The 56,607-nt window shown below is 32.9% G+C and carries 72 protein-coding genes; 31 read left to right on the top strand and 41 right to left on the bottom strand.

Translation table 11 applies throughout. The annotated features are described in order from the left end of the window. Positions 1–683 precede the first annotated feature (683 nt). The 5 genes from OEM44_00720 (at position 684) to OEM44_00740 (ending at position 3,098) form a co-directional block, all read left to right on the top strand. The gene (locus tag OEM44_00720) at positions 684–1,118 is read left to right on the top strand and encodes a hypothetical protein (protein MDH3515321.1); all 435 of its coding nucleotides are present in this window, start codon (positions 684–686) and stop codon (positions 1,116–1,118) included. A 4-nt stretch (positions 1,119–1,122) separates the two neighbouring features. Continuing rightward, a complete protein-coding gene (locus OEM44_00725; GenBank protein MDH3515322.1) occupies positions 1,123–1,260 on the top strand; it encodes a hypothetical protein in 138 nt (45 codons plus the stop codon). A gap of 443 nt (positions 1,261–1,703) precedes the next feature. Next, positions 1,704–2,195: an Hsp20/alpha crystallin family protein gene (locus OEM44_00730; GenBank protein MDH3515323.1), complete on the top strand. Its 492-nt coding sequence runs from the start codon at positions 1,704–1,706 to the stop codon at positions 2,193–2,195. Between the two features lie 21 nt (positions 2,196–2,216). Then, positions 2,217–2,420: a hypothetical protein gene (locus OEM44_00735; GenBank protein MDH3515324.1), complete on the top strand. Its 204-nt coding sequence runs from the start codon at positions 2,217–2,219 to the stop codon at positions 2,418–2,420. Between the two features lie 330 nt (positions 2,421–2,750). Next, a complete protein-coding gene (locus tag OEM44_00740; protein MDH3515325.1) occupies positions 2,751–3,098 on the top strand; it encodes a VOC family protein in 348 nt (115 codons plus the stop codon). 164 nt (positions 3,099–3,262) lie between these two features. Here the strand turns inward: OEM44_00740 and OEM44_00745 are convergent, their stop codons facing one another. The 5 genes from OEM44_00745 to OEM44_00765 all read right to left on the bottom strand — a co-directional run bounded on the left by OEM44_00745 (position 3,263) and on the right by OEM44_00765 (position 6,297). Beyond that, positions 3,263–3,892, bottom strand: coding sequence for an HAD-IA family hydrolase (locus tag OEM44_00745; GenBank protein MDH3515326.1), 630 nt, complete (start codon positions 3,890–3,892; stop codon positions 3,263–3,265). After that, complete coding sequence (locus OEM44_00750) at positions 3,885–5,198, bottom strand: hypothetical protein (protein ID MDH3515327.1); 1,314 nt, start codon at positions 5,196–5,198, stop codon at positions 3,885–3,887. The genes OEM44_00745 and OEM44_00750 overlap by 8 nt, the downstream gene beginning before the upstream one ends. Before the next feature lie 430 nt (positions 5,199–5,628). Beyond that, a complete protein-coding gene (locus OEM44_00755; protein ID MDH3515328.1) occupies positions 5,629–5,757 on the bottom strand; it encodes a hypothetical protein in 129 nt (42 codons plus the stop codon). Positions 5,758–5,811: 54 nt separating this feature from the next. Next, positions 5,812–6,162, bottom strand: coding sequence for a hypothetical protein (locus tag OEM44_00760; protein ID MDH3515329.1), 351 nt, complete (start codon positions 6,160–6,162; stop codon positions 5,812–5,814). Further along, complete coding sequence (locus OEM44_00765) at positions 6,163–6,297, bottom strand: hypothetical protein (GenBank protein ID MDH3515330.1); 135 nt, start codon at positions 6,295–6,297, stop codon at positions 6,163–6,165. Positions 6,298–6,440: 143 nt separating this feature from the next. Between OEM44_00765 and OEM44_00770 the strand changes: the two genes are divergently transcribed. From OEM44_00770 to OEM44_00790, 5 genes are all read left to right on the top strand, one after another. After that, the gene (locus tag OEM44_00770; GenBank protein MDH3515331.1) at positions 6,441–8,144 is read left to right on the top strand and encodes a fused MFS/spermidine synthase; all 1,704 of its coding nucleotides are present in this window, start codon (positions 6,441–6,443) and stop codon (positions 8,142–8,144) included. A 98-nt stretch (positions 8,145–8,242) separates the two neighbouring features. Next, a complete protein-coding gene (locus tag OEM44_00775) occupies positions 8,243–9,349 on the top strand; it encodes a hypothetical protein (GenBank protein MDH3515332.1) in 1,107 nt (368 codons plus the stop codon). Positions 9,350–9,413: 64 nt separating this feature from the next. Next, the gene (locus OEM44_00780) at positions 9,414–9,920 is read left to right on the top strand and encodes a dihydrofolate reductase family protein (GenBank protein MDH3515333.1); all 507 of its coding nucleotides are present in this window, start codon (positions 9,414–9,416) and stop codon (positions 9,918–9,920) included. 441 nt (positions 9,921–10,361) lie between these two features. Continuing rightward, a complete protein-coding gene (locus tag OEM44_00785) occupies positions 10,362–10,775 on the top strand; it encodes a hypothetical protein (protein ID MDH3515334.1) in 414 nt (137 codons plus the stop codon). A gap of 33 nt (positions 10,776–10,808) precedes the next feature. Continuing rightward, on the top strand, positions 10,809–11,474 hold the full coding sequence (locus tag OEM44_00790) for a PD-(D/E)XK nuclease family protein (GenBank protein MDH3515335.1): 666 nt from the start codon (positions 10,809–10,811) through the stop codon (positions 11,472–11,474). A 335-nt stretch (positions 11,475–11,809) separates the two neighbouring features. On the opposite strand, the gene OEM44_00795 is transcribed toward OEM44_00790, so the two are convergent. Further along, on the bottom strand, positions 11,810–12,160 hold the full coding sequence (locus tag OEM44_00795) for a hypothetical protein (GenBank protein MDH3515336.1): 351 nt from the start codon (positions 12,158–12,160) through the stop codon (positions 11,810–11,812). 69 nt (positions 12,161–12,229) lie between these two features. Between OEM44_00795 and OEM44_00800 the strand changes: the two genes are divergently transcribed. Next, the gene (locus tag OEM44_00800) at positions 12,230–12,457 is read left to right on the top strand and encodes a hypothetical protein (GenBank protein ID MDH3515337.1); all 228 of its coding nucleotides are present in this window, start codon (positions 12,230–12,232) and stop codon (positions 12,455–12,457) included. 132 nt (positions 12,458–12,589) lie between these two features. Here OEM44_00800 and OEM44_00805 read toward each other — a convergent pair whose 3' ends face one another. The 6 genes from OEM44_00805 to OEM44_00830 form a co-directional block, all read right to left on the bottom strand. Then, positions 12,590–12,745: a hypothetical protein gene (locus tag OEM44_00805; GenBank protein ID MDH3515338.1), complete on the bottom strand. Its 156-nt coding sequence runs from the start codon at positions 12,743–12,745 to the stop codon at positions 12,590–12,592. Positions 12,746–13,106: 361 nt separating this feature from the next. Next, positions 13,107–13,574 (bottom strand): hypothetical protein, encoded by a 468-nt coding sequence (locus OEM44_00810; protein ID MDH3515339.1) that lies wholly within the window; start codon positions 13,572–13,574, stop codon positions 13,107–13,109. Between the two features lie 588 nt (positions 13,575–14,162). Continuing rightward, positions 14,163–14,387 carry a hypothetical protein gene (locus OEM44_00815; protein ID MDH3515340.1) on the bottom strand — a complete coding sequence of 75 codons (225 nt, stop codon included), beginning with the start codon at positions 14,385–14,387 and terminating at the stop codon, positions 14,163–14,165. 23 nt (positions 14,388–14,410) lie between these two features. Continuing rightward, entirely contained in the window at positions 14,411–14,812 is a 402-nt protein-coding gene (locus OEM44_00820; GenBank protein MDH3515341.1) for a hypothetical protein, read from the bottom strand. A gap of 34 nt (positions 14,813–14,846) precedes the next feature. Continuing rightward, the gene (locus tag OEM44_00825) at positions 14,847–15,437 is read right to left on the bottom strand and encodes a hypothetical protein (GenBank protein ID MDH3515342.1); all 591 of its coding nucleotides are present in this window, start codon (positions 15,435–15,437) and stop codon (positions 14,847–14,849) included. Between the two features lie 40 nt (positions 15,438–15,477). After that, entirely contained in the window at positions 15,478–15,684 is a 207-nt protein-coding gene (locus OEM44_00830; protein MDH3515343.1) for a hypothetical protein, read from the bottom strand. A 65-nt stretch (positions 15,685–15,749) separates the two neighbouring features. On the opposite strand from OEM44_00830, the gene OEM44_00835 reads away from it, so the two are divergent. Both OEM44_00835 and OEM44_00840 read left to right on the top strand, forming a co-directional pair. Continuing rightward, entirely contained in the window at positions 15,750–16,001 is a 252-nt protein-coding gene (locus OEM44_00835; GenBank protein MDH3515344.1) for a hypothetical protein, read from the top strand. A 1,004-nt stretch (positions 16,002–17,005) separates the two neighbouring features. Next, complete coding sequence (locus tag OEM44_00840) at positions 17,006–17,542, top strand: hypothetical protein (GenBank protein ID MDH3515345.1); 537 nt, start codon at positions 17,006–17,008, stop codon at positions 17,540–17,542. 186 nt (positions 17,543–17,728) lie between these two features. Here OEM44_00840 and OEM44_00845 read toward each other — a convergent pair whose 3' ends face one another. The 3 genes from OEM44_00845 to OEM44_00855 all read right to left on the bottom strand — a co-directional run bounded on the left by OEM44_00845 (position 17,729) and on the right by OEM44_00855 (position 18,924). Next, positions 17,729–17,998, bottom strand: coding sequence for a hypothetical protein (locus OEM44_00845; protein MDH3515346.1), 270 nt, complete (start codon positions 17,996–17,998; stop codon positions 17,729–17,731). A gap of 89 nt (positions 17,999–18,087) precedes the next feature. Continuing rightward, a complete protein-coding gene (locus OEM44_00850; GenBank protein ID MDH3515347.1) occupies positions 18,088–18,219 on the bottom strand; it encodes a hypothetical protein in 132 nt (43 codons plus the stop codon). A gap of 387 nt (positions 18,220–18,606) precedes the next feature. Beyond that, complete coding sequence (locus tag OEM44_00855) at positions 18,607–18,924, bottom strand: hypothetical protein (GenBank protein ID MDH3515348.1); 318 nt, start codon at positions 18,922–18,924, stop codon at positions 18,607–18,609. A gap of 781 nt (positions 18,925–19,705) precedes the next feature. Between OEM44_00855 and OEM44_00860 the strand changes: the two genes are divergently transcribed. Further along, a complete protein-coding gene (locus tag OEM44_00860) occupies positions 19,706–21,388 on the top strand; it encodes a DEAD/DEAH box helicase family protein (protein ID MDH3515349.1) in 1,683 nt (560 codons plus the stop codon). A 255-nt stretch (positions 21,389–21,643) separates the two neighbouring features. On the opposite strand, the gene ilvD is transcribed toward OEM44_00860, so the two are convergent. Beyond that, positions 21,644–23,317, bottom strand: a complete 1,674-nt coding sequence (gene ilvD / locus OEM44_00865) for a dihydroxy-acid dehydratase (GenBank protein MDH3515350.1) — start codon at positions 23,315–23,317, stop codon at positions 21,644–21,646. A gap of 297 nt (positions 23,318–23,614) precedes the next feature. On the opposite strand from ilvD, the gene OEM44_00870 reads away from it, so the two are divergent. Together OEM44_00870 and OEM44_00875 are read left to right on the top strand one after the other, a co-directional pair. Continuing rightward, entirely contained in the window at positions 23,615–24,436 is an 822-nt protein-coding gene (locus OEM44_00870) for an adenylate/guanylate cyclase domain-containing protein (protein ID MDH3515351.1), read from the top strand. A 13-nt stretch (positions 24,437–24,449) separates the two neighbouring features. Continuing rightward, complete coding sequence (locus tag OEM44_00875; GenBank protein MDH3515352.1) at positions 24,450–25,769, top strand: hypothetical protein; 1,320 nt, start codon at positions 24,450–24,452, stop codon at positions 25,767–25,769. 704 nt (positions 25,770–26,473) lie between these two features. On the opposite strand, the gene OEM44_00880 is transcribed toward OEM44_00875, so the two are convergent. Then, positions 26,474–28,093: a hypothetical protein gene (locus OEM44_00880; GenBank protein ID MDH3515353.1), complete on the bottom strand. Its 1,620-nt coding sequence runs from the start codon at positions 28,091–28,093 to the stop codon at positions 26,474–26,476. 286 nt (positions 28,094–28,379) lie between these two features. Continuing rightward, on the bottom strand, positions 28,380–28,715 hold the full coding sequence (locus tag OEM44_00885; GenBank protein MDH3515354.1) for a hypothetical protein: 336 nt from the start codon (positions 28,713–28,715) through the stop codon (positions 28,380–28,382). A 120-nt stretch (positions 28,716–28,835) separates the two neighbouring features. Between OEM44_00885 and speY the strand changes: the two genes are divergently transcribed. After that, positions 28,836–29,930 (top strand): deoxyhypusine synthase, encoded by a 1,095-nt coding sequence (gene speY, locus OEM44_00890; protein ID MDH3515355.1) that lies wholly within the window; start codon positions 28,836–28,838, stop codon positions 29,928–29,930. Here speY and OEM44_00895 read toward each other — a convergent pair. Continuing rightward, a complete protein-coding gene (locus OEM44_00895) occupies positions 29,927–30,139 on the bottom strand; it encodes a hypothetical protein (GenBank protein MDH3515356.1) in 213 nt (70 codons plus the stop codon). The genes speY and OEM44_00895 overlap by 4 nt on opposite strands. A gap of 120 nt (positions 30,140–30,259) precedes the next feature. Here OEM44_00895 and OEM44_00900 point away from each other — a divergent pair, with 120 nt between their 5' ends. Beyond that, on the top strand, positions 30,260–30,574 hold the full coding sequence (locus OEM44_00900; GenBank protein ID MDH3515357.1) for a MarR family transcriptional regulator: 315 nt from the start codon (positions 30,260–30,262) through the stop codon (positions 30,572–30,574). Here the strand turns inward: OEM44_00900 and OEM44_00905 are convergent. Next, positions 30,556–30,906, bottom strand: coding sequence for a cyclophilin-like fold protein (locus OEM44_00905; protein MDH3515358.1), 351 nt, complete (start codon positions 30,904–30,906; stop codon positions 30,556–30,558). The two genes, OEM44_00900 and OEM44_00905, sit on opposite strands and share 19 nt — an antisense overlap. An 88-nt stretch (positions 30,907–30,994) precedes the next feature. Between OEM44_00905 and OEM44_00910 the strand changes: the two genes are divergently transcribed. Together OEM44_00910 and OEM44_00915 are read left to right on the top strand one after the other, a co-directional pair. Next, entirely contained in the window at positions 30,995–31,489 is a 495-nt protein-coding gene (locus tag OEM44_00910; GenBank protein ID MDH3515359.1) for a DNA-directed RNA polymerase subunit K, read from the top strand. Between the two features lie 51 nt (positions 31,490–31,540). After that, complete coding sequence (locus OEM44_00915) at positions 31,541–31,855, top strand: ribonuclease P subunit p25 family protein (GenBank protein MDH3515360.1); 315 nt, start codon at positions 31,541–31,543, stop codon at positions 31,853–31,855. Here OEM44_00915 and OEM44_00920 read toward each other — a convergent pair. Beyond that, the gene (locus tag OEM44_00920; protein MDH3515361.1) at positions 31,852–32,268 is read right to left on the bottom strand and encodes a helix-turn-helix domain-containing protein; all 417 of its coding nucleotides are present in this window, start codon (positions 32,266–32,268) and stop codon (positions 31,852–31,854) included. The two genes, OEM44_00915 and OEM44_00920, sit on opposite strands and share 4 nt — an antisense overlap. 108 nt (positions 32,269–32,376) lie before the next feature. Between OEM44_00920 and OEM44_00925 the strand changes: the two genes are divergently transcribed. After that, entirely contained in the window at positions 32,377–33,321 is a 945-nt protein-coding gene (locus tag OEM44_00925) for an asparagine synthase-related protein (protein ID MDH3515362.1), read from the top strand. On the opposite strand, the gene OEM44_00930 is transcribed toward OEM44_00925, so the two are convergent. The 4 genes from OEM44_00930 to OEM44_00945 all read right to left on the bottom strand — a co-directional run bounded on the left by OEM44_00930 (position 33,318) and on the right by OEM44_00945 (position 36,085). Beyond that, a complete protein-coding gene (locus OEM44_00930) occupies positions 33,318–33,464 on the bottom strand; it encodes a YHS domain-containing protein (GenBank protein MDH3515363.1) in 147 nt (48 codons plus the stop codon). The genes OEM44_00925 and OEM44_00930 overlap by 4 nt on opposite strands. 167 nt (positions 33,465–33,631) lie before the next feature. Continuing rightward, entirely contained in the window at positions 33,632–33,997 is a 366-nt protein-coding gene (locus OEM44_00935) for a hypothetical protein (GenBank protein MDH3515364.1), read from the bottom strand. A gap of 66 nt (positions 33,998–34,063) precedes the next feature. Continuing rightward, positions 34,064–35,164 carry an aldo/keto reductase gene (locus OEM44_00940; protein ID MDH3515365.1) on the bottom strand — a complete coding sequence of 367 codons (1,101 nt, stop codon included), beginning with the start codon at positions 35,162–35,164 and terminating at the stop codon, positions 34,064–34,066. Between the two features lie 36 nt (positions 35,165–35,200). Further along, entirely contained in the window at positions 35,201–36,085 is an 885-nt protein-coding gene (locus OEM44_00945) for a prenyltransferase (GenBank protein ID MDH3515366.1), read from the bottom strand. A gap of 86 nt (positions 36,086–36,171) precedes the next feature. On the opposite strand from OEM44_00945, the gene OEM44_00950 reads away from it, so the two are divergent. Further along, on the top strand, positions 36,172–36,375 hold the full coding sequence (locus OEM44_00950) for a hypothetical protein (GenBank protein MDH3515367.1): 204 nt from the start codon (positions 36,172–36,174) through the stop codon (positions 36,373–36,375). A gap of 202 nt (positions 36,376–36,577) precedes the next feature. On the opposite strand, the gene OEM44_00955 is transcribed toward OEM44_00950, so the two are convergent. Then, positions 36,578–36,979 (bottom strand): DUF2203 domain-containing protein, encoded by a 402-nt coding sequence (locus tag OEM44_00955; protein ID MDH3515368.1) that lies wholly within the window; start codon positions 36,977–36,979, stop codon positions 36,578–36,580. Between the two features lie 217 nt (positions 36,980–37,196). Between OEM44_00955 and OEM44_00960 the strand changes: the two genes are divergently transcribed. From OEM44_00960 to OEM44_00970, 3 genes are all read left to right on the top strand, one after another. Beyond that, a complete protein-coding gene (locus OEM44_00960) occupies positions 37,197–37,511 on the top strand; it encodes a hypothetical protein (GenBank protein MDH3515369.1) in 315 nt (104 codons plus the stop codon). A 352-nt stretch (positions 37,512–37,863) separates the two neighbouring features. After that, positions 37,864–38,142, top strand: coding sequence for a hypothetical protein (locus OEM44_00965; protein ID MDH3515370.1), 279 nt, complete (start codon positions 37,864–37,866; stop codon positions 38,140–38,142). Next, positions 38,139–38,537 carry a pyridoxamine 5'-phosphate oxidase family protein gene (locus OEM44_00970; protein MDH3515371.1) on the top strand — a complete coding sequence of 133 codons (399 nt, stop codon included), beginning with the start codon at positions 38,139–38,141 and terminating at the stop codon, positions 38,535–38,537. Before OEM44_00965 ends, OEM44_00970 begins: the two co-directional genes overlap by 4 nt. 421 nt (positions 38,538–38,958) lie before the next feature. Here OEM44_00970 and OEM44_00975 read toward each other — a convergent pair whose 3' ends face one another. From OEM44_00975 to OEM44_00990, 4 genes are all read right to left on the bottom strand, one after another. After that, entirely contained in the window at positions 38,959–40,740 is a 1,782-nt protein-coding gene (locus OEM44_00975) for a cation:proton antiporter (GenBank protein MDH3515372.1), read from the bottom strand. A 100-nt stretch (positions 40,741–40,840) separates the two neighbouring features. Continuing rightward, positions 40,841–42,100, bottom strand: coding sequence for a hemolysin family protein (locus OEM44_00980; protein MDH3515373.1), 1,260 nt, complete (start codon positions 42,098–42,100; stop codon positions 40,841–40,843). A 117-nt stretch (positions 42,101–42,217) separates the two neighbouring features. Further along, entirely contained in the window at positions 42,218–42,664 is a 447-nt protein-coding gene (locus tag OEM44_00985; protein ID MDH3515374.1) for a universal stress protein, read from the bottom strand. Next, entirely contained in the window at positions 42,657–43,628 is a 972-nt protein-coding gene (locus OEM44_00990) for a mechanosensitive ion channel (protein MDH3515375.1), read from the bottom strand. Before OEM44_00990 ends, OEM44_00985 begins: the two co-directional genes overlap by 8 nt. 176 nt (positions 43,629–43,804) lie before the next feature. Between OEM44_00990 and OEM44_00995 the strand changes: the two genes are divergently transcribed. Then, positions 43,805–44,449 (top strand): Snf7 family protein, encoded by a 645-nt coding sequence (locus OEM44_00995; GenBank protein ID MDH3515376.1) that lies wholly within the window; start codon positions 43,805–43,807, stop codon positions 44,447–44,449. Between the two features lie 9 nt (positions 44,450–44,458). Here OEM44_00995 and OEM44_01000 read toward each other — a convergent pair whose 3' ends face one another. The 4 genes from OEM44_01000 to OEM44_01015 all read right to left on the bottom strand — a co-directional run bounded on the left by OEM44_01000 (position 44,459) and on the right by OEM44_01015 (position 47,306). Further along, positions 44,459–45,013, bottom strand: a complete 555-nt coding sequence (locus OEM44_01000) for a hypothetical protein (GenBank protein MDH3515377.1) — start codon at positions 45,011–45,013, stop codon at positions 44,459–44,461. 187 nt (positions 45,014–45,200) lie between these two features. Continuing rightward, complete coding sequence (locus tag OEM44_01005) at positions 45,201–45,419, bottom strand: hypothetical protein (GenBank protein ID MDH3515378.1); 219 nt, start codon at positions 45,417–45,419, stop codon at positions 45,201–45,203. A gap of 101 nt (positions 45,420–45,520) precedes the next feature. Next, the gene (locus OEM44_01010) at positions 45,521–45,808 is read right to left on the bottom strand and encodes a hypothetical protein (protein ID MDH3515379.1); all 288 of its coding nucleotides are present in this window, start codon (positions 45,806–45,808) and stop codon (positions 45,521–45,523) included. A gap of 103 nt (positions 45,809–45,911) precedes the next feature. Continuing rightward, entirely contained in the window at positions 45,912–47,306 is a 1,395-nt protein-coding gene (locus OEM44_01015) for a cation:proton antiporter (protein ID MDH3515380.1), read from the bottom strand. Positions 47,307–47,683: 377 nt separating this feature from the next. Between OEM44_01015 and OEM44_01020 the strand changes: the two genes are divergently transcribed. After that, positions 47,684–48,262 (top strand): PEFG-CTERM sorting domain-containing protein, encoded by a 579-nt coding sequence (locus tag OEM44_01020; protein MDH3515381.1) that lies wholly within the window; start codon positions 47,684–47,686, stop codon positions 48,260–48,262. 245 nt (positions 48,263–48,507) lie between these two features. On the opposite strand, the gene OEM44_01025 is transcribed toward OEM44_01020, so the two are convergent. Together OEM44_01025 and OEM44_01030 are read right to left on the bottom strand one after the other, a co-directional pair. Then, positions 48,508–48,864 (bottom strand): hypothetical protein, encoded by a 357-nt coding sequence (locus OEM44_01025; GenBank protein ID MDH3515382.1) that lies wholly within the window; start codon positions 48,862–48,864, stop codon positions 48,508–48,510. A gap of 113 nt (positions 48,865–48,977) precedes the next feature. Beyond that, on the bottom strand, positions 48,978–49,127 hold the full coding sequence (locus OEM44_01030; protein MDH3515383.1) for a hypothetical protein: 150 nt from the start codon (positions 49,125–49,127) through the stop codon (positions 48,978–48,980). A gap of 162 nt (positions 49,128–49,289) precedes the next feature. Here OEM44_01030 and msrA point away from each other — a divergent pair, with 162 nt between their 5' ends. Both msrA and OEM44_01040 read left to right on the top strand, forming a co-directional pair. Further along, entirely contained in the window at positions 49,290–49,829 is a 540-nt protein-coding gene (msrA, locus tag OEM44_01035) for a peptide-methionine (S)-S-oxide reductase MsrA (GenBank protein MDH3515384.1), read from the top strand. Between the two features lie 179 nt (positions 49,830–50,008). Then, positions 50,009–50,554 carry a hypothetical protein gene (locus OEM44_01040; GenBank protein MDH3515385.1) on the top strand — a complete coding sequence of 182 codons (546 nt, stop codon included), beginning with the start codon at positions 50,009–50,011 and terminating at the stop codon, positions 50,552–50,554. Between the two features lie 32 nt (positions 50,555–50,586). Here OEM44_01040 and OEM44_01045 read toward each other — a convergent pair whose 3' ends face one another. The 4 genes from OEM44_01045 to OEM44_01060 all read right to left on the bottom strand — a co-directional run bounded on the left by OEM44_01045 (position 50,587) and on the right by OEM44_01060 (position 53,932). After that, on the bottom strand, positions 50,587–50,874 hold the full coding sequence (locus OEM44_01045; protein ID MDH3515386.1) for a hypothetical protein: 288 nt from the start codon (positions 50,872–50,874) through the stop codon (positions 50,587–50,589). 1,007 nt (positions 50,875–51,881) lie between these two features. Next, entirely contained in the window at positions 51,882–52,406 is a 525-nt protein-coding gene (locus OEM44_01050; GenBank protein MDH3515387.1) for an SLC13 family permease, read from the bottom strand. A gap of 260 nt (positions 52,407–52,666) precedes the next feature. Continuing rightward, positions 52,667–53,167, bottom strand: coding sequence for a hypothetical protein (locus tag OEM44_01055; GenBank protein MDH3515388.1), 501 nt, complete (start codon positions 53,165–53,167; stop codon positions 52,667–52,669). A 12-nt stretch (positions 53,168–53,179) separates the two neighbouring features. Next, positions 53,180–53,932 (bottom strand): class I SAM-dependent methyltransferase, encoded by a 753-nt coding sequence (locus tag OEM44_01060; GenBank protein ID MDH3515389.1) that lies wholly within the window; start codon positions 53,930–53,932, stop codon positions 53,180–53,182. A gap of 270 nt (positions 53,933–54,202) precedes the next feature. On the opposite strand from OEM44_01060, the gene OEM44_01065 reads away from it, so the two are divergent. Together OEM44_01065 and OEM44_01070 are read left to right on the top strand one after the other, a co-directional pair. Then, the gene (locus tag OEM44_01065; GenBank protein MDH3515390.1) at positions 54,203–54,481 is read left to right on the top strand and encodes a peptidyl-prolyl cis-trans isomerase; all 279 of its coding nucleotides are present in this window, start codon (positions 54,203–54,205) and stop codon (positions 54,479–54,481) included. 242 nt (positions 54,482–54,723) lie between these two features. Further along, positions 54,724–54,996 carry a hypothetical protein gene (locus OEM44_01070; GenBank protein MDH3515391.1) on the top strand — a complete coding sequence of 91 codons (273 nt, stop codon included), beginning with the start codon at positions 54,724–54,726 and terminating at the stop codon, positions 54,994–54,996. Here the strand turns inward: OEM44_01070 and OEM44_01075 are convergent. Further along, positions 54,993–56,498 carry a helicase-related protein gene (locus OEM44_01075; protein MDH3515392.1) on the bottom strand — a complete coding sequence of 502 codons (1,506 nt, stop codon included), beginning with the start codon at positions 56,496–56,498 and terminating at the stop codon, positions 54,993–54,995. The genes OEM44_01070 and OEM44_01075 overlap by 4 nt on opposite strands. Positions 56,499–56,607: the final 109 nt, after the last annotated feature.

The following is a 56,607-nucleotide window of genomic DNA, read 5'->3' on the forward strand; positions in this document are numbered from 1 at the left end:
GTGACTTTTCGGTAAATAGTATATTATCCAATCAATTTTTGGTAGATGGCTTTATACAATGTCCAATAAAGTCCAAATTTGTCCACTAATACCAAATACTATCCAACTGGTTTGTCTAAAAATATTATAAAATGTCCAGTTTAGTCCACAAACATCAAAGAAAGTACAAAACACAGGTCACTGAGTAAAACATTAGAAGAACTTGTGAGTTTTAAATTGAGTATGCAGCAACATGCAAGATAGATAAACAACATCTGAAGAAAACAAAACTGGAAAAAAGGAATAGATTTTTTGGTTAATTTTCCATTGGATCATCCCACTGTCGAATCTGAAGCATTTCGCCCAAGAGCATAATTGTTTGAATTGATTACAATAGTCAAACTAGTGATAAAACTAGTCCTAGTGCCAATAAATGAGATATTGAGAATATTTAGACATTTAGAATAATGTTAATTTTGTTTAAATCATTTTGAATTAAAATTAGTATTTTAACTGCGATAGAACTCACTCAAATTAGCACTAGTTTTAATTTTAAACACTACTCATATATCAAAAAGTTACAAACAATATATGAGAATGATTTTAACTCAACAATGTAATAAAGGTGGAAAAGAATTCCAAGAAGGGTGTCTTGTGATTACTTATGTATAGTACAGGATTATTAAAAGAATGGAGGGATAAACATGCAGAAATTAGATAGTAAAGAAATAGACAAATTCATCCCAGATCCAAAAATTCCAATTAGAATTGCCTTTATGAAATCTACTCATTTGCCCGCTGTTATTTCCCTTTGGTATGTTTGTAAGGATGGCAAAATTTACTGTGCCACACAAAAAACGGCAAAGATTGTTTTGTATCTTCAAAAAAATCCTGTATGTGGATTTGAGATAGCAGCAGACAAACCACCATACAAAGGAATACGTGGCGAGGGAACTGTCCAAATTTTAAATGAAAAAGGGGCTCAGATATTAGATCTTTTGATAGGCAAGTATTTGGGAGAGAAAGAGTCAACACTGTCTAAATTTTTGAAAAGTAATTCCAAGGATGAAGTTGCAATTGAGATCACTCCACAGAAAATACTTCATTATGACTATTCTAAAAGAATGAAGGATGCATGATAACATGATAAAAGATCAAGGCTGCCCTACATGTGGTTCCAAAAACTTTGGAAATTTGGAGATGAAAAAAAATAATGACGGTGCTGCAACATGGAAAAAGCAATGCTACAACTGCAAAAAATTCTGGTACTCAGAATATTAAAATAAATTATTACAGATTTTATTTGACACTAAAAATGCGCTACTAGTTAAAATGTAGTAAACGTAAATAACATCATAGGGTTGTAAGTAGTTCTAAGAAAAAATGCATGTGTGTCTTCAATGTTACAGATGTAATGATTGAGGAGATAACCATATAGTAATTACGTAATCGTATTACTTGAAAAAGCAGTTTGAACTTGGACGTTAAAATATAGGCCAGATCTTAATAATGATACTAAGCTTTCGGAGATTTTTTACAGTGATGATATCCAGATTTTCATAAATCATGTGTTGAGTATTTTAGATATTTCTAGAAATCAAGTTTCAGACTCTAATGAATCAATATTAATAAAAATTGAAAAGTAACCAGTCATCATGACTAGTGTAGTTAATCTTACAAAAAACTTATTAAATGTAATATACATTACATTATAGTGATCAAATATGTGGTTTGATACCGAATTTGACAAAATGTTTCAAAGACTGTCGAACCGCTTTTTTACTCCGGACGACGTCATTGAAACCCCAAGTAATGGCCAAGTCCAGACTTTTGGACCATATTACTATGGCTATCAGATGACCGTAGGCCCTGATGGAAAAGCCCATGTAAAAGAATGGGGAAATGTTAGACCAAATACACCAGTAGCTATTGGTGAATCAGGTACTAGACAGCCTGCAGTTGATGAGATATTTGATGAAAAGGCAAGGATTCTCAAGTTGGTAGCTGAGATGCCAGGAATTGAAAAATCGGACATCAAAGTAAATATTGCAAAAGGGGTAATTGACCTAACTGCAGAACATGGTGAACGAAAATATCATTGCAGTGTACCTCTAAAGTACAAAGTAGATGAAAACTCTGCTAAGGCAAACTATGCAAATGGTATTCTTGAGGTCCAGATTAAAGTACCTGAGGAGAAAACAATCCCTGTGATTTAGAAGAAAGGAGGTGAAAACTCAATGTCAAGCACTGAACTCAAAAACAAAACACAAAGCATCTGGAACAAGATGGTACATGCACCTTTTAAGAAGGTAGTTGCATTTGATCTTCTATGCATGGCAATGGGAATGCCAATAGGTGCAGGGATTCTAGCAGCACTACTTTATGGTGCAAAACCTCTTGAAGAGCCAATACAAATGGCAATGAAAGTACTAGTTGGATAGAAATTCCAGATAAGTCTTGCAGAAAATGTTTGACTAGTTGGGAAGTAAGGAGAAACCAGTTATCGCAGTTTCTCCTGAATTATTTTTTTGTCCCAAGTACATACATATACTTCAATTCGTTTATCAGGTAGATTGCATCTGGGAGCAGGATAAACCTTTCAATTTTATTAATTGATGAAAAATCAGGCAAAACACTACTGATAGATAAATTTTGTATGATTATTCCTTAAAACATGATCTTATGAATCATGTTAGAACCCAGTCTAATGAAATTTAGAAACCATGTCAAAGTATTTACTAAAATACATGAAATTTATTTGTATAAATAAATTGAAAATATCTGCAGTAACTTTTTTTGTAAAGAATATGGATTTAGCAGTAAAATTTTATTCAAATATTCCGGGATTTGAGATTGTATATAGCAGTCCAGAAACAAAATTTGTTACTTTCAAGATAGAAAACCAGTTTCTCAACTTGGAGCACAATCAAAATGAAGCATGTGATTTTGGAAGGATTATTTTACATGTTAAAGATGTTGACAAGACATATCATCATTTAAAACAATCTGCATTTTCGGGTAGAATTGAGACAGTACCAACTGACGCAAGATGGGGTGAGAGATTTTTCTATATACGAGATCCAGACAATCATCAAATTGCAATTGCAACACCTCTCTGATTCTAAAAATAATCAAGTTGATACTCCAGACTAAATATGCTGTTTCCACGTAGGATACGTTTTATTTTACCTTCTATAACTCCGTGTACGTTGTGCTGGAGAGAGATATTTAGTGAGTTGGATTTAGCAACATCGTGGAAACATGAATTTTAAAAATATACGTTTTATGAGATAATTACATTTCTTAATTCATCTAGCGAGTTAACCAAAAAATCAGGATTTTCTTTTATTAGTGCATCCTTTGTGTTATACCCCCATGTAACTGCAATTGACTTAATTCCAGATTTTCTGGCAGCCTCTATATCTCTCACTTCATCACACACATAAAATACTTCATTTTTGTCTACATGTCTTTGTTTTATGATCTTGTTGATAATGTGACTCTTTCCAAATACACTTTTTCCAGTACGGATAAAATCAAAAAAATCCAATTCATTCTTATCAAGAAACTGCTTCACATTTTCCTGTGTGTTTGATGTTAAAATTCCTATTTGGAAATGCTCGTCATGATATAGTTCAGACAATAGTGGGGAAATATTTACTGTTGGTGTCATGTTGGTTATCTCCTTGTTTATTTCTGAATGTATTTTCTTTATCCATGATGGAAGTTTGAAGATGGAAATTCCAAGATATGAAAGAATTTCTCTTGGCTTCTTTCCTTGCAGATATGGGATGTCTTCCTTTGTGACTTTTTTGTAGCCAAAATGTTCCGCATGATCGTTGACTATCTTAACAACAGAATTCAAGGTATCTGCAATAGTTCCATCAAAATCAAAAATGATAGTATTACTCATCTTTTTTCCAAATATAGTTTACAATTAACTGCAACAGTATCACAGGATGAAATATTATTGCAGGGGATTTTATCATGTGCATCATCTGCTGAAATGATTTGGCTGCAAGTGTGCTTTTAGGTGAAAGCAGCAGTACTTTTTGAGCATGATTTTGCACCATTCTTGTAATTATATTGGGTTTTTTTCCCACAGTAGTTGGCCACCGCAAATCCTCACTTGTTCCAAGAATCCAGGGTAAAGATACACTTGTTGCAAGTCTTTTTTGAAATTTTCTTGTAAAATCATTTTTCATCTTATGATTTTTTAGCATGTCATCAAGTACCTTGGCACCAAGTGCAGCTGAAGTTATACCTTGACCATAATAGGGATTAAAGATAGACACTGCATCCCCTAACACAATAAAATTCTCAGGCCATTGTGACATTTCTTCATAATGATATTTTCTGCTACCTTGCACTTGATATCCATATATCTCAGAATCAGGTACTGCATCTTTTAGAGCATCATAAAGTTCTCTGTTTTCAAGATGTTTTGCAAACTCCAAAAATCCTTTCTCGTCTGTAGGAGGATAGTTCTTTCCAATTGAGTACAATCCAACAAGCCATTTACCGTCTTCTATGGGATAAATTCCCCCTAACCTAGGATTTGTAATTGGTTTGTTCAGTATTACCAACATCTTCCATTCCCTGTCTTTCTTTGAAGGAATGTATCTTCTTGTAGAATATCTCACAAAAGAATCTATTTTAGTTTCCCTGATTTTTGAAAATCCTATATCTTCAAGCCAAGAGGGTGTCTTTGTGTTTCTCCCAGTACAATCAACTATCAGGTCTCCGTGAATCACTTTACCATCTTTTGTCTTTAGGCTTATCCTGTTTGATTTTTCCAAAACAAATGATATGATTTGTTTTCCTTGCTCTATCTTAATTTTTGAAATTTTTTTGATTTGATGTCTTATTGTATTTTCTAAGAGTGTTCTTGTACAGGCAAATGTAATTATCCCTGAATTAAATTTTGGGGCCCATCCACTTGGTAGATGATATCTACTGTTATTTAGAAAATCAATCTTGTTTGCGCCCTTTTTTAGAAGATCCCCTTCTAGTTCTGGAAAAAAATCTTGAAGTATCTCTCTTCCTTTGACAAGTAAAATATGAATATGGTTTGCCTGAGGAGTTCCAATTCTCACTTTACCATTATCTATACAATTATCTTTTTCAATCAAGATGACCTCTTTGAAATAATCTGATAGAACACGCGCTGCTAAAAGGCCTGAAATACTACCTCCAATTACTATTGCTTTTTCTTGCATCGTATATGATCATTGGCAAGTGTATTTTTGGATTTGGATATCTACTACATCGTATCCATGTGAAATCCAAAAAAATATTAAAAAATAACAAACTAGAAGAATTTTTAGTACTAGTCTTAAATGCTTGAAACATATTATTTCATCAGGGTTTTCCCACCCATAGTTTCAAGTGAAAAATGGGACCTTAAGATCAACTACGATTAGTTGTTTGATGACAGTCCCAATTGTATGGGATTAATCAGAAATAATATTTAGATCATACTGAGAAATCAGATATTTTACTTTTATGTAAATTTTACAAATACAATACAACATCTAATCAAGGTAATCAAAACAAATCAAGATGGAAAGAAGTACAAGGACTATCCTAGATTTTTTATAACGATAGACTCTTTTCAGATACTTTGGAAGAAAATTAAAAAATAGCATTTTATGGATTAGTTTGAGCACTGATTTGCTTCATCAGCTCATCCATGAACTTTTGATGTTCTTCTACTTGGTCTTTGATCTTTTGTTGTACTGCGGGATCACTCATGTCTGCAGACATTAACTCGTTCATGATTCTCTGATGCTCAAGTTTTTGCTGGTTGAACTGCTCTCGTAATTCTGGATCCTATATTATCATTTGACCCATATCGGAGCCTGACATCATTCCTTTGCCTTGCCCCATCATGCCAGAGCCAGTCATGTTGTGATTCATCATCATGTTCATCATTTCTGGATGCTGCATCATTGACTGCATCATTGACTGATGCTGAGACATTATACTCACCATTTGCTCTCGTAGTTCTGGATCATCCATCATAGAATTCATCATGTTTTGCATCATCATTCCAGTATTGCCTTGTCTCATGGGACCTGCCATATTCTGACCAAACTTAGGATCTTGCATCATGTTTTGCATGAATTGCGGATCTTGCATCATGTTTTGTCTAAATTCAGGATCCTGCATGGCCTGCTGCATCTACTGCGGAGACATGTTCCCAAAGTTCATCGGACCAGGCCCTGGAGCCATTCCTTGTAAAGCTGCAAACCCTATGCCAATTCCTGCAACAAAAACACCTACTGCAATACCTACCCATATATATCGACTTACCATTATTTTGAGGTAAAATTTTTTACTTTAATATCCAATACATATTTTTCATATTTGATTATCATATATTATTCTCTGATGTTAGAACTATGATGTAATGTTGATATCATCATCTTGATATTGTGTTTTATGTACAAGAAAATACAATGACAAGAGTTCGGTCTATTTCGAGATTTAGTCAGGATGGATTATGGAATCTTAGAATTCTAACATTTACTTCTGGAGCAATTGTCATGGCATTAGAGATTGTAACAAGCAGAATTCTTACCCCTGTATTTGGCAGTACCATATACACATGGGGTAGCTTAATTGGAGTAATACTTAGCGGTCTTAGCTTAGGTTATTTTCTAGGAGGCAAGTTTGCTGACTGTCATCCAAGCTTTGAGAAGATTTGTGCAATCGTTTTCTCTGTAGGAATATTCATTGTGGGAATACCGTTTTTTGCTACATCTGTTGTAGATTTTTCTACTTTTGTATTGCCTGTTACTCAATACACTCCGCTGTTGGCAACATTTCTTCTCCTAATTATCCCGTCAATTTTGTTAGGATTTGTCTCTCCATATGTTGTAAAACTTGGCACAAGTTCATTGCAAAAGATTGGCAACGTTTCAGGAAATCTCTACTCTGTTGCTACCATCGGAAGTATTCTTGGAACGTTTTTGACAGTTTTTGTATTAATTCCAAATATTGCAGTAAACCAGATAATTTTTGGGCTTGGAATAACACTAATTGCAAGTTCTCTTATAGGTCTGAAAAAACCTCCCAAAGCAATTGCAGTTATCATTGTATTAGTCTTGATAATTCCATGGTACTCGTTTCCAACAAACACCATTACTCACAATGGCGTACTAATCTATGAAACAGAGACGCTTTTCAGCCATTTGGATATCACTCAATTTGGAAGTAATATTAGCATGTATCTTGATGGTATGAGACATAGTTCGATGAATCCAAACAAACCGCTTGACTTGGTGATAGACTATACTGAATATTTTCATCTTGGAATGTTGTTTAATCCCTCAGCATCTAATGTACTGTTTGTGGGAGGGGGAGGTTTTACGGGACCAAAAAACTTTCTGGCATTATATCCAGACATAAAGGTAGACGTAATTGAGATTGATCCAGGAGTAGTTGAGGCTGCAAGGACTTATTTTGATCTTCAGGACGATCCAAGGATGAACATATTTGTTGATGATGCAAGAAAACATCTTGCTACGTTTGACAAAAAATACGACATTGTTGTTCTAGATGCATATTCTGCAAATTACGTCCCATATCACTTGATGACAGATGAGTTCTTTGAGATTCTAGAGGAAAGAATGGAGTCAGATGGCGTCGTAGTGTCCAATGTTATAGGATCAATTGAAGGGGACAACTCCAAACTTGCAAGGGCAATATACAAGACTATGAAGGAGACCTTCCCTGTTGCATATGTTTTTCCTACTGAAAACCTGCCAACCAACATTCAAAATCTTATGATAGTGTCATCTAACAATCCATACGAGTTTGACAGGATTACACTATTGGAGTTGGCAAAAAATAGTCCTGCAGACTATCTTGTAGATGAACTAAGTAAACAAAATCATTTCTACGAGGGAATCATAAAGACATCAGACGTACCGTTTCTTACTGACCAACTCAATCCTGCTGAAGTTTTGACAAATCCTCTTACAAACAGGTCATACATGCAGGACTCTCAAGACCAACAGATTGAAAAGAAAGAACACAGAAACGATTCAATTAATTTGGGAATTGGTATAGTACTATCTGTTATTGCAGCAGCTTGGCTGTTTTATTTTAGAAAAGAGATATGGAATTCTAACTCCTTTAGGTTAAAGAAAGAAAGATAGAAGATTTGCCGTTATCAAGGGTGGTACCATACCATGATGACCCAATATGTGATCATAGTTACGACACAATTTTATCTGCTTAAAACATAGATAAGGGATTGAAAACATCCGAAGAATCTTTGACTAGTATAGATGCCAAGTGGCCTTTGACATCTCTTTTGATCTCAGTTATAGGCGTTACACTTTCCATGTGGGGTGCAAGTTGGGATATTACTTCCCATTTACTTCGTATTCCTGAGACATTTTTTACTCCATCTCATATGCTTTTGTATTCTGGGGTCGGAGTCAGTATTATCAGCGCAGTGATCTCTTTAGTTGTATTGTTGATAAAAAAACAGACAAGAAAGACATCCTTTGCATTCGGATTAAAACTGATTGTTCTGGGTGCAGTTATGCAGTTAATTGCAGGTCCTGGAGATTTTTACTGGCATGATATGTTTGGCATAGATGGGTTACTCAGTCCAACCCACATCACGCTGGCAATGGGTATACTGATAGTGTCGATGGGATCCCTGATAGGATTTGCTAGAATACGCTCATATATTTCAGAACCGAACAATCTTGTAAAAATTATCCTTCCCGTATCTTTTGGTATCTTTTGGTTTAGCGTAATGTGGGCAGTATTCTTTTTTGTGTTGCCAATTTCTGAAGGCGACACGCACAACTTTAACCCTGATCCATATGTCGCAATAACATTGAGTTTTGTGGCTTTGCCGTTTGTATTCTCTGTAGTGTTCTGGTCTGCGGCAAAGACCTCGGGCAGATTTGGTACGGCTAGTGCATCTGCACTGGTGTTTGTTGTGATGAATGTGACATCAAACATATTTACATCTGAGAATCTCTTATTCTATCTGCCCTTGTTTGCAATACCGATGGTCTGTGCAATACTTGCAGATTATATCTTGAATAAAAAATTTAAATCCAAAATCCTTTCAAGACATTTTGCTAAAATTTCAGGGGCCATACTTGGTTCAATGTTCTTTTTATTTTGCTTCCCCATGTTGGCAATGACCTTTTTGGATATTTACTTGTTCAATGATGTCTTTTCATATGATGTGCTACCTAGCGTATCAAACACCATACTTGATATCTTGATGCTGACAATTGTACCCGGTGCCATATCCGGAATGATTGGAATGATGTTGGCATCACGAAAGATAACTCAAATGTCCAATCCATATTTAGTTGCAAATTCTAAAATTTGAAATAAATTAGTTCAAAATCTTGAGTTGAATCTAACATTATAAATCTGAAACAATTACAACTCTTGTGACAAAAGTTCTAGTGTATATCGCATCAAGCTTGGATGGATACATAGCGAGGGAAAACGGTGCAATTGATTGGCTGCCAGAAACTGCTGAATCTGGATATGATGCATTTTACAACTCAATAGATACCGTGATTATGGGTAAAACCACATATGACCAAATACTAACTTTTGGAGAATATCCATACAAAGACAAAAAATCATTTGTTTTTACCAGGTCTACTCAAAATAAAGAGGAAAATATTGAATTTGTGTCTGATGTTGAGAAATTTGTAAAAGATGGTTTTCCAGGAGCAGGAGAAAACATTTGGCTAGTTGGTGGTGCAAAAATTATTGCATCTTTTCTTAATCAAGGGGCTGTAGATGAGATAATCATATCTGTGATTCCAATTCTTTTAGGCAAAGGAATACATCTCTTCAAAAATATAGAAAATGAGACAAAACTTGAACTTGTTAAAACTGTAAAATATGAAAAATTAGCTGATTTACATTATAACGTTTTGAAATAATCATATATCTATTTACACCAAAATTTATCGTCAAAATGGCAGTAGTACTGTGTAATTGAGACAACATTTCGGATCTAAAAAAAATTCAACAATAAATCGAAGTTAAGATTAGTGCAAAATCTGTAGTCCTAACTATATCCTCCCCTGCATGTTATACTCCCATTCAAATTTGAACCAAATTATTTACTTATAATACACTACAAGAAACATGATTTCTGGATATAAAATGGAGTTATTTTACTTTAGATAAATTCTAAAACAACATACCGAATTTTTACGATCAAATTCATTGGTGTCTTGAAATAATTTCTCATAAACAATATTAACAGAGTTTTTGCCCAATATTATAAACAAATGATGATTTGCAGATTACGTAAAATCAAGTTTCATTAAACAATTGATTATCAAATAATTATTAAGCAAAAAATTCCGTATTTTGATGTGCCATTAGATAAAATGCCTGATTCAGAGGAGTTCATTCCAACTCACAAATCGGTTGTGTTGCATAAGAAAGAAGAACCTGTTGCATGCATTATTGATGATTCAGATCCATCTTTATATGAATTACTTGAAACTAATTCTTCACTTCAAGCATCACTGACTGGTTTTCTAAACAAAGACGAAGAGTTTGGATTATTGTTTGGTTTCCAACTAAAGATCAAAACGGATGTTATGTTCTTACAGTTTACTGTTTATCCTAATGAAGAATTTATTGACACTGTAATCTTTGGGGAGAGAATATACATCATTAATGAAAAACTGAAACCACTTTTCACATTAAAGGTTGCAACAGATCAGTTTGTTATGACAAAATCAGAATTTGACAAATTCAAAAAAGATGATGTGAACATCTAAGCATTTTATAGATGATAATTTCTAAATTTCCTGATGGCAAATTTTGCCCAGATGTTAAAGGCAAGAGAGCCTATTTTACTTGACAGAGATGACGGTCATTGGTATCAAACAAAATTTGATAAGATCTATCCATCCATCAGCACTGTTTTGTCAGCTACGGCATCTGAGGAAAAGAAGAATGGACTCTCACAATGGCGAGAAAATGAACCTGCACATGAATACATCACTGCACAGGCTCAGCATGTCGGAACCCAGTCCCACAAAATAATTGAGGATTATCTGAATAATATTCTGTCATATGATGAATATGATTTACTTCCAATTGCTCATTTTAATAATCTAAGGCCATTTCTTGAAAATATTTCAGATATAATATGTATTGAACAGAAAATGTATTCTGACAAACTCAAAGTTGCAGGAACAAGTGATCTTATTGCAAAATATAATGGAGAACTATCCATAATAGATTACAAGACAAAAAGAAAACCCCAAGTTGATGATTTTATGTATGAATATTATTTACAAACTACAACTTATGCTCAAATGTTTCATGAGGTAACAGGTCAGAAAATTAATCAAGTGGTGATTTTAGTTAGTAGTGAAAAAAATACTCGACAGGAATTCATAAAATCATGTGATGATTATATTGAACCAATCAATAAAAGAGTGGAAAAATTTTATTTGAGTAATTTACTGTGAATAATTTAAACAGAAATAAATTGGATTGTATATTTGATTACTTATGGCAGATAAAATTACTGCATAGTAATTAAAATCACATGGAATAAATTTCGTGATTGTTGACATTAGAGAATCTGATGAAGGGAAAATATGATTTCTTATTCATACGCCATTAGGATTGAGAATAACAAACACAAAGAAAAAACAGGTAGAGCATCTCAGTGGGAAAGAAATATGCACATATTATGAAACTGATCATATACGAAATATTGTTGCAGATGAATTAGTAAAAAAATATTCAATCTAGTTACGCTGGAAAGTAGATTATACTCATCTTGGATTCAATCTTAATTTTACTCGTTCCATATTGATTGTTTCTTGAGCCACATAATCAGTTCCTTGTAAAGATTACTTTTTTCCATATTTAAAACTCCTATCTCAAGATTTGTGGATGATTTTACTGTCTTGGTATATTTCTCGTGGACCGCAAAAATTATTTTGTCTAGAAACATTTCATTTTGCATCTCTTTTTTTGCCAATTCTTCAGATTCAGTCATTGCAAAACTTGCAAATAAAACTCCATCAATCCAATATGCATGAGCTGCCTCAAGTGAAGACATCATTCCTATTAAGTCATCTAGATTTAGTTTTATCATATCACGAACATAGATCTTGTCATACGGCTTATGGATGAATTGGGTCATGATGATGTCTTTTTGTAGAGTTTAATGAATATTTGGAAATTTTATATCTAGTTTTGCTCAATTCACTTCATGGTTGAAGATTTTTCAGATTATGATTTATTCATAACAGAATTTCCAAAAAAGGGTTACAATCTAATAGATTATCTCCAAGGCAGGGTTCATTTTGCAGTGCTTGATCAAATGAAGTTAATGCATACTTCTGGAATGACTCCAAATAAAATTAGAGAGACAATTATGACAAATATTGTTGAAATCATTGATCACTTTGAGTCTGAAAAAAAATCAGAAAGTTCTTGATTCTAATGTTACAGAATCTGCCAAAATTATTTTATGGCATTTACAATAGCAGTTGTAATGAGGCATATCGTTGTCCATTCGGTACTTGCATTCTTTAGTATGTTCAATCATAGACACTGTAAATTCTTCTCCCTAGGATGATTCCTTGTATTCACAATAATCGCGTATTGATTCGTTAAGATCTTTTATTAATTGAGCATCTGAAAAATCGGCATTCTTTAACATATCCCATTTTTTCTCAATATCTTCTTTTAAAACATAGAGTGTTCTCTTATCGTCGCAATGCATGAATAATTCACCTTCCTGTAGAATTTATGATTATTCATAAAAAAAATAATCCTTACAACTTCATAGTACTTAATGTCTTTGTTTTAAGTCTACATCATTTTAGACCCATTGCTGAATTAAATCTGAACTTGATATCATTTGGAGATAGACATGAAAGTAAGATTACATCTTTCATAATGATTGATCATTATTTTACACATGATAAATCTATAGAATTGCAATTTAACAAAGATAAGTAATTTATCAGTACTATGTACAAATTAGCAGTTGATTCTTTAAATTAAATATTCATTCAATGTGGCTGCCTAGCCATATAGATGATGTAGTTCAATCTTCCATGAATTTTTAATCTAACCATTTTTCATTCTTGTAGGTTTGCCATTTTTTCATAATAGTACTCCTGTTTTTTAAGGTCTCTTTCGGAAATTATCCTACATTTTCTCATAGGTACTAATCTTGAAATTTGCTCATATGTTTTCATATCTCTAACATCTGCAGCATATGCAATCTGAAGCAAGGGTGATTTTTCTTCAATCATGGGTTTTGCATTTTCATATCCCCCACTTTGTCTCATTCCTGTTCGAAATAATCCTATGTGTGTTTTGCTTTTTGATATTTGTGGATCTTGATAACAACAAATTGCAAATTCATCATTATCTTTTTCAATGATTGTTATTCTGGTAAATTTGTCGCTCCAGTCTTCAACTTCTCTAGCTATGAATGTGGCTTCTTTTTTGTCTTCAAAAACGGTTGATACTACCAATCTATCTTTTTCATATGCCCATGAAATTCCATAGAAATTTTTGCGCCAATCAATCTCAAAAGACATAGCATGTATCTGAAAAATTAACAAATTAATGCTTTCGAATTCGAATCGTAATTTTATTTTTAAATAAAAAATATGACCAGCACATATTCTTACAAAATTTAAGAAAGAGTAAAATCATAAATTAGAGTAATTTTAGATAATATGTGCTAGTTTTTACATATTCAAAAATTTAAACAAATTAATGCTCTAATGTTATCCTAGGACAATTTTTTAACTAGACATGATTAAAAAACTCGTCAGATAATTCATTCAAGAACTAGATGATATTTCTTAGGGGCAACTGCATTTTTCTCGTTTACCACAATAGGGACAATTACAATCACAGTACAATAATGCCTGTCCACATGGTTCACATTTTGTGTACTCTACAAAATCCTCTTTCAATATACATTACCTTCCATACATTTACAATGCAATATAAAATTGATAAGTGGTTTGGCCAAATCTCTTAAAATTAGTTTTATTTTTTAATCAGGATTAAACAAATGTTTAAAATTGTGGGATAATTTTTAGATTCAAAATGGAACTCTGATTGACTTTTTTGTTTAGGGACTAAACGTTTTACAAACAATCATTATGAGTTGTACATTAGATTCGTTTTTTCAATAATGCTTCTTGAGGTGTTTTTCCTTTGTTTACTTCCCAATGCCAATTATGATGTTTTTTCCAATGAGTTTCTAATTCTTCAGTGGTGGGTTCTTTTCCAAAAGGGGTTCCACATAACTTACATTGAATCACTTTTCTCACATCATTTTTTCTTTTTTGTTTAATAATTGGATGACATTGTACTGGAAAATTCTCATCATATATCATATTGTACTTTGAATTGTATAAAATTAAGAGTTTCGTTTTGAATGATCATTTTTTGAACTTGATGTTTTTCTAATCTTTGTGTTTGATTTATTTTTTATGAGATTATTTTTCTTTTTACTCCCTTGGAATTTCTCTCTTCTACGTTTTCTTTCCAAATCCATTAACGCGTAAATTTTTCCTGTTTCACATAATTTCATATTACCAGTAATTGGATCATGAATCGACTCAAGAGTACCATCAGACAGTAATTCTCCAACAATACTCCATGCCATGCTTTCTGAAATATCAAATTTGTAAGGAATTGTTAAAACTTTTGTAAAAAATCCATTCTTTGAATTTCTTAAAATAAATTGTTCAACTTTTTGTTCAGTTGTAAGTGACGGTTCTCTTTTTGTAAATCGTCTATAAGGTTTTCTTTCTGACATACTTTGTTACAAATTTTCTAGTATTTTAGGTAAATCATTTAGCATGAATGGTATCAGGATCATTATTTCCTGGCAGATATTTATCCCCTAGTTTGTTTTTCATGTTATCATCAAATTCTTCCTGTAATCTTGTAAGGTAAATTTTAGCTTCAGTCTCATCATCTGGAATGCCAGTATCTACATCATAATTGAAACCTGTTGCTAAATGATAAAACTCTTCAAAAAATTCTTTACAATCAATTACATCTGCTTTATGATTAATTGATGCTATAAGACAATTATTATCTATTCTAAAATTCATACAAATTTCTTCCTCAATCATGGTATCTACAATTACTGCCATGAGGTATGGAATGTATTTTTTATCCAATATGCATTGACCTTTATTTGCTATCCAGAGTTCATGACCATCAAGCAGATAATCAAAAGTCCTGACTATGACATCTCGAATATTTGAATCAGGGTATGCAGATTTTGAATTCCATGAATCTGTTTTGAAACTATTAGGTTCTACAAAAACGACATCAAATTTTAAATGTTCATTAACTTGCTCATACTCCCAAACTTGCTTGTTGGTCCACATTGGTGAGAATTTTTCTATGGTGGTTTTTGTTCGTTGATCCAATATTTTTCTATTTTATTTCTATAGTTTAATCTTTCTTATGCTAGTTGTTAATTCCTGATTTAAGAAATTCTAGTGTACATTCGGTAAGTTCGATACTAGAATGTTTTTTTATGCTATGTTTACAGTTAGGACAAGTTCCAAGATCGTCATTAGAAAATTCGTCTCCTACTTGTTTCATACAACACTCCATTAATTCATCTGTAGAGTGTGATTCCATTGCAAGTTTACATGTTGGGCATTCAGTCAAAACTATATTCAGTTACTCTGCATGTGATTATTATAAATTATATTTGATCTTTGCATACAATTCATGTGAATTTAGATAAATTTCAAAATGAGTTGGTTTGTATTTGTAAACAGCGTGTAATATTTGATGTTGTTGGAGATATAGAATGCGATTGGGGTTCTCACACTGTAATTCAATGTCCTAAATGTGAGGAACTTTTTTCAGTGGATAAACCATGCCAGGCATTCAAAAGTATTGAAGATTTGCTGAAAATTAATGATGTCTTTTATTCTCAAGAAGAATTACTCGAATACATGTCAAGTTCACATACTTGTTAATATCACTAATTTTCTACTAGTTAAGATGTATTCTTGATGTAATGTGTAAATTAATGAAATTATGAATCAATTTATCTTTAATCTGATTTTAAATTACTCGTTTGCTATCCAAATAATAGTACTAAACCAACAACTAATGCTGCTACTGAAATACCCATCCAGACATAAAATTTCTTTAACACATAGTTTTCCAGTATCATCTAAAATTAATAGGTTTGAAATCGCATCATTGTTTACAGTTGATTATATCGTGTATGAAATCAACTTTGAGCAAATTATTTAACAAGTATTTCTCATGGTTTTCATGAGCAAGACCTCAAACAAATCTAAAAAAAGAGCAAAAAGTACAGACAATACCTAGTTTAATGATGAATTATTTACAAAATAATTTTCTTTTAAATTAAACATTTGTAATAATGAAAGCAAGCAAGTTTGATGTCTTATTTCATCGACTCTTTGGGAGTTACAGACAGACATTAACCCGCAATCATCTTGCTTTCAATATTTCTAATGCCTAATGTTTCTAAAAATTCTTAAAATGAAACATGTCTTAAATTTTGATCAAAAAGGGTTAAAAAATTGATCCATTTTTTCAGCATAAACAAGATTTGAGATTTAATTAGATATTATCAGATACAATCTACAAAATAATCCAAAATACAATATTAAAGCTTAAAACCAATTTTTGTAAAGTGAACAAGATGCTCATCTCATGCAGAGGTATACAAAAAAACCACCATGTAATAGAATGCATGTTTCTTTACGAGGGTAACTGGGGAGATAGAAAATTAATTGAACATGAAAAGTTTCACAAATCACTTCAGAATAAAACTGATTTTTGGTTGGGTTTTGAAACATCTCAATTTTTTAAAATGAATAGTCGTTATGGAAAAAGAACATAGTCATTCTATTAAAAATACAACTAATTGTTAAAAGTGAACAAAAATATCATTATTTTCAAATACATCAAAATAATTTTATTCTCTTAGAAAATATCAACTGTTGTGAGTCAAAATCATGTATTAGAATGGAGTAAAAAAAAACTTCTCAAATGGTCTGATTTTAAGGCAGAATCAAATCCTGCTGCATTTGAAGACGCTCATAGTACAATTAAATATCGATTTACATGGGTAATAGATTCGGATAAAAATGGCAACCAAATTATGTTTCTAATTGATGACATTCGTGTTTTTGTAGAATTTCACTCTATTCTTTCATGGGTTAGGTCCTCTCAGTCTAATGATAGTTTATTAAAACATGAGCAAGGAATTTTTGATCTAGCCGAATTGGTTAAACGTGAAAATCTAAATGCATTACAAAATATTTTTTACGGAAAACAATTTCCCACAAGAGGCAGAAATGAACAACAACAAAAACAATTTGCAAAAGAAGATTCTGGTAAAATGATTGCACAGGAAGTTGAAAAACTTGAAAATATTTATAAAAAAAAATGTCAAGAGTATGTTGAACAAACGAATTTTGGACAAAATCAAGAAAAACAATCTGAGTATAATTTAATGTTTGAAAAATTAAGACAGTGATATTACCATTCAAAATAAATTGATTTTGCACAATCAAGTTAATGATATTATTTAATGAAGGATATGTATATTTTACCTAAATTCAAATTGTGTAAACTCTGAATTAAACTTATCATATTATTACAAATTGAATATACAAAAAGAGAAGTGTACTACAGTTAACGACATTTTGTAAGTATCTTGTAATTATTGAGATGTGTTGCCAATAACTTTGTCTTCTGGAATTGAATTAATGTAGTTTACCAAACTTCTATAATATTTTAAATGAAAATTTAGATCTTTAATTTCTGTTTGTCTTAATTCCTCAAGTTCTGGACCAAAGTCTATTTTGTCTGTATTAATGTGGTTTAACGTATTTTCATTAACTTCAATCATATGAAAAAGACTGTGAAGTACTTCTCCTTTTGTAAGACTTCTTTCACATGATTTTTTTAACAACACTTCTACCCAATCCATGATGATTTTGAATATAATCAATATATTCACCCCTGAATTTGATAAATTCTAACCTTAGCTCTAATTTTTTTTAGTCTATTATAAACAGATTATTTTTTTTCTGCCTTCTTTTTTCTATCCATGATTTCTTGGTTTCTTTCAATATCAGAATGCACCTCAACATGATCATAGAGTTGCTCCTTAGAATCAAATAGTTTCTCGCAATAGTAGCATTGATGCATTCCTATATTACGATCATCTTAGATAAATTACTTTTGGAATTTAAGTAAAATTTATTCTTAAAATATAAGATACGGTATTATTATATTCAAATTATACTTTTATTTCGTTTTGCCTGTTTGATAAAAGAGAGTTAGGATAAATCATCTTTGCCACATACAGTTTTTTTATTTAGAGTGACTTGGCCTGTATCAGAAGAGAATCAACGTACACAATTGTAGGTGTAGTACTATTTTCTAAAATGTAGTTTTGTTAATTATTTGCAGCAATAAGCTGATACCAAATAATGTAACAACACCTATTGCCAAATTTGCATAATTCATTATACTTGACATGACATTATTTTAAATTTTTGATATTAATCTAGTACGCTTAGATGTAATGTAATTTTAATAAGTTTCTACTTTAATCTCTGAATTACAAATAGGTATTTTCCCATTTTCTTTTCTAAAATCTTCAATTAACTGCAATTGACGTTCTTTTTGGTTATCTGTGAATTCTCTTTGATAGAATCGAGTTTTTTGTTTACATTCATTTTCTGAAAATTCGGTGTCCACATATTCGGTAAATGTTATTTCCATATTGTTTGTCTCTCCGATGAAGATCGGTTCTTTATTTCTATTATACAATACATAAACTCCAGAATGAGGTTTAACAAATTTGGCACTATCTAACCAAACTCTTAGCTTATCTTCCAATAATTCCATGTTTTTGTATGATCTATGACATATTAAAACTAGTTAGCAAAAATTATGATGTTATAAGCAGATCTATCCTTTTAATATTGGTTAGTAACTGGTAACATGGTCTTTTATTATTACTACAGCACTAAAAAAAGAGGATCAAGTGTTTTGATAATTTCACACATACAATCAAGATAGAATCTACAAAATCAAGAAGCAAGTATTCTGAAAAATTTTCTAAAATCAAACAATACTGTGACTTAAAAAGAATCCCAATTAGACGAATAGGTATATCAACTTATACATTCTTCAAATAAATATGCTGTGTTATGATCTGAATTAAATAATTCTAATTATTTGTTTTTGAGAATCTTGACATTATTTATTACCCATGTTTGTTTCTAAAAAGTAATGTCATTCAAGTGTCCTGTATGTCAAATACAAGATCCAATGAGATACATTACAAAACAACATCTGGAACTTCATATCAACCATCGTCATCCCGATGTATCCAAATTGGTCGGTAAAGGAATACAATTTTAAAACTAATTAATTAATTTTTTTTATTCAGATATCCCAAACGTCAATGATGCCCTTCAAATATGCATAGTCGTTACAGATCCTACAGCATATAATATCATATTCAAACCCCTTGACCTATTTTCACAGATTGTTCATTTAAGTTAATGATTAAATATTCCTAACCAGCACTTGGATGTTTTGGCGTGTTGTTCATTATAAAACTGAGAGTTTTGTGTGAAGAAATCAAAATGCGGGGTTTTAATATTGATAATAAACAAGTGAAATCCTGTCTCTTTTAGAAAATTTTCCCGATCAATTTACTCCACGAGAAATTCAAAAAGAGATCATTTCTAAAATGGAATCTAACTTAAAATCAGGTTTTAAAAAAATCATTCTTTGTGCACCAACAGGGGTAGGTAAATCTCTTGTTGGTGCTACCATTTCAAGATATTTTGATAGTTCTTTTACTATTACGGCGTCAAAACATCTTCAAGATCAGTATATCAAAGATACCCCATTTCTAAAACCCATTAAGGGAAAACAAAATTTCCCATGCCCTAAACTCATGTCTTCAGAGAAAGTAGAAAATATGGTTAGAGCAATGCGATGGGGATTGACATGCGATAAGGGAGTATGTCAAGAAAGAGTAAACAAAAATGGTAAAGAAGTCTTCGAGGTCTGTAAATTCAAGCCTACAATAAAACAAGTTGAAGAAAACACATATGATTCACAATGCTGCCCTTATTATCTACAGAAATATCAAGCTCTTACCTCAAAACACTCCCTTTGGAATTACCATGCATTTTTCACCATTATGAAATTTAACAAAAAATTGTTTGCAGATTATCTAGATAGAAAAGTCACTGTTTTTGATGAGGCTCATAAAATTGAAGACCAGATAATCCAATTTGTGGGGTTTGACATCTTTAGTGGACAAGTAGATGAATGTAATCTTAATACAAAGAAGTATGATTTTACAGATTTAGATTCTGTAATACAGCTAACTGATGACATGGCATATTCGTATGCAAATAAAATCAAAGATATTAAAGAAAGTCCTGCTTTTCAAAAAGAACCAGATTATGAATTAATTGCAGGGTTAGAACGGCGATATAATAGAACTGCACAAGCTAAAATAGACATTCTTACAGACAAAGAAAATTTTGTTGTAAATGATCCAGTTAAAGATTTTAATGGAAATTTCAAGACTATTTCTGTAAAACCAATAGATGTTTCAAAATTTGCAGAGTCATTTTTTGAAACTGAATACCAATTATTTATGTCTGCAACAATAGATAAATCAAGTTTCTGTGAAAATATGGGTCTAAAAAAAGAGGACGTCGCATTTGTTGACACTGCAAAATCTCCATTCCCTATTGAGCATAGAAAAATTGATCTTCTTAATATCAGACGATTAAGTTATGGTTCAACTGAGGAGGATGAGATCGAGGTGATTAAAACAATTGACAGAATTTTAGATGAGCATTCCACTGAGCGGGGATTAATATTGACATCATCTATTCCAAGGTGTCAGAAAATAATTCGTTATCTGTCTCCTAAAAATACTAAAAGAATTAGAATCTGTCATAGCAGAAACAAAGATGGAAAAACACAAGATGATATAATTACCGAACATGCATCCGATCCTACAGGAGTACTACTTTCATCCTCATTATGGGAAGGAGTAGATTTGAAAGATGATTTATCCAGGTTTCAGATTATAGCAAAAGTTCCATATCCAAATTATACCGAAAGGAGAACCAAAGCAAAAATGAACAAATTTCCTTTGTGGTATACATCTCAAACCCTCACAAAATTGTTACAAGGATTTGGCCGCTCAATTAGGAGTGAAAATGATTGGGCAAGAACATATGTCCTTGATACTGCTGCAAATAATGTTTTTTTTAAAGCACAGCAAATGATTCCAAATGCATACTATGATGTTTTAGGAATGGAGAATCTGTAGACAGCACTAATTTGATAAAATATGGTTTTACTTTTTCTTCCTACCATCTCTGATGATTTTTCTGATCGTTGATCTATAAACATTATAAACACATTGATCATTATTCTGAAAATATTCAAAATCCTTTAATTGATTGTGAGTATACTTTGATACATTACTCCAAAAATCAGACTGTATTTAGTAACAAAAAACAAACATTATTTTCTAAATGATGGTTTTATCAAAAACAGGTTTAATTCTCTTATACAACATATGTTACAGAATTGGTGTTGTAATAGCACCTTGTGCAGCAGAGCCCACTAGGGATGCATATTTAGCAAGTGCTCCTGTGGTGTAATTTGGTTTGGGTTTACTCCATTGTTTTCTTCTAATTTCTAACTCGTCTTCAGATACATGGAGATCAATAGTATTAGTCTCTGTATCTATTGTGATTTCATCATCATTTTTTACCAATGCGATTGGGCCCCCAACATAAGCTTCTGGTGCAACATGACCCACCATAAATCCACGTGTTCCTCCAGAAAATCTCCCATCAGTTACCATTGCTACTTTTTTCCCTAATCCCTGTCCTACAAGTGCAGCAGTTGTTGCTAGCATCTCTCTCATTCCAGGACCACCTTTTGGCCCTTCATATCGGATTACTACCACATGACCTTCATCTATCTCTCCTTTTGCAACAGCGTCAAATGCATATTCTTCTCTATCAAACACACGTGCCTTTCCAGTAAATCTTGTCATCTCTACCCCTGCAGTCTTGATTACTGCTCCTTCCGGAGCTAAACTTCCTTTCAAAATTACGGCAGTTCCTACTTTATGAAGAGGATTTTCAATGGATCTGACAATGTGTTGCTCAGTATCTTGTATCTTAATAGACAAAAGATTTTCTTTGATTGATTTCCCTGTAACTGTCATACAGTTTTCATTAAGCAATCCCTTCTCAAGTAATTTCTTTAAAACAAAGGGTATCCCTCCAATCTTGTCAAGGGAATTCATCACATAATTTCCACCTGGTTTCATATCTGCTAAATGAGGTGTTTTCTTTCTAATCCTTTCAAAATCATCATAACTCAAATTGATATTTACTTCATTTGCAAGTGCAAGCAAATGTAAAATCCCATTAGTCGATCCTCCTACAGAATTTAACATCGTGATTGCATTTTCAAATGCTTCAAAACTCAAAATTTCTTTAGGTCTAATGTTCATCTCCAATAGTTTGGCACACGCAACTCCTGTATCATATACCATCTTGTCTCGTCTGTCATCTTCTGCAGGAGGACTGGCGCTTCCGGGTAGTGCAAGTCCTATAGCCTCAGAAATTGATGCCATTGTATTTGCGGTGAACATGCCCCCACAAGAACCTGAACTTGGGCATGCAGTATTCTCAATATTTTTTAATGATTCAAGTGATAATTGTCCAGAGTCATATGCACCTACTGCTTCATATACATCCACAATTGTTAATTCCTGTCCATCTAGCATTCCTGGCATAATGGTTCCACCATAGACAAACACTGATGGTACATTTAGTCGGGCCATTGCCATCATGGTACCAGGTAAACTTTTGTCACATCCCGCAATACCTACTAGTGCATCATATTGATGTGCTCTGACCATTAATTCAATTGAATCTGCAATAACCTCACGAGATACAAGTGATGATTTCATTCCTTCATGTCCCATTGCAATTCCATCACTTACTGCTATTGTTGAAAATTCTCTTGGTGTTGCCCCTGTATCAGATACTCCTTGTTTAGCTTTGAGAGCTAATCTTGGCAGATGAATATTACACGGTGTGGCTTCATTTCCGGTATGACATACGCCGATAAATTGTTTAGATAAATCATCATCATCAAGCCCCATAGCTTTGTACATTGCTCTTTGTGGTGCTCGCGATGTCCCTTCTACGACATTTTTGCTAGAAATTTCCATGACATGTAAATTCCAGATTGCTATAATTTAGACTTTATTGAAATTGTAATAGTTTTCTTTTAGCATGAATAAGATAATATGATCATTAGTGGGGAAGAGTTATTTATATCGTTAAAAGTACATACAAAAAAAATTAAAAAACTAGAATTTGGTTCTTGTAAAACCAAGTATATGATGAAGACTCATTCAAGGAGTCTAAAAAGAAACCAAATGATACAACAGAATTAAATCCAATCATCCAATTAAATTTCGTTTGTTGATTTGACCTTTATTTAGTGGAGAATTCAATTAACTCTAATGCATTCAAATAGTTCCGCAAAAGACATGGCAAAAAAAGGACTAGACAATTTACTTTCAAACAAAAGCCAAAATATAGTAGATGTTATGTTGGGACGAGAGAATACACAGACAGTAAGCTCGGATATGCTTGTAGAGGAAGTCCAGAAAAGAGTATGGAATGCACTCAAACAAGATCAACAGTACTCTGATGTTATCACTGATTCTGATAGATTTCTTCGCGATAATGTTTTTTCTAGTACAACAATGATTGTAATGTATGTGGATCTGGTAGGCTCCACACAGATGGTCATGGACCTTCCACAAAAACAATTGGCCATGATAGTAAGCTCATTTGCTCAGGAAATGGGATATGTTATAAAACAACATAATGGGTATATTCTAAAATACGTAGGAGATGCAGTAATAGGTTACTTTGCAGAAAAAGGAAGTGTTGCCAACATTGCAGACAGTTCAGTTAGTTGTGCAGAATCAATGCTTAAAGTAGTAAAAACAGGAATTAATCCAGTTTTACAGCAATATGACTACCCTGATCTTGCCATAAAAATTGGAATTGATTTTGGGGAGAACACAATCATTCGTTATGGGGATAATGAGGAAGAATCACACGTTGATCTCCTTGGACCTTCAATGAACATGGCGGCTAAAATACAGGGTCATGCTCAACCAGACCAGATTCTAATAGGAGATCAAGTTTACAAAAAACTAGACTCTGCCATACAGGAATATTTTGAGCAAGTCAAATGGAAAGATAGTATCTGGAATTATAGAAATAAAGTTACTGGAAAAATATATCCAGTTTATGCATATGTTGGGAAATAGATGGTGAGTGATTTTGTCGCTTACAAAAATACCTAGCACACAAGAACTGCGAGAAATAATTATTGAATTATTAAAAAAAGAAAACTTAGATGATGCATGTTACGTTGACATGCTAAACTATGCATTGGGATTATTTAATGAACAGAATCTAAAGAACAGGTATTATGGATACCACAATACTAGTCACGAGATGATAGTAACTTATAACACTCTTTTGGCATCAAGAGGAAAGGAATTTCATGGTACAGTGTCTAAAGAGGACTTTAAGCATCTGTTCACAGCATCACTGTTTCATGATTATGAACCAGGCAAAATAGAAGATAAACCTCATGAAGAGAGTGCAGCAAATTTTGTGACTCAAGATAAGAAACTCTTGAATTTGTTCAAAGAATCTGAAATTGATTCTCATCTTGTAGCATCATTAATCTTGCGAACATCCTATCCATGGAGTTTAAAAAAATCAGAGTATGAGCCCTTGATATTAAGCCATTTTGTACAATCAAAATATGCCCATAATAAAACAATGCAGGAACACTATGCCAATCTAGGATGGTTCATGTCGGTTGCGGACAGAATAGGTGCATACGCACTAGGAGATTTTTTGGATGCGATGGAACTTGCAAAAAAGAATGCACATTCGCTGGGATGGGGTTCTGAATACATAATACAAAGAAGCGTAACATACTTTGAGACACTGCTAAACGAAGAACAGGAGATGACAGATAAGGTGATGCGCTCAATTCCAAAATCAATGCGCAAGACATTCATGAATAATGTTTTGGGATTTTTCAAACTTCGTGAAAAAGAACTAGAGGTACGAGCATCAATAGTATATGATGAAATTAAATTAACAACAAATTTGGAAAAATGTGAATTTGATGACGAACAGGCAAACAGTTTGTTTGATATCTATGACGAACTTCCAGATCCTCTTCAGTTTAAGAAAAAAACATTCTTTGAATCCCTTAAAGATCCAGAAACCATTCTAATTACATTGAGACTAGGATCCAATACTGGAGAGATATTGGGGTTTGCCAAAGGTGGGCCACTGGAGGGTTATGGGCTTCCAGATAGCATCAATGATACGAATTATGGAAAATCCAATACTGTTTTTTTGGAACCATTAGCACTAAAGATGGGATATTGGGGTCAGGGTGGAGGCTCACAAATGAGACAACACTTCAGGAAGATTGCAAAAGAAAAAGGCTATGATTTTCTAACCAGCTTACAATTGCGTGAGGTCATACAAAGAAGAATAGAAAGAAATGACAGTATAGAGTTTGTCCAGCAACTTAATCCTGAAAAACTAGACTATTACAGGGTAATTCTTTGAGATTATTTTTAGATTTATAATAACCTCCCTCTTGATGACATAGACTTGTGACGTCTCTTAGTAGATTTATGATTCAATTTCTAACAAACATTGTTTATCGTGATGTGAGTTTTTGGTTCTGTAATGTCTAATGCTTTTTTTTAAATCCCTATTTAAAAAATTTTGATGAATTGTATGTAATTAGAATTTGCTTAAAATCCACCTACTTGTATTCTTCATCTTATTCAGATCCTTTTTTGAGATCAAGTTGATGTTCTTCTTAATTCATTTCTCCTTGTTCTAGTTTTATCCATTTCTCTTCTAGTTCTTTGGAGGCTTTTTAGATATGAGTTAGTATTCAGTATAGGTATATGAATACTGGATCTAATTTACAAAATTGACCGCTTCTAATGTAGTGGTATAACATGAAGATATATCCAATGTGATGAAAAAACAAGATACTCACATCGGAATTATTTTTATCCTTTGTAATTTAGACTCATCCAAATACCAGTTCAATTGACATCAGAAATCCACAGTTACAATTGAAATGAAGAATATCAGTCATACAGATTGCCATTAATCCAGTTTCTATTTCATGTATGAATTTGGTTAACCACTATATTCTTAATCAATGCTCTTCACTGTATTACTCACACATCATCATACCCTTTTCAATCAATATTATTTTATAAAATAAAGACAAAGTAGTACTTTATTATTAGTTAATTTACTTTAATTATTCCTTGACTTACTAGAAACTCTATTCCTTTAACAAAATCTCGTTCAGAAATTAAATCGTCTGACCACCATCCAGCGTTACTCTTAACCCAATCAGGGATTTTATTACTTTGATTAACTGTGTTTTGTTCTGTAATCTGGATTTTCATCAATCCCTCTTGAATTAAAAATTGAATTCCTTCGATGAATGAATTATCATCTATTTGACCATCAGACCACCATTTTGCATTGTTTTTTATCCATGTTGGAATAGGGATGATTTTTTCCTCTTGTGTTACAGATTTCGATATTATACTAAAATCAGATACCGATGTCAAAAACTTTTCAAAGTTTTTAGAACCTTGTCCTGTTAAGATTAATTTTAATTGAAATTTGCCATCGGAAGGAATTATGATACTCTCTGTGGCAATTCCATTTGGAGCTAAAATACCAATATGTGTTTCAGTGCTACCAACATTTGACCAAATCTCTTTTCCAGAAGAATCTGTGATACTATATGCAAATAGTATATCTTTTGCGGGATTGGTATTTACATCAAAAAATGAAAATGTGAATGATGTTTTTTCACCTGCCCTTAACTTTGAATCCCATAACACTTTTGCAGTGAAGTCATTCTCAAATGTAAAATCAAGATGATTAAATTCTATTTTTTCTCCAGAAAAAATCTCAACGTTTATTGTGTCTTTTTTGTTTTCTGAACCTAGATTACTTTCTATTAATACAAGTTCTTCATGTGAAATATTTATTCTGATAATGTTTTCATCAGGGAGGGAAGTATCAAATTCAAAGGAACTGTCGTGTAATTTTATTCCTTCAACAAATACATTTACACCATACCCTTGTTTAAAAGTTAAAAAATCTTTTTCCATAGATATTATTTGAGTGTTGCCAGAATCATGTTGTTGGTCATACTCATTATGATATGGTATTTCATATTCAATTTTTTTTAATGACTCATCATAATTAAAATTAGAGATTTTGTTGTAAGATTTTATCGATATTGGGAATTCTTGAGCATTAGCTGTTTTGATCAGAAATGTTTCTTTTTGAGGAATGTGTAAAAAAGTCTCAAAAAGTAAATCCTTAACAGTCATTGTTTTTGGATTTGTTGCACCAACAATGGAGACTTTTACATTATATTCACCGCTTTTGTTAAAAACAGGCCCCTGAATTACAGGGATTGAGTCTCCTCGTGCATAATAGGCACCAGCTATAGCATGTTTTTCACCAAAATATTTTGTACATTTCCAAAGATTTTGCTCTTTACATCCTGTTGTAGGTCTAATATCTAAATCGAGTTTTCCATCATCATCAAAAAAGTATTCATTGGCAACCAAATTATTTTCTTGGAAAATTTGAACGCGATATGTAACACTTTTTATGTTGGCATTAGTATCACTATCAAAAAATCTAATTGATAGGTTTGCGTTTTTGGTTTCATTATAGTTAAAATCTGCAGGTGATAGAATCGTACTTAGTGACACTTTTAGTCCATCTAGATCAATTGGTGGTGAAAGTGCCCCTGAATGATGCTGTGCATATGATGGAGAAAATGAGATAACAAATAGTGCCGCAAATATTATCAACATCCATTTTGGAATCATGACTTTAGATGTATTGAGGACATTAAAAACATTATAATCATTTTGTTCTATTTAGATAGTCTAGGCAAAACTAGAATTGAGATGTATTTCATACAGGTAAACGGAATATAATTGAATTTACAACCTGGACAGCGTCTAATTTCAGGTTTAATAAAATAACGAATTAATTTTATTAAAATTAAATTGGAGTGTTTTTTTTTGATTTAATATAGATAATATTTATTTTCAATTTACAAGCCAAAATCAATTAAAACAAAAGTCTGCTATGAAAGGACATCATAATAAACTACTTGATAGTTTGACGTAAAGATATAATTGATCGTAAGATTAGACCAGATATCCCCAAATTAGATTTAAGAAATTCGCTTACCCTCAAAAGGTAAAGCTCCCCTCTAAAACCTTCATCATAAATCATTTCAACAGAGCCTTTATCGGTATCAACAAATGAGGTAATTAATGAATACTGCCCAAGTTTTGCATCAGTTCTTTCAAGATACAGACGTAATTCAACTTTAGATATTATAAAATCATCTTGTGTGAAATTTCCTGAAGAGAATAAAATTTGAACGTCATCAGGAGTTTTATCAACTCTAGTAGGATCATGAAGATCAATTTTATGCATCAGATGTCATGCATCGTCATTGTTAATTAAGTGATATTTGTACGAAAATTTTCATCATCCATTGCATATTAAAGAGTATTTGCGATAGTATTATTTACCGTGAAAAATTATTTTGTAAATATGGACCCACATAGATTTCATGGTAAAGACATACCTCACATAAAACTAGATCCAAAAATGACCATAGAAGATTTAGTGGATGTGTTTGCAAGTTCAGGGTATAACGGTAGACAGCTTGGAGATGCAGCTAAACTTTATGCAAAAATGATTGAGGATGATGCAATAATTTGTCTTACTGTTTCTGGAGCAATGACACCAGTAGGGTTTGGTGGAATAATCAAAACACTAATCGAACGTGGGTTTATAGATTGGATTGTAACCACAGGTGCCAACGTATACCATGAAGATCATTTTGCATGGGGGTTACCTGTCAAACAAGGAAGTTTTGACGTAGATGATATGAAATTGTATGAAAATGAGATTGTTAGAATTAGGGATGTCTACATCAAATTTAAAGAAACGTTGGAAGCTGAAGACATGTTAATTCAAAATATGTTTGGAGAAGATTTTCCAGATAGACCATTTACCACAGCAGAATTTTGCAATAGGATGGGAAAGATTAGTAAAGAAAAGGCAAAATATCCCGAAAAAAGTTTCATTACGACAGCTTACGAGTATGATGTTCCAGTGTACATCTCAACAATAAAAGATTCATCACTTGCACTAAATTTAGCTGTTCATAGACTAAAAGGCAAAATATACAATCTTGACTTTGTTAGAGAGATAATTGAACAAGCAGCAATCCTATATGGTTCAAAAAAATCAGGAATCTTAGAGCTTGGAGGAGGAGTTCCAAAAAATACAGCTCAACAAACAGGTCCGATGCTAGATCAAATTTTAAAAAGGAGTGATGGAGGTCAAGATTACATTATACAAATTACAGATGCACGACCAGATACAGGAGGCTTATCAGGTGCAACATTGCAAGAAGGTAAAAGCTGGGGTAAAGTGCAAGATGCACATCATGATATGGTGACAGTTTATGCAGATACAACAATTGCTTTTCCAATTCTTGCACTGTATGTTTTAAGTAATCAAAAAAAAAGAAAACCAAAACGACTCTACAAACAATTAGACAAACTATACGAAAAACTTAGTGATGATTATTTTAAAAATCCTGCAAACAAAGTAAAGAAGTTAAAAAAGAAAAATTAAAATTTGTCATATCTTGCGCGTTCTAGATCTCTATCGTCTTTAGATTCTTTTTTCCATTCTTTGTAATGTTCTTTGCAAAGAACAGTTTTTTTACCAGCAGAGTTTACCCGTAGTCCCGCATTTTCAACTTTAGTTGTGTTAAGAGAGCGGGCACCATCATGGTCACATCCCTCAACATTGCATTTTGCACCTTTTGATACAATGCCCATATAGTATAGTAATTAAGATGTTATTTATACTTGAAAATATTTTGTAAACTTTCATTTTAGTTTAGACCTAATTCATCAAATTGTTCATCGTTTATAAGAGGAATATTTTTTTCTTAATTTATGGCCGGAGGAAAGAAATCTACAACAGCGACCAAAGATAAATCTACAGGTACCAAAGATTCCAAAAAAAGTAAAAAGGATAAAGGAGAAAGTGGTGCAGCAAGAAAAGCAGAGATATCAGTCAAGGTTAATGAACAACAGGCAATGAAAATTATTCAAAACTCAAAAGTAGTTACAGTACAAGATCTTGCTAGACAAACAGGAGTCAAAATTTCAGCAGCAAATAAATTTCTAAAAGAATCCGCAATCAAAGGAACAGTAAAAAGAGTGGGCGGTTATTCAGGGCATCGTTTGTATCAAGCAGTCTCTTCATAAATACAAAAAACATCTCCAGATGTTACATTGTTTAATGCGTCTATGTTTTCGCCCAATTTTCCAATAGGAGTCATAGTTTTCCCAGGTGCAACATTGTTAGTAAAAAAACAGATACTCCCAGTAGAAGGTAAAAATGCCACATCACCTTTTTTGAATTCAGATCTTGATCTTTCAATTCCAGAATCAATATTTGTTTCAAAATAAAAAATACTATTTCCTAGCTGATGAGCATGCCCTTCTAAAGGTAACGATCTCATGATTATTCCAACAGTTCTTGGCGACAGATGACGTTTAAGATCACATAAAATTTTTGATTTTCCACGAATTTCCAAAACGAGTTGCTTTTTAGATACAGAAGATGTACTCAATTTGTACAATAAACTGATTAGATTATATAACGTTTTAAGAAAAATTTGTTACTTGTCGGGTACTGAAGAAGTTGAAGTGTTAGAAGTTCCTGAATCTGAAGAACTTTTGGATGAAGAACCAGAAGAGAATACGGGGCTAAACAAAGCGCTGGACACTTATCGGAAGTTAATTGAAAAAAAGGACGGTATTGAACCACTAAGTGAAAAAGAACAAAACAATCTTGAGAAAAGAATTAAAGAAATTGAAGGAAGAGAAGTCGTTGATAAAATTGAAGAGCATGAACCAATAGAAATTCCATGTGAGAATGGAAAGATTACAATTGGCCCTCCAACATTAACTAGATTTGAAAAAGCAAGAATTATGGGAGCAAGAGCATTACAATTATCATTAGGAGCGCCACCATTCATTTCAATTCCAAAAAGTGCAAGGATATCATTAGATATTGCAATGGAGGAGTTAGAACAAAGAGTTATTCCAATTACAATTAGAAGAATGTTGCCAAATGGCGATTATCAAAACATACCAATTGACTATTTCGATAGATGAATGAATCGTCGATAAAACTTAAAAGAACATAAAATTGCTAGTTATTGAACAATGCTCATGGAAGAATCAATTGAACCGTATGGTCAAGAGCAGACCACAAAGTCTGATGATACCATAATTACTATTGAAAATGATCCTGTAATGCAATCAGCTCTAGACATATTACCAATATTAGGAAAAAAAAATAAAGTGATTCTAAAATCAAGAGGAAATTTTATTCCAAATGCAGTAGCAGTAGCTAACATCATAACAGAAAAAATGTTACATGGAAATTCAAAAATTGAAAAAATTAACTTAGACACAATGGCTGCTGCAGGAATAGGTAATATGACATCAACAATTGAGATTATATTAATTAAAACCTAGTAAATATTTCCAGGGCCTTTTAGAAGCATATTTTCACATTCTTTACATACTTGTTCATCTATGTTTGATTCTAGGTTATGATGAATCTCACATATTAGCAAGCTTGATTTTATGTAATTACATAATCCAATGAATTTTGAAAGGTTTGACGGTGTATATGCCATATCTGATGAAAGACTATCACTTAACTCATCAATCATAATTGCTACTTGTTTTTCTGCTAATAGTTTTGCAATAAGAGACGGATCCCCTCTTGTCCCTCTAATGTAATTACTAATTGCAGCTTGTGTAACACCAAGCATTTTAGAAATTTCATCTTCTCTAATATTATGCTCTTCTGCAAGTTTTTTAGCTAAAATAGCTCGTAATGCTGGAATCAGAGTTTTGGATTCTATTTCAGCAGGAAGTAACATCAATTTTAAGAACTCTGTAAAGGATTTAAAGCTTCCAACAAAATGCCAAATTACTCAGACTTGTAATTAAGCATAGATATTTTAATTTCAAAAAAAAGTAAAAAAATATTGAATGGGTTTTCCAAAGATATCTACAAAACTTTAGAAGAATCCTGTGATTATTGTAAATCAAATTTAATTGCGTTATCAGGAGGACTAGATAGTACCATAATTGCATATTTTCTAAAAAACAGAAAGCCAAAAGCTGTTGCGGTAATTACAGAGGATTTTGTGTCAACTGATTTAACATATTGCCAAATGGTTTCAAAAGAAATGAGACTAGATTTGTCAATATATACTGTAAAGACAGAAGTTATTCTGGAAGCAATTGAAGAGACAATAAAGATCTTAGAGAATTTCAATGACATAGAGATTCGCAATAACGTTGTAATGTATCTTGCAATAAAATGGGCAAAAGATAATGGGGAAAGATCAATAATTACAGGCGATGGTGCTGATGAATTGTTTGCAGGATATAGTTTTCTGATTAACAAACCAGAAGAAGAATTAGAAACAGAGATTAAACGAGTATGTTCAGTAATGCATTTTCCCACACATGAAATTGGGAAAAAATTAGGAATAAACATAGAATCACCATTTCTAAATGAATCCGTAATTAAACTCGCAAATCAAATTTCTGCTAACCTCAAAGTAAGAGATGAAAATGGAAAAAGACATGGTAAGTGGATTTTACGTAAAACATTTGAACAATATATTCCGAAACAGATTGCATGGAGAGAGAAATCACCCATGCAAGACGGTTCTGGAACTGTAGGATTGACAAATTTGTTTGAATCAGTAATCAATGAAGAACTATTTGTGGAGAAGAAATTGACCATAGAAAATGCAGACGGAGTGATTATCAGAAGCAGAGAGTCAATGTACTACTATGAGATTTTTAGAAAACTTTTTGGTTCGCCAGTAGACAAACGATCTGAGGACATATGCCCATATTGTAAACATGATGTTGGAAAATCAAAGTTTTGCAGAATGTGCGGAGCTTTTCCAATTTAATTTTTTATTTTGTATTTTTTAGGTTTTTTGATAAAAATTCGTCTACACCCATTGCAACAAAAATAGAATTTCTTTCCATCATGATCATGAAGTAATGCCAATTCTTCATCAAGTTCAATTCCACAAACAGGATCTATTGGCATAAATTTGTCAATGTTAAATTCTATTTATACATTCAGCATGAAATATATGATTAAAATGATTGGTCTAACTGCACTCAAAGTAATTCTAGTATTGTAATAATCTAATTTAATAAATCAAAATGAAATATGTTAATTAAAAATATCCAAAACTGGAAATGGCTGTTTGGTTATGAATTGATTATTTCAAGGATTTTTTGAGGTAAAGTGGCATAATCACTATCAGGTTCGGCCACCACGTATAAAATATCATCATTTATTGGAACACTAATTGCAAGTGCACGTTCACGGGAAGCCATAGCAAAATTTACTAGGCCAAGCTGTTTATCAAACTCTTTTCTCATTTTTACACGCATTGCAAGTTCCATGAATATCATTTCGTCATCCCTTTCACTTTCTAATGGTTCTACATTTTCTCTCATCCCACCTGCTACAAGACGACCTCGTTCATTAATTACACCAGAAAATCTAATCTTAGGATCAACAGATAAAACAGAATTGCAGATTTTTGCATAATCATAAATCTTTGAAGGCATTTCTAATTCCTGTTAAATGCCACTCACTTATAATATATATCGACAAACGTGGAATTTATAAAATAGTTATGAGGTAAGTTGTTTTAACAACGTAAGAAATTCATCATCATTCATCGGAGGGATTTTCATAATGTCTAGATTTTCTGAAACGTGTTCAAGAGATTTTTGACCAATCAAAGGAGCAAGTACACCTGGTGACGAACGAATAAATTGTAAAGCACGTATAGATGGTTTCAAATCATGGAAGTCTGGCATCACTCCTGGAGCTAGTAATCTACCTTGCATGAAAGGCACACTGGTGAATACACCTATTTTTAATTTCAGGGCGGATTCTAAAATAGATGCTTTTTGGTTTTCAACAGATTGATATTTTGCCAAAAGAGCTTGATCATAATGCATGTTGTATGGTAATTGAATAAATCTAAAGCCATGATTCTCACCGCCAATTTTTCTTGCCATGTTAACGGTATCTTCTAATGAAAGATATTGAGGGTTATCATTTGGAACTCTAAAGCATTCCCAAGTTGCCATCCCATAGAATTTAATTTTTCCCTCATCTCGTTTTTGTTCATATAGTTCAAATACAGATTTTAAATTCTCTAAAAATTGGTCTTTTGACACATCGTTTATTTGACCTTCGACTGCGTTATGAAGATATAATAAATCTAAGCATTCAATTTCAAGATTTTTTAAGCTTCGATCTAGTTGATCAGAGAGATATGTTTGAGTCATACAATGATATCCAGAAGTAACATCACCTTCTTTTATCACCCCTTTTTTAGAATATTCTTCCTTGACATATTCCCAAAATCCTAGATTAACGTCAGCATCATTTGTGACATATCCACTTTTAGAACTGAGAAATATTTGGTCACGTGAAATTTTTTGTTCTTCAATTAATTCTAAAAGCGCCTTTCCAATCGAGCGTTCTGCCTTTTGTGCCCTGTAATTAATTGCAGTATCAACAACATTGACTCCTAATAGAATAGATTGTATTACTGCATTTGTTACTAGTTGATCAGTTCTGGTATCTGGGTCACCAAGATAAGTACCAATTCCAACATTTGATAGTAATAAATTCTGAAATTCATTAAAATTGGCTTGGTTTACGCCTGAATTTTGGGCAAATTTTCTTGTTCCATCCGAAGTTGCAAATCCAGAAATCATGAATTTCTAAAGTTTTTACTAAATTTATGTCAAGTGTTACAATCTAATCAAAAAACCAATAATAAATAACATACCAGTAATTCTTCCAAACATCAATGTAGAAGACATGAAAGGTATTAAATTCTTAATAGAGTCATAATTTTTTTGTAATCCCAATCCAGATTTTATCATTAATGGAATGCCAAGAAAACTAATCATAGATGTTAGAGGAAACAAGTTTGAAAAGACCCCTATAATTATCGCTACATATGATATCAATGGGAAAATCCAGAATAGCTTGGCAGCTTTCTCTTTTCCAACTACAATAACCAAAGTTTTTCTACCTTTGGACTTATCTGCATCATGATCAGGAAATGATGCAATGAAAAGAACTAGGGCAGATAATGAACCAATAGTGATTCCAGCAAGAATAGATTCAAAAGATATTTGTCCCGACTGAATAAAGAAAGTTCCAATGACAATCAAGGAACCTTTTACTGCAACAAAAAATTCACCTAGACCAGAATCAACGATTTTGGTAGAGTAAAAATAGATAGATAAAATTGCAAATCCTAAAATTATTGCAATAATTACGCCGTCAGTAAATACAAAATATCCTCCAATGATAGATCCAATTACTAAAAAAACAATACCCATACGATATACTGATGATGGTGTGAGTAACCCCTCTGGCAATACACCTGTACCACCACTCATTTTTGTTCTAGTGGTTTTTGTATCTATACCTCTTTTAAAATCCCAGAAATCATTTAGCAAGTCAACACTTGCATGAAGTGCCATTACTCCTGCAAAGGTCAATACAACATCAAGCCAGTTTATTGGTAAGTTTTGCCACCAAATCAAGGAGATTCCTGTGGACACTGCAATTACAGATGCAAGAAGAAATCTTACCCTGATCACTTGAAACCAATCAGAAAGCATATTGACATTCACAATTTTTCAATATAATATTTATGAGATTCTAGTTTTAATATTGTTTATATCAAATCTAATAAGTAGAATAAACCGTGATAATTGGTAAAATATTAGAGAATGAAAAGAGAATAAAATTCAACGCAGAGATCAAATGTACTAATTGCGGAGTACATGTTCCAGGAGGATTACAAACAGGCGAGTCATATTTTCAAACAGATGATTTTAAAATCGAGTTAGAAGAGTTTAAACAAAACTATCTTTGTGGTATCTGCAGAGACAAAAAAAGAGTCAGGTAATAGAAAATAGTGTATCTTCTTTCCAAATACAACTATGCTCATCATACACAAAAGCGATAAATGTTAGACTGCTAATGTACTAATCTCATTAATTAAACCAAAAAATAATCACTGCACATATTTAGGATCTAGATTGACATGAAAAATGTATTAGTAAAAAAATTAAAGACAAAAGATATACCACAAAACAAGCAAGGGTTAATCAAACCAAGGACTCATCATTTACCTCAATTGGTTTTCTGCCCATGAAGCCAGAATCTTTTTCATGCCAAAATTTAATTTCAGTCTCACCATATTTCCAACAAAGCCAAACTTCTTCATTAAATCGTTTTGAAGGGAAATCAAGTAATCCATTTTCAATGCTTTTGACTACTACACCGGTGCTTTCCAAAAGATCAACAGATTCATAGAATTTGGTGATTGCAGAGTTTAATTTTTGTTTGATTGGAATGTATTCCTCAAATGAATTCTTACTAGAAACACTAATCTCAAGTTCTTGTTCTAATTTTTTAACCTCGTTTTGTTTCGCTAGTGCATATTCAAATTTTTTTATCACGTCAGAGAGAACTTCATTTGCTTCATTTGTTGTAAAATATGAGAACATGATATTTGTCATAAAACCTTGATTAAAAATCTTAGGTGACGGTTATCCACTTCAAACAAAATCCAAGTCAAAATCAAGTTCATAAAATAAGAAATATGTCAAAAATAACTCACATTTGAAAAAGATCAGTATTTTAAAAAAAAGAGCATAATATTATGTAAATAGGTATCAAAAATTAACTTCAAACACTCTTTAATCTCCGATCAATTAATAATATATGCAACTCACTTCAGAAGATCAAAAAGAACTTGAGACGATATTGAGTATTGTCATTCAGCAAATTCCATCTTATACCAACATGGTTAATGCATCAATAAATAGTTGGGATGTAAATGCAGATGACTGTATTTTCGGAATGGTTTACCACTCTTTTATTACAAAATCTACAGAATATTTACAAAATAAATTAACAGATATAGAACAAGAGGCTAATGTTGAGTTAATATTTGAAATTATGAATTCAGTATCAGATGTATTTAACAACAAAGTTGCTGAAATTAAACAAAAGACAGTTGCATCTTCACTAGGGTAAATAAATTGAATTTCATTTTACATGTATGCAGATTACACTTTAAAATTATAGAATTTATAGCAATAAAGCACCAAGGGATTGAATAAGAATTGCCACGATACCAACTATTACAAGGTTTTTACCAAGACTCACAAATCACAATTATGGATTTGGTGTATAGGTGATTCAAGAAATTTTCGATGTAGCATACAGAAAAAATATCAAGAAACAAATACAGAGTTCAATTTTACTCAAAAAACATTTATCTAAAAATTAGACAATAGAAAAACCATAATCAATACATTGATTTTTAAAATCATTTATCAACTTCATTAAGATGTAAATTTATTAAGAAACATCAAAGAGGAAAATCATGAGTGAAGATCAGTTAGAGGCAGTAATTATTCAAGTAATTAATGGTGCAGTAGCAACAATTCCATCATATTTAGAAGAAATCAAAGAAAACAAAGAAACACTCAAGGTTGAAAATCCTCAAGAATTTGTATATGGGATAGTATTAGGTATGGCCCTTGGAATAGGGGGTGCAATACTGAGTTCACAAAAAGAAGTACCAACTACAGAGGATCAGATAAAGATAAGAGATGTTGTGTATAAGCACATTCCAGATATAAGAGAACGAATTTTCAATTGAAAAAATTTAATAAAAAAGAAATAAAATTCCTAGAGTCATTAGAGGAGGCAAGAATTGCCACATCTCATGAAAACATTCCTCATGTCAAACCAGTATCCTTCGTATTTGATGATGATGTAGTTATAATTGCAACAGACTACAAAACAAGGACGTACACTAACATCAAATCCAACCCAAATGTGGGAATTGTAATTGATATTTACAAATCAGGAGGACATAAGGCAGTGTGTATTCAAGGAAAAGCAGATATTGTTGAAAAAGGTCCAGAGTTCAAGAAATTTTATAATATTTTTCATCAAAAATTTGATTGGGTAAGAAAAGATCCATGGAAAGAAAACGAAGCACCATTTTTAAAGATTATTCCAAAAAATAAAACAAGTTGGGGTTTGAATTAGGAAGTAATTAATCAACATATATAAAAATAAATTCTAGAATTTGCTTAGTTATTTTTGTACATATCATTTTGGAGATTAACGTCAAAATGTAATAGTATGAGAACTTAATCAATACAAATATCAAAAAAATATATTTCTTGTATTTGAAAATCATGACAAGAAATAATGATTTTTCTAGATGTGACACAATATCTTTAGTCATTTTTCAATTAAGAAATATCACAAAATAATTAAGTACAAACTTTGATTGTTTAATTAGAAAACAGGTGTACGGGCAGGCCAAAAATATGAATTGTTATTTTTAGTGTTCACCATAGACGCAATCAGTAATCAAAGAAATCAACTATACATAGGATTATAATTTCTCGTGTCATAGTTCAAATTTTACATGATGTTTTAAAAAATTATTATTCACCTACAATCACATATCTTTTTCATCTTCTTTGAGCAAACTATCCATTATATGACTGCGAGATATTTTTTGAAATACAAATATGCTATCCGTAATTAGTATAATTGCAATTCCAAACCCAATTACAGATATTGCCAGAGACAAAATCTCAATTTCAGAAATTTCTGCAATATAGGGGTCAATTAAGGCAACCAAAACCAAGACAACTCCTATAAAAAAGATATTTCTGATTAATCTATGCATGGGCTTGCGTTCAATTTCATCTGTATTTCCTGGAATTAGCTTTGTAGATATAGCATCTGAAATATTAGAGACTATCTTTTCTACTCTTCCCAAAAGTGAGATAATTGGATAAATGATTAGAATGATACTCACTATGGTCAATAATAATTCAGGTTCAACAAATAAAGGAATTCCAGTATTTACAATTAATCCAATCATGTCTTTTTTGAAATAGTCAATAACGGCCAAAATTGCAATTACAATTACAGTATTTATGAATAGTTTCGGACCATGTTGCTTTAACATAATATTCAGTTTACTATCATCCTCGGAGGATTGCATTAGTTGGTTGAAAAATTGTCCAACTATGAATATTGGGTTTAATACTTTTAATGGAATAAGGCTGTTCTTATCAGCAAGTGTTGGGAGGATTTTTAATAATAAGGGCATACAAAGCATGGTGGCTAGAGTTACTAACATCGTAACTGGATAAAGTGAATCACGTACTGCACCACTGTCAACTGCCTGTTTTGCCATGATAAATGAAAATTCTCCTCGCGGCACCATAACAGATCCAACAGTTGATGCACCTACAAAATTATGTCCAGACATTGTAGAGCCAAAGAAATTTCCAACAAACTTACCAACCACTGCCAATATTATTATCGGGATTGAGATCAATACCACTTCAGGTATTTCCTTAATGTTTACCAGCATTCCAATAGACACAAAAAATATCACTCCAAAAAAATCACGTAAAGGTAATACCTTTTTAATTATGGGCTCTGAGTGCTTTGATGATGCAATAATCATTCCCATGATAAAAGCACCAATTGCTGAACTTTGTCCAAGAAAATGTGCAAGTACAGCCAAGCCAAACCCCAAAGCCAAAGCTGTAATAAATGGACCTTCAGGGATATCCAGACCGTGTATCTTATCCAATAGTTTTGGCACTAGTTTTATTCCAGCAGCTATTGCAATAACAAAAAATGTTAGACTCTGAAGTATTAAAATTCCAACATCCAATAGTGCAATATCTTCTCCTGTTGAAGCATTGCCCAAAATTACAAGTAACAAAACAGCCGCAAGATCTTCTACAATCAAAATCGTAATGATCGTATTGAATTCCTTAGTCTTTACAAGTTTCATGTCACGCATTAGTCTAAGGGATATCGCAGTACTGCTTATCGACAATATTCCTGCAAGATATAATGCCTCAATATGCGACCACCCAAATGAAAAGGCCCCAACATATGCCAAAAAGAACATGATGGATAATTCAGTCATTCCAACAATGATTGCCTTTATCCCTGCTTGTCGCAGTTTTTGAAGACTAAATTCAAGACCTACAACAAAAAGCAGTATAATTATTCCAAGTTCAGCTAAAAGATTGATTAATTCAACATCATCCACAATCCCAAGACCATATGGCCCTGCAATCATTCCAATTATGATAAACCCAATAATAGTTGGAAATTTTATCTTCTTCATTATTCCTGCACCAATCATACCACCTCCTAACAGTAATGCAAGTAATGCCAAAAATTCTGTAACTTCAACTTCGGTCAATATTTTTGACTCTCAAAAAATTTGGAGCAACTTGAATTATTAAAAAAGAAAATATTTTTTGAAGTGGATAGAATTTGTAGGAATGCCAACGAATTCATTATTAATTTATTGGTTCTTTAATTTTTTCGATTCTTATTTTGGTAGGTCTATTATGCTCTATTTTTTCTACAACTATCTGTAGTGAGTTAATTTTTAGTTTACTTCCTTCTTTTGGCAGATCGTGCAGTTTATCATGCAATAAACCATTAAGCGTGGAATAATCATCTCCTTGCGTAATAGACGTTTTGAATATATCATTGATTATATCAATTTCAATATCTCCATTAGTTACAATTGTGTTATCATTTATTTTCTCATATGATGCTCGTTTGGAATCTGTTTCATCATAAATTTCTCCCACTATCTCTTCTATGAGGTCCTCCATAGTTACACAACCTTCAAACCCTCCAAATTCATCTACCACTATTGCCATGTGGGTATTTTTTGCCTGCATCTCTTTGAGAAGAGAGTTCATTCTTTTTTCTTGAGATACAAATATGGGATCACGTACAAGATCACCTAATTTCTCTTTTAGTAGTTCTGGATCTTGTAAATGTTTTAGTATGTCCCTCACATGTAAAACCCCTACAATATCATCTAGATTTTTTCCATAAATTGGGATTCTGGAATGCCCACTCTTATCTAGCAAATCTGCTGCATCATTCAAACTCATTTGTGAATTAAGCGCAAACACACGTGTCCTAGGAGTCATGACAGAACGAACTACAGTATTATCAAAGTTTAGTGCACCATGTATCAAGCCAATTTCGTGTTTATCCAAAGCTTCATCTCTGTGTCCTTGATCTATTATACCCCCAAGATCCTCTTTTGTTAGAGCAGGAGGATTATAATCACTGCCAGTTATCTTAATTATTCCTCGGGTTATTTTTTCCAGTATCCATACTGCAGGGTAAAACACGTAGCTAAATGCTATCAGAATACGACTACATCTTAATGAAACTTTTGTAGCATTTGCATTGCAATATGTCTTTGGAGTTACCTCTCCAAAAATGATGATCAAAAATGTCATAATACCAACTGCTATACCCAAACCATTTTCTCCAAATATTTCAATAGCAACAACTGTAGCCAAAGATGCAGAACCAATGTTTACCAAGTTATTTCCAAGATTTACACTAGACATCATCCATCCAGGATTTGATTTTAACTTCTGCAATGCTTTTGCACCCTTTACATTGTCTTTCACCAATCGTTCCACTGTTGCTTGTGTGGTTCCAACCAATGCAACTTCAAGCCCACTAAAGAATCCAGATAAACCAATCAATGCAGCTAATGCAGCAAGCTCAAATTCTAAGGCCATTTAGAATACCCCATATTAAAGGTGAAATAACATTTAGAATATTCCATACTACTATTCAAAACACAACACAGTTCAAATGGCCTTTGAGATAGATCATATTTACTGTACATTTTTTTGTTATTTAAGAGTCAACATATTACAATTAACTTCGGCATGAATTGCATTTACCACATCATTGTAGTGTGTTTCTTCAGAATGAGACATGTGAGGATGATCAACTATGAGTAGGTCTATTTTATGAGATTCAACATACTGGATTATACTATCAACTAATGTTTCTGTAGATTTGAATGATGTTTTTAGCATAACGTTTTCTTGTTTTGCTTTTTCTTCGAATTTTTTCAATGTCTCTAAGACAATATGTTTTTGTTCTGACACCTCATCTTTTTCCTGCTTTGTTCTAAAAAACAAGAAATCAGGTGGTTCTGGCTGCAAAAACTCCACAACAGACAATTTGGCATTGTTAGTTTTTGCCATAGTTAGTCCCATGTTAAACGCAGTTTCCTTGTTTGTTGGCTTTACGTAAGTTACAAGAATATTACTAAAAATGTGGTCATTAACCATGTGTTTCACCAATTATGGTTATACTAGAGTTGCTTATATTTTTAGTTGGAATGATGACACTTTCATTGTTTTCAGTTGCAATGATTATGTGCAGTAATTCTACTGCAGTAATTGTTCCAGATATTTCACCAATTCGTACCTTTTGACCTATCTTCAACACAGAACGTTGCTTTGCAGCAGTGTTAATTGCAGCTGGAAGTATGTCTTTTAGTGCAAATCCCAAGCCTATTGCGATTGCAGCACCAACACCTATTGCAATGCTCCATGCAAATGCAGATATTAGAATTGGAATTATTGTATCACCTATTCCCAATTGAGTGAGTGCAATTGCAAAGATAATTGCATATATGACTGTCTTGACTCCAATTATTACATATTTAGAACCACCAAACTCTTTTTTGATTAGTTCTTGATCTAACCATTTCCCAATAAAGTTGGCAATAATCAAGCCGATAACTACTATCAGTATGAATGCTAGAAGGTTTGGAACCCATAACCACAAGTCAGTTAATGCTGTGGATAGCTGCTCAAACTCTAATGCATTTATTGCAGCAATAATGAAGAAGAGATAAACAAACCATCTTACACTTGTTGCAATGAGTTTTGAAGAATCTCGTGAGGATGTGCTTCGAGTGACAACATCATCACTGTTGTCATCCTTGTTCTTAGTTACCTTTTGAAGCAGTTTGGATGCAGATTTTTCAATTACTCTGCCAATTATTTTTCCAGCAACAAGGCCAATTATCAACAATATAACTGCAGCAATAACTTTTGGTGCAGATTCTGCAACGACAGTTACAAACGCAGTTAGTGCTTCAATTCCGGGCTCATATAGAAATCCTACCGGATTTTCCTGAGCATATGCAGTATGAAAAATTATGTTGGTTGAAAGAAGCACAGAAAATAGTGCAAATGTGGCTAATGTTGGAACCCCTCTGAAACTAGATGATCTGGTTTTTGCCATTTTTTTTATTGTACTTGTATATTTATTCTATTATATAAACTTGTATGACTTTGTAAGACAAAATATGACAGAGTAATTAAATAAATATAAAGAAAGCATTTAACAATAAAATCGATCCAGATTGATCAAATTGTTTTACTCTTTACTATAAGATGAAATTTCAAGAGTATCTAAAAATGGCAAATTTTGAAAAATCCTGGTCATCAAAACCAACTGTAAGTGTTACAGAAAGAATCGGTGGCGCAATACACAAGGAAGGACCATTAAAGCCAAGAGTTGAAGGAGCTACAAGAACACTCAACCAGCCAATCTCAAAGCTTGATTCTATAGCACATAAACTTGCTGAGAAAGATGTAAAACTATTTCAAAGAATAGTCAAGGCACAGCAAAATCATGATATGACAAAAGCAAAGATACTTGCAAACGAGTTATCAGAATTGAGAAAAAATGAGAAGATGATTGGAAATATGAGATTATCCATTGAACAAGTCCAGATGAGATTATCAACTGTTGGTCAACTTGGCGATACCATGGCAGTATTAGGACCTGCAATGGCTACAATGAGGACAATGGGACCGGCACTTGCAAGATTCATGCCAGAAGCAGATGCTGAATTTGCAGCAATGGGCGATATATTAGGTGGACTCACCTCAAATTCATTTGAAGGAAGCTTTGAGAACAGTGTAGGATCCAATGAGGAAACAGATTTGATCTTGCAGGAAGCCTCAACAATTGCAGGAAGTCAGATTGGGGAGAAATTCCCATCAGTACCTACAGGACTACCTTCAAACACATCATCAACTTCTGTAGAACAGTACTAGAGTAACACTCTATTTCTTTTTCTTTTTTGTTTTCAATGCAAAGGTGATCTCTACTGTGTGATCTTCTATATCTTCCTCTATGAATGGATTTTTGAGTTCAGAGAATAATTCTTTTAGGAGGGTTACAAAGTATATTGACCATTTTTTACCAAGGTTGTGCTGTACGATAAATTCTATAGAGTTATCTTTTTCAATTACTCGGATGGGTATTTTTGATGACGTAAGCCACAATTTCACAACATGAACAATTGTCTTTACACTAACCTTACCACCTATGAACAGTATCGCATCACGAGTCCTAGCATAGCCTATCGTCTTTGAGATTTGCGCAATATCCTTGTCGGAAATTTTGTCAAACAAGGCACGAAGTAACGGCTTTTGCATGTACATAAAGCCAACATCACTTACAAACATATCCCATGTAGCATATTTTCTTAGAATGTTGTTGATAACAGTAGAGATATGGGAATTGTTAGATGATGCATCAAATTCTATTTTTTCATAAACATCTTTGGGGATTCTGATTGTAGTACTAATGCTTCCAACATTATCGCTTTTAGACACAACACGGGTTTGATATTTTCATGGTTATGAGGATTGCTATTAAATGTCATACATTGTAATGCTTTGAACATATTTTATTACAATAGATAAAAATCTCTTGTTCTACTTTCCATACTTTTTTTGATTTGATTTTATGAAAGTTAAAAAAGATCATCATCCATATTCTGCATCATCGTAGTCTTTTCACTCACTCTTGATGCTGGGCCTGTGGAAATTTACTCTCTATTTCACAGGCAATAACAGAACTGGCTTCATCTAGAATCAATTCAGTATCCATACTCGATGGTGCAGAATCAACATTGAAATCACTTTCAATTGAGTTTGACATGAATCCATTTAATTCCTGATTAATAGAGTCAATTTCATTTCTAGTCTCATGCACCATTTTACCTAGCATAGGGCTCATTGAATTCATCATTACAGACGCAGGCTCTAATACCATCATGGCATCCCAAGTTAATCACAGTTGTCAGTAGTAATCTAATTTGTTCAGTTGCCAATCTTGTGTTATCCATAATTTTCTTGTTTTTTTAGATCACCAAGCTCTATCACATACATAGAGGCAGTTCTACAATCATTGTTTTTCTGAGAGTTCACAATTTTATTAAAAATATAGTCATCTTTTTGCTGTAATTTTGCAGCCATAGAATCAAGTTTTGATATTGAGATCCCTATTTGTCTTAGCGCAGAATCAATCTTGAGTTTTAATGGTCCTCCTTTATGTATTGTGTCACGTAACTTGTCCTTGTTACTTTTTACCAGGGATTTATCCCAAGATTTTCCAAAAAAATTCATACTACAATTTGTTTGATTTTAATCAATCCCACAAAGTGAAATTAATTTAATGCATATGATCTTAATTATTAATCAATGTAAGATAATGTAGGGCAACCAAAAATTATGATTTATCTTGTATTGGAATCGGATCAATTGCTTCATTTACAAACCCTCCCTTCTGACTTTCAGGTGACGGAATTTTCTTTGCCTTACCCATACCAAGAGTGGTAATAACAACAGACATCATAATTATGACAAATACAATTTGTGGATATGCCTCTGCATTGGGCAGTCCCATGGTAAGCGGAAATGTTGCAAGCACTGCAGCTGCCAAACCTCTTGGAATCATAACAGATGTCACTTTTCTGTCCAGTTTGGAAAATCTTTTGGTTAGAGTAGTTTTGGTGAGAATAACTCGTCCTACATAAATTAACACAGTTGCAACTATGCCAAATATGATATATTCTACATTTCCGAAACTTGCAAGCAACCCTACAAACACAAAGAAGAATGTCCTTACAAGAAATGTCAGTTGGTTGTGCATGGAATCATCCAAATCCACCTTTGGTAACTTGAATCTCAGATATCGTGAGAGGTGTTTCTTGTTTCCAAGCATTAGACCAAATACCAAAGCTGTTAGAGCACCTGATTCACCAAATGCATTTGCCATAAAGTAAAGCACAAACAAAATTCCAAGAGTTAACATGTATGCGTGTTGGCTGTTAGATAGTTTTGTTGTAAGATACATCCAGGGAATCCCTACACCAAATCCAAGAATAAGTCCAACTGCAATGGCCCTTCCAATCGTGTCACCTAAAGTGTTAATATTCAAATTACCTGTCAATACAGCCTCAAAAAGAACAAATGCAACAATTGTTGCCAAGATGTCAGTCAATGCAGATTCAAAGCTCAGCATTGATTTTGCATCTCCGGAAATACGAAGATTTCTTACCAAACCAAATACTATAGCAGAACTACTTCCACCCACTATAGACCCAAGTAATATGCTTTCAATCCAACCCCATTCCAGCCAATAGTGAGCAAGACTTGTTACTATTACAACGGATATGACAAATCCAATTATGGATAAAATAGATGCAAAGTGAGCTGTCTTTACCATGCTCTTGATCTCAAGATTCAGACCTCCATCAAACATGATAATTATTAATGCCAATGCTGCAAAATAGGGTACCACCTCTAGAACAACTTCGGGTTGAATTATACCAAATACAGGCCCAATTAACACACCAAGTATCATAATGAATGCAACATCTGGGATTCCAGTTTTTTTGAAGAAAGATTCTCCAATCACCCCAAAGAAAATGACAACACCGGCTGCCAATAATAACACAGGCGCAGATACTAGAGAGGATTCAGAGGAAGACAGAGATACCATTGTATCATGCATATTTGCAAGACCATTGATGAGGAAATTTGATGTATCATCATCAGACAAATTAAATGACGGAAACATAGAAAATAATCTTAATTTTAATTCTTGAAAGTCTGATGACAAAATAGAGAAATCGCGAAAATAATTTTTCAGTGTATCTACCATGCTAAAGAGAAAGAATATTTCCATGTAAGATAGACTTTATTTTAAATAAGCTTAATAGAATTACAAGTCAAGCAAAATTGATTAACAGAGATATGAAAAAAGCTGTTCTTCTCATACACAGTTAGTTTAATTTAGAATTATTCATGGGTTATAGTTTTAAGGAAATTTTGTAATTGGTTGTAATTCAAATTATGATCAGACTATGTTTTTATAAATATACCCAATAACTTGAAATTTATCAAAAGTCTTTCTAAAGGTAAATAGACCACAAGCCACTTCATTTACCTTTGTTCAAATCTTTATTATATACAAAAAATGACGATCAATGTATTAGTATGAAATATGTTTTGATAGTTCCAGTATTAGTCTTATTGACCACTACATTATCTCCAGACGTTTTGGCCGAGAGCGTTGACAAAGAGTGGATAATGTCTGCAGGAGAAAAACCACTTGCAAATATTGATAAAGAAATCAAAGTTTCCATGATAAAATCTCAAACAGTGTCTCCTGATGGAAGTACTTGGATATTTCTTACAACTTCAAAGCCAGCAGAAGGCAAACAAATGACGATCAATGTAAGATTTACAGACAAGGATGGGAAAGAGTTAGAGCACATCAATTATGACATCAATGTTTCTCAGAATGGCAAAGTTGTGTTGTCAGAAAAGATGATACATCAGCATATAGGTATTGACGATCATAGAACAAAAATACTGTCTACAGATGACAAGGTAGATATCAATATAACATTACAGGGAATAGGAATGAGCAAGCCATTTACTGGTCCACAGGGAGAGTCCATCGTTGTTACGGTAGTACCCGAATTTGGGGCAATTGTCATGATGATCCTTGGCATATCGCTTCTGAGTATTATTATAGTAAGCACAAAAAATAAAATTATGATCAAACCATAAAGCCTCTTGAAGGAAAAAAGATTATTTTATAAATTATAATTTACGTAATAGTTCCACGTGGACATGATGAATCACATACGAGATACATTCCATGCATGTTACATTGTGATTACAGTTAGTGATAAAAGTAAAAGACTCAAGTGGAAGTGATTAAAGATTTATGCTCTAATTATTAATAAAAAAAATAACGAATGAGTAAGATGGGAATACAAATAATCTTTTCCCCATAATGGTTTTACTCCTAATCACTCCAGATTCTTTTCAATCTTTTCTGTGATCGCATTGGCTAATTCTTTGCTTTTTTCTGACTCTATTATTATCTTGGAGTAAAAGTTAGTCTTTAACATCAAGACCAGATAATCATACTTTCTTTTCTTGACATACCAGAATTGTTTTTGTGTTCCTGCAAGATAAGTTCCAAGCTCCAAAATCTTTGGCATATTAGTTCCTGCAACCCTGAATCCAGATAAATTGTGAGGAGGTTCAGAAAACGCAGAAACAATGTTACGGTATGGAATGTAAAATGATCCTTTAGCAGCACCGATCTTTTCCAAAATATTGAGTTTGATTCTTAAATGATCATAGTAAAGGAGTATTTTCATTTTCTAACTCTCCAATTGTTGTGTTTGATCTAAGTTGTCACTGGAATATATTTTTGACAAGTGTGAATTCTATATGCTATCTTTGATTTTATTGGTGCAAAAGGAGTTATGATTTACGGATACACTTTTGGCCAGTCTGAGTATTCTTTACCGTATTTGTAGGACAATATGTTTTTCTTCATAACTTTAAGATAATCATCGGTAATGGTGATGGATATCCCTCTAGACCATTTTGTGTTTCCACATTTGAGACATTTGACCATGTCTAAACAAAAGATAAAGATTTGAAAAATCTTCTGTTTTTAAATTATTATCTGTGCAACTAGGAAACATAGCAAGATCACCAACAAGTAAAATGTAATCTTAACATTCTGAAAAAATCTTTATCGGTAAAAACAATATAACCTCATTTTTCTAGTTATCTCATGCAAGCAACGTTTGCCAATGGGTGTTTTTGGTGTACTGAAGCTATTTTTACAAGAGTAGATGGGATAAAATCCACAATTCCAGGGTATTCTGGAGGTACAATTGAAAATCCATCATATGAACAGGTATGTACCGGGACAACAGGACATGCAGAAGTTGCTCAAATAGAGTTTGATCCCATAGTCATACCCTTTGAAAAACTATTGGATATTTTCTGGCATACACATGATCCCACTACACTTAACAGACAAGGAAATGATGTTGGAACACAATATAGATCTGCAATATTTTATCACAATGAGGAACAAAAACAGATTGCAGAAAAATCAAAAAAAAGACTTGAGGAAAGTCATGTTTTTGGCGATCCCATTGTGACTGAAATTGTGCCATTGATCAAGTTTTATGCAGCAGAAGATTATCACAAAAAGTATTATGATTTGAATAAGGATGTACCATATTGCAAGTTTGTCATTGAACCCAAAATTGGAAAGATGTTAAAACAGTACAGAAATGAATTGAAAACAGAATATGTAAACTAATTCTGCAGACTTGTTTTACTTCGTTGCATAATCCATAACATTTACTGTCGTAATTGACTACATTCCAAACATGCCTGTATTAATATCGATAATTGGATTATTTGTCTATGTTCCTCTAATATTAGATACAATCCTAACAGTGCAAAAAATAACGAACTCAAACATGAATGCGTTGCTAGATGAAGATATACAAGATAACGATAGAGATGATCAGCATAAATGATGAAATCATGTGGATTAATGAGGATTCAGATTTTCATTCTGCGACAAGCGGAAAACCAGGTATGACAGATGATATATTTAACAGTGGACTTTTCCCATCTGAAGAGTCTTGGACATTTACATTTACCACTCCAGAAAAATATGATTATTTTTGCACCATACATCCGTGGATGATAGGAAAGATTACAGTGCTTCCAATTCAACAAAGTGACAAAAACAAATACAGTGCATTAAACATTGCAGAATGGATCAAAACCAATGCAAAATGGTGGTCCACAAACCAGATATCTAACTCTGATTTTGCAAAAGGTCTGGAACATCTAATCAAGACTGGTGTGATCACGCTTCCTCACAATACCAATCCAGAGCAGACAGAAGATGAAATGCAGATTCCCGAATGGCTAAAAAAGAATGCTGGCTGGTGGTCACAAGGTTTGCTCTCTGACGAGGAATTTGCACAGAACATCCAATATTTGGCAATAAACTGCATGATCAGGATTTAAAGAATTCTTTTGAAATAAAATAAATAAAAAAATTAGCTTGTTGGATTCATCAACGCTGCACGTTCTTTGAGTTTTTGGTCTATTGGCGCAATTATGTACTCATTTGGTTCAAAATCACATGGTCCAATATTAATTGCATATCCATCAAGTGTTTCTACTATACAACCCTCACCCGTATTTGCAATCACCTTTACTCTTTCTTCAATCTGATCTGGAGATGTATACCACATCAGATATACAAACAAAGAAACTGCAACAACTGCAATTACTCCACCCACAATTAAGATAGATTTTTTGTTATTTTTTGTCGCGGTAGACATAAAACAGATTTTTTTGAATTTAATTAAAAGAGGACAGATATTTTCCAAATGTGGAATTCAGTCATGAAAAATGACATTTATCTTATATTGAATTATTTGTTTTCTTAAACAATGAAAAAATACGACACCCGTGCTAGGAGTTTCTGAAGACTATGAAAGTTGTACTGTTTATGAAAATCTAGAAGCAAAAATACTAGACATTAGACCAAGAGATTCTCACAAGTTTGGAATATCAAAGAGCAACTTGATTGCAATCCAAAAGAGAATCAGAAGCAAAGACTCTCAAGTGAAACTCCAGAAAGGCACCGTCAAAAAACTCCAAAAGGCGTTTTCGAGCATAGTTTCGGGAAACTTCCGGAAAGATAGAGAACACTTTCGGAATGATAAATCAAGATACCAGAATGATAGATGGCAACACCGGATTGACAGAAGATAATACTGGATTGATAACTGAAACTAATGAGGTAGAACGTACTACAAGCGGAAGAAAAAGGCGCAGTAAAGAACGAGGCAAGGACAGAAAACCTAGAAACTTTCCCTTACCTACAATCAAAAACTTGCCACAGTTCAGAGACAAATCTCATGAAGAAGTTAGACAATACATCATACAGAAAAAAGGAGTTGATATTGGAGGTAACTTTAATCTTGGAAGTATAATCATACCAATCTTAATCGTGTCTGCAATAGCGGCAGGAGGATACGGATTGTACTGGTTGATAAAGCAACTACAGAAACGAAGAGAAGTAATTACAAATATCGAAATGCAGTTTGATTTAGCTGCTTTTCAAATGTTTTGCTACCTATGGCATCAGAGGCATCTGAATGTACACAAGTATGGTTGCAACAATCATCGTGGGAATCGAGATTACCGCACCTGGCTTTATCCATTCCTTCAGCTAGATGTTTCCACGTTTTCTCCTCTCAAGCATTCCAATTGCTACTATGTTTGCAGTGCTGCCAATGAGTGTAAGGTTGCCAAAGAACGTCCCACCAAACAGTATTGCCCATCAGAACGGATAGTTATCCACTCCAATATCTCCAAACTCGTGAACCACTGGAATGAATGTTGCCACTGCAAGCACGTTGTCCATCAGTGCGCTGAGTATGCTGACCACAGGTACAAAGATGAAGAATAGGTTCGTCTCATCGTTTCCGCTGATATCATACATGCCCTCTGCCAGTACTGTAGTGACACCAAGCATCTTCATTGTACCCACTGATGCAAACAAAAAGATGAAGAATGCCAATGTCCACCAATCCACCCGCTTTTCTACCATCTCTCGTGCCTTGTTGTGGTTTAGAAATAACACTATTCCTGCTGCCGCAAACGCAACTCCGGGTAATAATACATTTTTTTCAAGACCCAAGACTTCTTCCATTGGACTATGAGCTACAAGGGCAGCGATTGTACCTATGAAAATGATCCATGGAACCTTGAAGCTCTCTTTTTGTGATGTCACATCTACTCCGGATGCCGTACTGTTTTCCACCAATATCTCCTCTGTCTTTTGAGAACGTAATGCATCTCCCATCTACCATGTTATGATTCCAATAGTATCCACGTGGGTCTGAAATGACACTGCATAACTATATCCCATGCATGTTTTACTGGGGAATAGTTAGAGCGATTTATTTTGTACTAATTTAAGAAATTTTAGATATTGACCTTCAAATCAATATATCATATTTTACCAAACTGAAATTGGGAATTGATTTATTTTTTATACTAAGATAAAATGAAATATCGGCTAGGAATTAAGTTATGAGGACTCGTAATAGAATTTTTCAAATCTCAAATATTTTTGGAATCTTTTTTGTATAGTTTGGTAAAGTAAACTCCAACGTTAACAGCTAGAACAAACAAAGTTGCCGCAATTACGTGGGAGATTATCGATGCCAAATAAGGTTCTTGTTCCATACTCAAAAAATGATAATGTAAAAACCATCTTGACGAAAGATAAATAATTTCAGCAGCCCCTACCGAAGTAACAATTTTGACGAAATCTTTTCGAAGTTTCTTTCTATCTATTGTACCTGTGCCTGTAACGTATTTTTCTTTGTTGTCCCTATAGTAGAGAATGCCAAAAACAAGATAGTAAATTGCATAACTTACTATGACGGTCATGGTTGCATTGATGTATTCTGTTTGTCCCTTGATAGATTGTGAAAACAAAGCCGAAACAAACATTGCAGAGGCAATTGAAACAATCAGATTTCGATTTAATATGGCATAATCTCTGTAGTTCCCAATAACGGATTTTATTCTAAACTGCAAATTTTTTGTAAAATCCATGATGATAACCTGTTAGATCTCTTTACTTGGAAACACGTTACCAAATGTCTGAATTTTACCCTCCACTTTAACTTCAATAGGAATTGGTCTGACGTTTTCTGAATTCAATATTGATTTGAGCTGAGTTTTAGTAAACCATTGACTCCTAAATCCCAAACTGTTGTGGAAAACCCGATTCTCTTCATCAAAAGAATCATCATCTATTCTTCTTATCATAGGTATCATGAGTCTGTAGAGTCGTGGTGCGACAAAACCGAAATTATCTCCATTAAATGCAGTAATTATGACCAAACCCTCCTTTCCAGCAATTTTTCTCATATTGTCTACAAATGATTGTCTTTTCTCAGATGGGATCACTCCAAGCGTGTTATACAGGCACATCACGATGTTAGTACGTTCTGAATTGAAATGGTCCGAAAGATTAGGGTCTGTTAGATCTAGTTGTAAAAATTTGATATTGTTTGGGTTTCGACTGTGATTTTCTTTTTTTTGGTTGGCACGCCTTATCATGGGTTTTGATACCTCTACCCCTACAAACTCGACAGAATCTTTCTCAAGCATTTTATCTAGTGCAAATATTGCCCTGCCAGTACCTGCACCCATATCTATGATTGAGCAGTTTTTGTTAGATTGACAAATATTTCTGCATAGATTGGAGAGAATTTCTATTTCTCTATCAAGATATCTGACGATTGTAGGATCTTGATTGGATTCAACACTTTTGTCATAATCTGACGCCATATCGTCCCAGAGACCATCCTTCATTGTTTGAACTTTTTAGAATTTGTATATGGGTTTTGTTGTTGTTATTGATTGCTAGAATCTCTAAAAAGAAATTACTACAGTAACTTGACGTTTCTAGATGATTTTTTTATCTAACATCTTTGTTGATTTGAATATTCGATAACCTGTATGGTGATATAGTTAGAGCGGAAGATTTTGCACTTTCTAAAAGAGTTCAAATTTGAATTGAGAGTTTTGACTGAAATTGAACCATGTAAGAATTATTAGGATGTAGAAAAAACAAGAGTTAGAATGGTAATCAAGATTAAATGTTCTCACATACTAGTAGCAAAGCAAAGTGAATCATTAGCCATATTAGAGAAGATCAAAAACGGTGAAAAATTTGGAAAGTTGGCAAAAGAGTTCTCAATTGATAAAGGTAGTGGAAAAAAAGATGGCAATCTAGGTTATTTTACAAAAGGCATGATGGTTAAACCATTTGAAGATGCAGCATTTAAACTACATATCGGTGAAATATCAGAACCAATAAAAACTGAATTTGGATATCATATCATCAAAAGACTCGAGTAACTTACCCAGAGTCTAAATATTTGATTTTATTGAAATCGTCAATTGGATTTTTCATCGATGTTATTAAAAGATACACATAATGATTCCGGTAACTCCTCTTTTTGAAGTAACAACGTGTAGAGAGTTTGTAAAATGTAGTTATCACACAACAACTCCAGAATAAATCCAGAAAACTATTATCCATTTACATATGTGAATAAAAAAACACAACATTTTTTGCTACTTTATAGACATGTATTGTGATGGTATTGACACAACAAATTCTAGACGATATTTTAGAATACATGGAGAATGCCATGAAGAATTTGGCAAAAGACGCATTTGGGAATTTGGAGATAGAAGGAGGTATGAAAGGAATAGAAAACTTTCTTCAGAATCAATTTGATGTAAGGTTAGAGAATTTACTCAAAACAAGAAATAGCAGTATTCATCATTTAGAATCAGGGATGAAAAATTCAATAATACAAAGAAAACAAAAGATATTTGAAGAAGTTTTCAATCAGTACAAAAACTAAAGGAATGCATCAAGCCCCTTTTTGGGCGATTCCATCTCTTGGTTTTTCTCCAAAATCTTAGACATTTTATCCCCCATAGATTTAGCAGAAGTCATCTTCCGCTTTCCAATCCAATAGTATGTTTCATCTATAGTATTTTTAGCAATTAATACTACTAGTTTACCAGCATCTTTTCTTCCAGTTCTACCTCTTCTTTGGATATATCTCACTGAGCTTGGAACATTGTCATAGAAAATTACTTGGTTGACTTCTGCAATGTCTAATCCTTCCTCACCCACACGGGTTGCAATCAACACTCTAAAGAGCCCATCTCGGAATTTTTGTACAATCTCTATTTGCTTTTTTTGTTTTAATCCTGTTTCACCTGCTTTTCCAATTAAAATTCCTGCAGAAATTCCCTGTTCAGTTAGTTTATTGTAAATCAAGTCAACTGAATCCCTATAACTCGTAAAGATTAGTGCTTTACCAGGAACAGATTCAAGAATCTCTTTTAGTTTTGGGATCTTTGAATGCTCAACACCTTTGGATTGTGCTTCTTTTGCCAGGTAGATTGCCCTGGTAAAGTTTGGATCAATCTCAAAGAGATCCCTTACACCAACACCCTTTTTTGCTTGTGCACGCTCACAGAACTTCAGAAAAGGAGTAATCCCGTGGGCCTCAAGAATATTTAGTGCATAATGAATTCGAATTGCGGTAAATAATGGTTTTGCAGAACGTCTATTTTGATTCAAGACAAACTGTCGAATTCTAAGTAAGGCTGAAAGGGACTGTTGCTCTGCTAGTTTTATGCCATTTTTTCTTAGTACATCATATCTTTCATCTAATGCTAATTTCAACAAAGTTTGGATTATTTTAAGTTCAGGTGGAAGTTCTACGTTAATCCATTCAGTGTGAGTTTCTTGCGTGTATGGTTTTACATCAGGACTATCTTCTCTTCTCTCTGCTACACATGAGATTTTCAGTCTTGTTAGGATTTCACTTGCCTTTTCTTTTTCACTTGGAAGTGTAGCAGTCATTCCAACAATTCTGATGTTGGAATTTTCAAATCTTTCGGCAATTCCAGAATAAGCATAATCGCCAATTGTTCTGTGTACCTCATCAAAAATAACGAGACTGAAATGATCAGGAGATATGATTTGTCGGTTTAGATCATTTCTAGCAATTTCAGGAGTAGCACAAATTACACTATTACTCCAAAGTTTTACTCTTTTCTGAATAGAGTCTTCACCAGTAATTAAGGAGATATCATCCAATGTAAGGTGTGTTTTTAAAAATTCATAATGTTGGTTAACTAAAACCTTGGTCGGAGCTAAAAATAAAATTCCTCCTTTCTCTTTTGAGAGGTATTCTGCGATTACTTGCAACGCTATTGCTGTTTTTCCAAGGCCGGTGGGTAAAACTACAATACAATTTTCCTTGATTGCTTGATTGGCAAGACTTACTTGATAGTCTCTTTCCTCTATAGAGTTTTTTTTCACATATTTTTTCTCAAAATATTGCATCAATCTACTCAAAAAAATGGAATGAATTGATTTAATGTTTTTGTAATGTAAATTACTATCTAATCGTTAACGAATTATGATTATTTAGAAAATTCATAGCCAGACTTTA

The sequence above is a fragment of the Nitrosopumilus sp. genome, from assembly GCA_029862745.1.
Classification (GTDB): Archaea; Thermoproteota; Nitrososphaeria; order Nitrososphaerales; family Nitrosopumilaceae; genus Nitrosopumilus.

What these genes read in the sequence shown, in the direction of transcription:
- OEM44_00720 (MDH3515321.1), top strand. Translation starts at nt 684, where the DNA reads ATGCAGAAATTAGATAGTAAAGAAATAGACAAATTCATCCCAGATCCA.
- OEM44_00725 (MDH3515322.1), top strand. Translation starts at nt 1,123, where the DNA reads ATGATAAAAGATCAAGGCTGCCCTACATGTGGTTCCAAAAACTTTGGA.
- OEM44_00730 (MDH3515323.1), top strand. Translation starts at nt 1,704, where the DNA reads ATGTGGTTTGATACCGAATTTGACAAAATGTTTCAAAGACTGTCGAAC.
- OEM44_00735 (MDH3515324.1), top strand. Translation starts at nt 2,217, where the DNA reads ATGTCAAGCACTGAACTCAAAAACAAAACACAAAGCATCTGGAACAAG.
- OEM44_00745 (MDH3515326.1), bottom strand. Translation starts at nt 3,892, where the DNA reads ATGAGTAATACTATCATTTTTGATTTTGATGGAACTATTGCAGATACC.
- OEM44_00750 (MDH3515327.1), bottom strand. Translation starts at nt 5,198, where the DNA reads ATGCAAGAAAAAGCAATAGTAATTGGAGGTAGTATTTCAGGCCTTTTA.
- OEM44_00755 (MDH3515328.1), bottom strand. Translation starts at nt 5,757, where the DNA reads ATGAACGAGTTAATGTCTGCAGACATGAGTGATCCCGCAGTACAACAA.
- OEM44_00760 (MDH3515329.1), bottom strand. Translation starts at nt 6,162, where the DNA reads ATGCAGCAGGCCATGCAGGATCCTGAATTTAGACAAAACATGATGCAA.
- OEM44_00765 (MDH3515330.1), bottom strand. Translation starts at nt 6,297, where the DNA reads ATGGTAAGTCGATATATATGGGTAGGTATTGCAGTAGGTGTTTTTGTT.
- OEM44_00770 (MDH3515331.1), top strand. Translation starts at nt 6,441, where the DNA reads ATGACAAGAGTTCGGTCTATTTCGAGATTTAGTCAGGATGGATTATGG.
- OEM44_00790 (MDH3515335.1), top strand. Translation starts at nt 10,809, where the DNA reads ATGGCAAATTTTGCCCAGATGTTAAAGGCAAGAGAGCCTATTTTACTT.
- OEM44_00795 (MDH3515336.1), bottom strand. Translation starts at nt 12,160, where the DNA reads ATGACCCAATTCATCCATAAGCCGTATGACAAGATCTATGTTCGTGAT.
- OEM44_00800 (MDH3515337.1), top strand. Translation starts at nt 12,230, where the DNA reads ATGGTTGAAGATTTTTCAGATTATGATTTATTCATAACAGAATTTCCA.
- OEM44_00805 (MDH3515338.1), bottom strand. Translation starts at nt 12,745, where the DNA reads ATGCATTGCGACGATAAGAGAACACTCTATGTTTTAAAAGAAGATATT.
- OEM44_00810 (MDH3515339.1), bottom strand. Translation starts at nt 13,574, where the DNA reads ATGTCTTTTGAGATTGATTGGCGCAAAAATTTCTATGGAATTTCATGG.
- OEM44_00815 (MDH3515340.1), bottom strand. Translation starts at nt 14,387, where the DNA reads ATGATATATGATGAGAATTTTCCAGTACAATGTCATCCAATTATTAAA.
- OEM44_00820 (MDH3515341.1), bottom strand. Translation starts at nt 14,812, where the DNA reads ATGTCAGAAAGAAAACCTTATAGACGATTTACAAAAAGAGAACCGTCA.
- OEM44_00845 (MDH3515346.1), bottom strand. Translation starts at nt 17,998, where the DNA reads ATGGATTGGGTAGAAGTGTTGTTAAAAAAATCATGTGAAAGAAGTCTT.
- OEM44_00850 (MDH3515347.1), bottom strand. Translation starts at nt 18,219, where the DNA reads ATGCATCAATGCTACTATTGCGAGAAACTATTTGATTCTAAGGAGCAA.
- OEM44_00855 (MDH3515348.1), bottom strand. Translation starts at nt 18,924, where the DNA reads ATGGAATTATTGGAAGATAAGCTAAGAGTTTGGTTAGATAGTGCCAAA.
- ilvD (MDH3515350.1), bottom strand. Translation starts at nt 23,317, where the DNA reads ATGGAAATTTCTAGCAAAAATGTCGTAGAAGGGACATCGCGAGCACCA.
- OEM44_00870 (MDH3515351.1), top strand. Translation starts at nt 23,615, where the DNA reads ATGCATTCAAATAGTTCCGCAAAAGACATGGCAAAAAAAGGACTAGAC.
- OEM44_00880 (MDH3515353.1), bottom strand. Translation starts at nt 28,093, where the DNA reads ATGATTCCAAAATGGATGTTGATAATATTTGCGGCACTATTTGTTATC.
- OEM44_00885 (MDH3515354.1), bottom strand. Translation starts at nt 28,715, where the DNA reads ATGCATAAAATTGATCTTCATGATCCTACTAGAGTTGATAAAACTCCT.
- speY (MDH3515355.1), top strand. Translation starts at nt 28,836, where the DNA reads ATGGACCCACATAGATTTCATGGTAAAGACATACCTCACATAAAACTA.
- OEM44_00895 (MDH3515356.1), bottom strand. Translation starts at nt 30,139, where the DNA reads ATGGGCATTGTATCAAAAGGTGCAAAATGCAATGTTGAGGGATGTGAC.
- OEM44_00900 (MDH3515357.1), top strand. Translation starts at nt 30,260, where the DNA reads ATGGCCGGAGGAAAGAAATCTACAACAGCGACCAAAGATAAATCTACA.
- OEM44_00915 (MDH3515360.1), top strand. Translation starts at nt 31,541, where the DNA reads ATGCTCATGGAAGAATCAATTGAACCGTATGGTCAAGAGCAGACCACA.
- OEM44_00920 (MDH3515361.1), bottom strand. Translation starts at nt 32,268, where the DNA reads ATGTTACTTCCTGCTGAAATAGAATCCAAAACTCTGATTCCAGCATTA.
- OEM44_00930 (MDH3515363.1), bottom strand. Translation starts at nt 33,464, where the DNA reads ATGCCAATAGATCCTGTTTGTGGAATTGAACTTGATGAAGAATTGGCA.
- OEM44_00935 (MDH3515364.1), bottom strand. Translation starts at nt 33,997, where the DNA reads ATGCCTTCAAAGATTTATGATTATGCAAAAATCTGCAATTCTGTTTTA.
- OEM44_00940 (MDH3515365.1), bottom strand. Translation starts at nt 35,164, where the DNA reads ATGATTTCTGGATTTGCAACTTCGGATGGAACAAGAAAATTTGCCCAA.
- OEM44_00945 (MDH3515366.1), bottom strand. Translation starts at nt 36,085, where the DNA reads ATGCTTTCTGATTGGTTTCAAGTGATCAGGGTAAGATTTCTTCTTGCA.
- OEM44_00955 (MDH3515368.1), bottom strand. Translation starts at nt 36,979, where the DNA reads ATGTTCTCATATTTTACAACAAATGAAGCAAATGAAGTTCTCTCTGAC.
- OEM44_00960 (MDH3515369.1), top strand. Translation starts at nt 37,197, where the DNA reads ATGCAACTCACTTCAGAAGATCAAAAAGAACTTGAGACGATATTGAGT.
- OEM44_00965 (MDH3515370.1), top strand. Translation starts at nt 37,864, where the DNA reads ATGAGTGAAGATCAGTTAGAGGCAGTAATTATTCAAGTAATTAATGGT.
- OEM44_00980 (MDH3515373.1), bottom strand. Translation starts at nt 42,100, where the DNA reads ATGGCCTTAGAATTTGAGCTTGCTGCATTAGCTGCATTGATTGGTTTA.
- OEM44_00985 (MDH3515374.1), bottom strand. Translation starts at nt 42,664, where the DNA reads ATGGTTAATGACCACATTTTTAGTAATATTCTTGTAACTTACGTAAAG.
- OEM44_00990 (MDH3515375.1), bottom strand. Translation starts at nt 43,628, where the DNA reads ATGGCAAAAACCAGATCATCTAGTTTCAGAGGGGTTCCAACATTAGCC.
- OEM44_00995 (MDH3515376.1), top strand. Translation starts at nt 43,805, where the DNA reads ATGGCAAATTTTGAAAAATCCTGGTCATCAAAACCAACTGTAAGTGTT.
- OEM44_01005 (MDH3515378.1), bottom strand. Translation starts at nt 45,419, where the DNA reads ATGAGCCCTATGCTAGGTAAAATGGTGCATGAGACTAGAAATGAAATT.
- OEM44_01010 (MDH3515379.1), bottom strand. Translation starts at nt 45,808, where the DNA reads ATGAATTTTTTTGGAAAATCTTGGGATAAATCCCTGGTAAAAAGTAAC.
- OEM44_01020 (MDH3515381.1), top strand. Translation starts at nt 47,684, where the DNA reads ATGAAATATGTTTTGATAGTTCCAGTATTAGTCTTATTGACCACTACA.
- OEM44_01025 (MDH3515382.1), bottom strand. Translation starts at nt 48,864, where the DNA reads ATGAAAATACTCCTTTACTATGATCATTTAAGAATCAAACTCAATATT.
- OEM44_01030 (MDH3515383.1), bottom strand. Translation starts at nt 49,127, where the DNA reads ATGGTCAAATGTCTCAAATGTGGAAACACAAAATGGTCTAGAGGGATA.
- msrA (MDH3515384.1), top strand. Translation starts at nt 49,290, where the DNA reads ATGCAAGCAACGTTTGCCAATGGGTGTTTTTGGTGTACTGAAGCTATT.
- OEM44_01040 (MDH3515385.1), top strand. Translation starts at nt 50,009, where the DNA reads ATGAAGATATACAAGATAACGATAGAGATGATCAGCATAAATGATGAA.
- OEM44_01045 (MDH3515386.1), bottom strand. Translation starts at nt 50,874, where the DNA reads ATGTCTACCGCGACAAAAAATAACAAAAAATCTATCTTAATTGTGGGT.
- OEM44_01050 (MDH3515387.1), bottom strand. Translation starts at nt 52,406, where the DNA reads ATGGGAGATGCATTACGTTCTCAAAAGACAGAGGAGATATTGGTGGAA.
- OEM44_01055 (MDH3515388.1), bottom strand. Translation starts at nt 53,167, where the DNA reads ATGGATTTTACAAAAAATTTGCAGTTTAGAATAAAATCCGTTATTGGG.
- OEM44_01060 (MDH3515389.1), bottom strand. Translation starts at nt 53,932, where the DNA reads ATGAAGGATGGTCTCTGGGACGATATGGCGTCAGATTATGACAAAAGT.
- OEM44_01065 (MDH3515390.1), top strand. Translation starts at nt 54,203, where the DNA reads ATGGTAATCAAGATTAAATGTTCTCACATACTAGTAGCAAAGCAAAGT.
- OEM44_01070 (MDH3515391.1), top strand. Translation starts at nt 54,724, where the DNA reads ATGGTATTGACACAACAAATTCTAGACGATATTTTAGAATACATGGAG.
- OEM44_01075 (MDH3515392.1), bottom strand. Translation starts at nt 56,498, where the DNA reads ATGCAATATTTTGAGAAAAAATATGTGAAAAAAAACTCTATAGAGGAA.